Origin of the sequence: Paracandidimonas lactea, from assembly GCF_021653995.1 — a bacterium.
GTDB lineage: Bacteria > Pseudomonadota > Gammaproteobacteria > Burkholderiales > Burkholderiaceae_B > Allopusillimonas > Allopusillimonas lactea.
Window position 1 is genome coordinate 1 of the sequence record NZ_JAJJOZ010000015.1, and the last position, 41,393, is coordinate 41,393.

Genomic DNA, 41,393 nt, shown 5'->3' on the forward strand with positions numbered 1-41,393 from the left:
CAAAACCAGGCAAAGCGCCGGCGCACCACCCAGGGTGTGAAAAGAGAACGCCACCGCCGCCTGTGTGCGCTGAGCGCTTCTTCCCCGGTGAGCGCTTCTTATTTGTGCCGGCAGAATGTGTGGGCTGGCGGACTGCTGTCGTGCTGCGTTGCAGCCGACCACGTTTCTCATTGACATTGGAATATAAGGCTGCAACAATCAAACAATAACACTTGAAGCGCTTCAAGTTGTAAGGCTGCTAGAGTTAGAATAACCGCTGAAATCAAATGCTTGAACAGAAAACAAGACAGTCTGTTCAGATAAGCAAGATAGGAGTGGAAATTTGATTGGCTGTGTATGCTTGATCGAGGCATGAAGCGTTTCAAACAGCAACAGGGCATAGCATAGCGTGGTGTGGTCTGGCGTGGTGTGGCGTTGTGCGGTGTAGCAACTCAGTACACGGTACCGACACCTATGTATTGAATACAACGGCAACTATGCTTGGCTGTGCCCAGCCGACTGTACGGAAAAGAGTGCGCTTGGGGTCTGAGCCACAAAGCGCTTTTGTTTTATTACATGATCTTAAAAACGAGGGATGGATGATGTTGAAGTTGAATCGGCCGGATCTGCTCCGGCAACAATGTTATATCGATGGTACATGGTGCGATGCGGATGGCGGTGAGAAAATCGCGGTGAACAACCCCGCTACGGGCAAGGAGCTGGGCACCATTCCCAAGATGGGGGCTGCCGAGACTCGACGCGCGATCGAAGCGGCAAATCGGTCATGGAGAAAGTGGCGGGCCATGACTGCCAAACAACGCGGCGGTATCCTACGGCGTTGGTTCGACTTGATGATCGCCAATACTGAAGACCTGGCGCTCATCATGACGGCGGAACAGGGCAAGCCGTTGGCCGAGTCGCGCGGTGAGATCGCCTATGCGGCCTCATATCTGGAATGGTATGGCGAAGAGGGCAAGCGCGCCTATGGCGACACGATTCCCTCGCCGTCCGCGGACAAACGCATTGTCGTCACCAAAGAACCAATCGGGGTATGTGCGGCGATCACACCCTGGAATTTTCCGTCCGCGATGATCACGCGCAAGGCCGCAGCGGCACTTGCCGCAGGTTGCCCTATCGTCGTCAAGCCTGCCACGCAAACACCGTTCTCGGCGTTGGCTTTGGCTGTTCTGGCCGAAGAGGCAGGTGTGCCGGCAGGTGTTTTTTCGGTGCTGACGGGATCGGCGTCGGCTATTGGCGGGGAGATGACCAGCAACGACCTGGTGCGCAAGGTTACGTTTACGGGCTCTACTGAGATCGGACGCTTGCTCATGCAACAGAGTGCCGGCACGATCAAGAAGGTGTCGATGGAGCTGGGCGGCAACGCGCCCTTTATCGTATTTGACGATGCTGATCTGGATGCTGCCGTGGAGGGTGCGATGGCCAGCAAGTATCGCAATGCCGGTCAGACATGCGTGTGTGCAAATCGCATGTATGTGCACGAGAAGGTCTACGATGCCTTCAGCAAGAAGCTGGTGGCTGCGGTGGCTGACCTGAAGATTGGTAATGGTGAAGAGCCGGGTGTGACGCAAGGCCCGTTGATCGACGGCGCTGCGGTGGAAAAGATCAAGGAACACATTGCTGATGCTTTGGATAAGGGGGCTACCCTCCTGGCGGGTGGCAAGCCGCACGCGCTGGGCAAAACGTTTTTTGAACCCACTATTCTGGCAGGTGTCACCAGCGATATGAAGGTGGCGCGCGAGGAAACATTCGGCCCGCTGGCGCCGCTGTTCAAGTTCTCATCCGACGAGGAAGTGATCAAGCTGGCCAACGACACAGAGTTCGGGTTGGCTGCATACTTCTATAGCCGCGATATCGGCCGTGTTTGGCGTGTTGCCGAAGCGCTGGAATATGGCATGGTCGGAATCAACACGGGCATCATTTCCAATGAGGCCGCGCCTTTCGGCGGCGTCAAGCAATCCGGCCTGGGTCGCGAAGGCTCGCACTACGGGCTGGACGACTACATGGTGATCAAGTATCTGTGCATGGGCGGTATCTGATCGCTGGCTCGGCGCGCCCACCCACCTGCGGTGTGCTTAGGCAGGAATGTGCGCGCCGTCGATTGCCGTGGTACCTAGTATGATGGTTCCAAGGAACCCCATCCAGTGTTGGACCGGATGGGGTTTTATTTTGTGGTGGCGCGTACAATCGGGCCGCCGCTGCGCATCGGCCATTCCACGGGATGCGATTGCATCATCAGGCTGATTTCGCATCTGATCGGTAGGTGCCCGCGCGCCATGATGCGGCCGGCTGGTGTGTTCGAGCCCTTGCCTATGGTGCGCAGAACGCCGGCGATACCTGGCACCAGAGGCTTGAGAGCGTAGGTCAGCCGCAGCGTGAGTGTGTTGGCCTCGTAAATGCTGCGGCGCGCTTGACGAAGCTCGGTCTCGCCCACCTTATGGTTTCTGTGCATGTGTTTTTGGCCTGCTGCAAGTGAGTTGGCCGCTGCGACCCAGCGCTCTTGGCGCTGCCCTGCCTGGCGGTGCATATGCTGCTCGTGCAGATAATGGTTATTGATGGCCGCATGCGGTACACCCAGGTGCCGTAGGCCAGGATCAGAGAAGTTGCGAAAATCGGCGAGTATGGGCGAGTGGATCTCTATCTGCCAGACAGGGAGGGCGCTATGTGCGGTACTTGTTCGCCACGAGGGAGGGCCATGAGGGCTGCCAAATGGGTGTGCCTGCCATGCCTGTACGCGTGGATGACCTGATGTTTTAGAGGGCGCGCGCCCGCGGGCAGTGAGCGGGCGCAGCCCCTGCTCGAATGCCGATGCAATGGCATCAGGATGGGCATGATGTACGATGCCGGCGCGCCCGGCTTCAAGCAGCGCCAAGCTCAGCATCTGCCGAGTGGAAAACCAGCGCGCGGCCTCGAAAGCGCCCAAGGCAAGGCTGAATAATATCCCGGCGATGACGGTAAATTCTGCCATGCTTGCGCCGAGCTGGCCGTTGCTGCGCACTGGGGCGAACGAGGCTAAGGACGAGAGTGATAGGCGGACGTAGACGGGCCGAGTAGAAAGTAACATTGGGCCAGTGTGCCGTCCGCCCGTTCAGCCGTCGACCCGTGGAAATTACGGATCGCTCAGTTTTAGCGCGATTATGCGTTGGACAACCGTGCGCGAGCCGACATGCTCCGTGCGTTCAGTGCAGCGCACTGCGCGAACCGTGGGCACCAGGGTGTTCGATAAACAATTCGGCGCAGTCGACGTTGTCGAAAGCATAGGGTTTGCCGCAGAAGTTGCAGGTAATATTGACCTGCCCAAATTCCTGCAAGATGTCTTCGACCTCTTCGCGGCCCAGGGTGCGCAGCATGCCTGCCACGCGTTCTCGCGAACAGGGACAGTGCCAGCGTACGGGCTGCGGATCGAATGCCGTAAGAGATTCTTGCCAGAAAAGCCGATGCATCAAGGCTGCAGTATCAAGTTCGAGCAGCTCATCGGCCTGGACCGTTTGTGCGAGCTGGGTGAGGCGGCTCCAGGTTTCATCGGCGCAGGCTTCGAGATCACTTTGTTCGGGGCCGCCACGATGGCCGCCATGCCGAGGCAATTTTTGCAGCAACAGGCCGGCACTGCGCTGGCCATCTGCCGCCAGCCACAAGCGCGTATCGAGTTGCTCTGAATTGCGCATGTAAGCCTGCAGCACCTCAGCCACTGTATCGCCTTCGAGGGGCACCACCCCTTGATAGGGTGACATGCCGGGCATGCGGCTGGTGGGATCCAGGACGACAATGAACTGGCCCTTGCCTTGGGTATTGAGCAGGGATTGCAGCGACCCTTCTTCGGGCACCTGCTGGCCTTCGCGCAGCGACGCGGTGGCGCGTATGCTGAGGTCGGCCGTGCATTCGACAACGACCAGGGCGATGGGCCCATCGCCCTGCAACTGCAGCACCAGAGAACCGTCGAATTTGATGTTGGAGGCAAGCAGGACGGCGGCCGAAACAAGTTCGCCCAACAGGCGCTGCACACAACCGGGCAACTGTTGGTGGGCCAGCCCGGTTTGCCATGCGGAAGTGACGCGGACAGCCTGGACGCGCGTGCTGTTGTCGGGCGAAAGAAACTTTTGGAGTTGATCGTTCATGGGGCCATTTTAGCCCATCGCTTCATCGCCTAAGCTGATTGGATCAATGCTGGGCTGTGCGGTGCGTTGTGATTCGCGCGCCCGCAAGACGTGACGCCTCAGGGTGCCGGCACTGGTGCAGGGCAAGCTGTCTACGAACTCGATTTCACGCGGCGTCTGGTAGGCTGGCAGTTGGGTGCGCACGTGCTCGCGTAGTTGCTGGCGTAGGAGTTCGCTATCGTCGCCGCGAGCATCAGGCCTGAGCACCACATAGGCTTTGACCAAGGCGCCGTGGCCAGGATCGGCCTTGCCGATGACGGCCGCCTGGTCGACGGCACTATGGCTCTTGAGACAGGCTTCGATCTCTGCCGGCCCAATGCGATGGCCCGCCGTGTGGATCACGTCGTCGCTACGGCCGGCAAACCAGAAGTAGCCATCGCCATCCACGGACGCCATGTCGCCCGTGAGATACCAGTCGCCGCTGAAGCGTGATTGGGTGCGTGCGTCGTCCTGCCAGTAACCCAGGAACAGGACAGGGTCTGCATGGCCGTGGATATCGGTGCGCCGCACGGCGATTTCGCCTACCGCGCCAGGCCGGCAAGGCCTCCCGGCGGCATCGAGCACCGCAACGCGGTGGCCGGGAAAAGCGCGCCCTATGCTGCCAGGCAGAACTGGCCAGCGGCGATGGCTGTTGCCGATGATGGTGTGCGCTTCAGTTTGGCCATATGTTTCGTTGACAGTGACCCCCAAAGCCTCTTTTGACCATGCCAGCGTACTGGCGGTAAGGGTTTCGGCGCTGCATGAGAGCGCGCGTAACGGGAAATTCTCTGGCCGTATGTAGGTGGGCAGCGTCTGGGCCATCTCGTTCAGCAGGCCAGCGTGGACGTGTGCGTTGCTGACACGATAGCGGCCGATAATATCCAATGCCATGGCCGGCGTGGGGCGTGGAGCGGTGGCCACCACTGCGTGCCCAAAGTAGAGCGCTGGCAACAGGCCGCCGAACAGACCCACACCGGACCATTCGGTGCTGGTCCAGAAGATATCGTTCTGTTGCGGAAACCAATTCTGTGCGGCAACGAAACCGGGCAAGGTGCCGATAAGGGTTGCATGCGACAGCAACACGCCTTTGGGTGTGCCGGTACCGCCCGCAGTATAAAGTAGCACGGCAGGGCTAGTGGCACGGGTGTTCAGCGGCTTGAAAATATTATTCTGGCGCGCCAGCAGCGTACGCCACGACATGACGGTGTCGTGCTGGAAATCGATGGCGATAATCTGGGTAAGGGTAGGGCAGCGCGCCTGGGCCTGGATAATGTCGGGCCCGCTGGCCGTATCGACTACGGCGATACGGGCGCCGCAATCGCGTAGGCGAGCAATGGCGCCATCGACCCCCAGCGAGCCTGGCAACGGCACGGCGACGGCGCCGACACTGAGGATTGCCATGAGGGTGGCGACGCCTTCGGGCCGTTGCCCCAGTGCCAGTGCAATGCGGTCGCCTGGCACGACGCCCATTTTGATGAAGCCATTGGCCAACTTTTGCGCAATATCGCTGACACGTGTGTATGTCCAGATATCCCGCTGCCCGTCGTCGCGTTCGTAGTAGATGGCGATGCGGCGCCCTTCCAGTGTGTTTTCCGCCCACCGGTAGACGCAGGCCTGCGCAATACTGAACTGGGTGGGGACTAGCCACTGAAACGACTGGTAAAGCTCCGTGTATTGATCGTTCATTATCGTCTTGTTTCAACGGGACGGGGTCGGCGCCGACGTAACGTGAAGCATGAACGACAAGCTGCTTCTGTGCAATCCCTGTCGCTTCGAAAGAGATTAGGCCTAGGGTTTATACGGAGCGGGAAGCGGTGCGAGGCGCTTGTGGCGCCTGGACCAGCCGTGTGCCCAGCACCCGATCATGCAGGAATAGGCCATCTCGATCGAACCATGTCCAGATGAAGCCGGCGAAAGGCGTGAAGACAATGAGCAAATCGGTGGACGCGTAGCCAGTGAACTGCGACAGGCGCAGGACAGCCAGCGCGGCGAGGAGCGGTAGCACCCACGCCAGCAGGTAGCGCAGTATCAGACGAATGACGCCTGGCCTGGCGCCGGCGGTATCGACCAGCCGGATGTGCCAGGTTTTCATAGGAAGGGTTTGGCCCTTGAGCCGCCAACAGCCCACAAAGTACACACCCATTGCGATGAATACGACCGCCTGGCGTGTGTGGCGCAGCATCAACCCACTGCGGCTTTGGGTGAGCGTGTCGAGGACAAGGCTGGCCAGGAATATGACGCCGAACAGCAATACGCCTTCGTACATCATGCATGCAAAGCGTCGGCGGCGGCTGACGCGGAGAAAATTAGCGGATGGAGTGGGTTGCATGGCAAAACGCGGTTCGGACAACGACCGCTATTATGCGTCATTTATGCAACAGACAATAAAAAAGCCGCCCCATGATGCCGGGCGGCTCATTGCGCGGAAAACGCGCAGCCAGGAGGAGACAACCTGGAAGGGGAAATCAGCTTGCGTGGTGCGCGGCTTGACCAACCGAAGCGGCAGGCTTCGTGCTCACGCCAAACACGTTGGCGAACAATTTCTTGAGGGAAACGAGCGGCTTGAAGCGGTACTGCTCTTCGATGGCTTTCATCATGAGTTGACGCTCAAGTTCGTCGGTAAGACGGATGTCGTGGTTGACGTGGTTCATCGCGGTGCCTTCTTGCAGTGATTGCTGAACGTTTCGTTCAGGGTTAACCCGAATTATAGGGGTAAACCCGAGTCATAGCAAGGATTTTTTGCGGTGCAATATAACTAGCAGGGTACTGTTGCGCAAAAGGGACGCGGGTCGTGCGGGACGGGCCCCTGTGGATGGCGCGTAGCGCAATGGTGCAACGCACAATCCACACTGCCGTGTAATGCGTACAGGATATCGAAGGACAGAAACGTGGAAACCGGATGCTACGACCCGCTGTGGTCCTTGCGATAGCTGGCCTGCACCATCTCGAAGGTGAACAGCCGGCAGTCCAGCGCACCATTGTGCAAGGGGTAGCGGCGCAGCGGTTTAAGGCGCAAGTGGCGCGGCAGATCGTGATCGCTGGAGATGATGTTGACTCGCCAGCCGCTGTAATGCTGCTTGAGGTTGCTGGCCCAGTCCGCCCAGAGTGTTGTATCGCCGGGCAGTCGTTCTCCGTAGGGCGGGTTAGTGACGATCCAGCCTTCTGGTGCGGGCGGCGGCACCGTGCGGGCATCACCGGTTTCAAACCGTATGGTGTCGGGGGTGAGCCAGGCGCGCTCTAGGTTGGCACGCGCCGCCTCGATGGCGCGCGGGTCGATATCGTAGCCGACCAGAGGCGTGTCGATCTGTGTAGCGATGCGTGTGCGCGCGTCGTCTTTCAGGTCGCGCCAGTGGCGCGCATCGTGGTGGCGCAGACGTTCGAAACCGAACGGGCGCCAGATCCCCGGCGGCACGCCCAGGGCGATCCAGGCGGCTTCGATCAAGATGGTACCGCTGCCGCAGAAGGGATCAAGCAGGGGCGCGGATGGGTCCCAGTTAGAGAGTGCGAGCAGGCCGGCTGCCAGGTTTTCGCGCAGCGGGGCTTCGCCCTTGTCGAGCCGCCAGCCGCGCTTGAATAGCGATTCGCCTGATGTGTCGAGATACAGCGTGGCACTGGTTTCGTCCAGGAACAGGTGTACGCGCGCGTCGGGGCGTACGGTGTCGATATCGGGCCGAGCGCCTTCCTGCTCGCGCAGGCGGTCGCAGATGCCATCCTTGACGCGCAGATTGCAGTATTGCAGGCTCTGCATCGGACTGCGGATGGCGGACGTGTCTACACGCAGGGTTTGTTGCGGGCCGAACCAGTCTTCCCAGGGCGTCTGGTGTGCCAGATCGAGGATGTCGTCTTCATTGTCGACGGGGCTATGGGCCAATTCAACGAGAATGCGCGTGGCAAGACGGGAGTATAAGTTCGCACGCAACACACCCGTCCAGTCAGCACTGAATCGGCAGCCTGCGCGGGCTAGGCTAGCGTCGTCGAAACCCAGCGCCTGCAGTTCGGCAGCGAGGGCTTCTTCAAGCCCGGTGGGGCACGGGGCAAAGATCTCGAACCGCCGCGCCCGCCCTGGGGCGGGGCGGGGCCGCCGAGGCGCTGCCTGGCGTGTTTCGACCATCACGCCGTGCGGGTCGCCGGGAAGCGAGACTTCCCGGCGGCTTGGGGCAGCGGCTGCCGGCGTGCGAGGGGAACGTGCGCCCGTGCTTTTTGGGGCTGCGGGCGAAGTGCGGCTGCTTGTATCGGCGGAGGGCGCGCGCAGCGGGCGGCGAGCCGCCTCGGCGGGTGCCTTGCGCGGTGTGTATTCAGCCGGTTCGGCGGGCGACGGGCGTGTGCTGCGTCTGGGTGCGGCTGGGGGCCGACCGGCCGGCGCGCTGCCTGCTTGGCCAGCACGGGCTGGGCGTTCTGCCCGGGCGTCAGCCGTGACGAATTGACGGCCGGAAGCGTCTACCGGCGTGGCTTTACCGTGTTCGCGTTGCCGCTGGGAAGCCACGCGGGCGCGGGAGCCCGAACGTTTGCGCGGGGCGTCGGCATCGGCCGGCGCCTTGGCGGCGGGCTTTTTCTTGAGCGTCAGCGTTTTGCCGGATTTTGTATCGGTCATGAGTAAGTGTATAAGGCCTCAGAAGGGCCGGACAATGACGAGAATAAGCACAAGCAGCAGCAGCAGCACTGGGATCTCATTGAACCATCGGTAGTAGCGGTGGCTGTGCCGGTTGCTGCCCTGCTCAAATGCCTTGAGCAGGCGGCCGCAGAAAAGATGATAGACGACCAGGAGCAGAACGATGGCCAGCTTGGCGTGCATCCAACCTTGGCCTGCCCCCAACCCATAGCCGAGAAACAGCCATAGCCCGAGCGCGACGGACAGCACGGCCAGAGGCGTCATGAAGCGGTACAGGCGGCGAGCCATCCCCAGCAGTGTTTGGACGGATGCCGCGTCTTGCGCTTGAGCGAGGTTGACATAGATACGAGGCAGATAGAACAGCCCCGCAAACCATGACATGACAAAAAGGATGTGGAAAGTTTTGACCCAGAGCATGCCTTGCCTTGATTGCGGTGGGATAGCGCCGGCGCAACTGGTGTGCCGGCATGTAGATGCTTGCTGCGGATCAGGATTGGCCGCGGAGTTGGCCGTTTCCGGAGAGCACCCATTTGAGCGTGGTAAGGCCCTCGAGGCCCACCGGGCCGCGCGCATGCAGGCGGTTGGTGGAGATGCCGATTTCGGCGCCCAGGCCGTACTCGAAACCGTCGGCAAAACAGGTGGGCAGGTTTACATACACCGAACTGGAGTCGACCTCGCGTTGAAAACGCGTGGCGGCCTGGATGTTTTCGGTGATGATGGATTCGGTGTGCTCGGAGCTGTAGCGGGCGATATGGTCAATGGCCTGGTCTATGTTGTCGACCACCCGAATGGCCAGAATCGGCGCGAGGAACTCGGTTTCCCAGTCGGACTCTGTGGCGGACGAGGCTTGCGGCAGCAGGGCGCGCGTGCGTTCGCAGCCGCGCAGTTCGACCCCCTTGGCGAGAAGCGTGGCGCCAAGGCGGGGCAACAGCGCCTGGGCGACGGATGCGTGCACCAGCAGGGTTTCCATTGCGCCGCAAATGCCATAGCGGTAGGTTTTGGCGTTGACGGCGATGTCGTGCGCCTTGTTGAGATCTGCGTGTTCGTCGACGTAAATATGGCAGTTGCCGTCCAGGTGCTTGATGAGCGGCACCTTGGCTTCGGCCGACAGGCGTGCGATGAGGCCCTTGCCGCCGCGCGGGATGATGACGTCGATGTAGTCGGTGAGGGTGATCATTTGCCCTACGGCGGCGCGGTCGGTGGTGCCGACCACTTGTACGGCTTGGGCGGGCAGGCCGGCATCCGCCAGGCCTTGGCTAATGATGGCGCCGAGTGCGACATTGGAGTGAAACGCTTCGCTGCCGCCGCGCAGTATGGTGGCGTTGCCCGATTTGAGACACAGCGCTGCGGCGTCGATGGTGACGTTGGGGCGCGATTCGTAGATGATGCCGATGACGCCCAAAGGCACACGCATCTGGGCTACCCTCATGCCATTGGGGCGAATGACCGACGCTGTGGTGCTGCCCACTGGATCAGGCATTTCGGCGATCTGCCGCAGGCCTTCCGCCATGGTGTCCAAGGCCTTGTCGGAGAGCTTGAGGCGGTCGAGCAGCGCCGGCTCGAGGCCGTTGCGTTCGGCCAATGCCAGGTCGCGCGCGTTTTCGGCCTGCAGGGCGGCGCGTTGGTCGGACAGGCGGTTTGCCATGGACCGCAGCGCAAGGGCTTTGGCCGCGCCCGATGCCGTGCGCATCGCCCGTGCTGCAGTGCGCGCCTGCCGGCCAAGTGTCAGCATGGAGGCGTCGTGCGTTGTGGCGCCAGCCGCGTGGTCGGAAGAGGCGTGGGTTGCGAGAGTGGTTGTCATGGCTTTGAATGCGTGTAACCTTGCAAGGCCCCATTATCTCACGCCCGCTCGCGGCGTGGCCGGGGCTTGCCGGCCGCCACGCGTAGCGCCAAGCGTTTAAGCTCTTCCCAGGGATCGTCCAGCCGGCCCGGGGTGCGTAGCCCCTTGATGAGGCGATCGACGTCGTGCGCATGCTGCACGGCTGCAGGCCAGGAGTTGGGCGCGACGCGCGCCAGCGCTTGGCGCAGCAATTGTTCGCGTTGGCCAAATACGCGCTGGCGGCGCATTTCCGCCCCCAGGTCGTTACCGGCGGCTTGGGCGGCCGCAAGGCGTGCGAGCACACGGATTTCATCGCCGACCGCCCAGAGCACCAGCGGCAACGCCTCGCCTTCGGCCCGCAGGCCGTCGAGGATGGTGGCGGCACGCGCAGGGTTGCCCGCCAGCATGGCGTCACGAAGGCCAAACACATCGTAGCGCGCTACATTGAGCACGGCACGCTCGACATCTTGGGCGCTCAGCGTACCTTCGGGGTAGAGCAGGCCCAGCTTTTGCACCTCTTGGTGGGCGGCCAGCAGGTTGCCCTCTACTTTGTCCGCCATCCATTCAAGGGTGGCGCGTTCGGCTTGTTGGCGTTGGCGCGCCAGGCGCTGAGCGATCCAGCGAGGCAGCGAAGCGCGATCTATCGTGGCGACATCGATACTGGTGCCGGCAGCCATAAGCGCCTGTACCCATTTGGCAGTGCGTGCGGTTTTGTCCAGGCGCGGCAGGTTGATGAGTACGACGGTATCGGACAATGCTCCGCCGGTGACCATATCGGCGAGCCGCACAAGCGTGTCGGCGCCTGTCTTGCCGGGCTTGCCGGAAGGAATGGAGAGGTCGACCAAGCGCCGGTCGCCGAACAGTGAAACATTTTGTGTGGCGCCGATAACCGAGGACCAGTCTCCGCGCGCGTCGAGCGCGAGGCTGACGCGTTCGCCGTAACCGGCACGGGAGGCGGCTGCGCGTAGTGCATCGCTGGCTTCGATAGCCAGCAGGGGCTCGTCGCCCGAGATAATGTATAGCGGGTCGAGCTCAGCCTGGGCCGAAGCAAGCCTGGTGGCCAGGTCGTCGGCGTCGATGCGGCGCCCCATCGTGTGTCAGTACCTGCCCGCGCCAGGCATGGAAGGTGTGTACCAGGGCGAAGGCGTAGTGGTGCGGGGATGCCCGACCGGCGCGTCTGGGGCTGGCAGTGTGTCGACCGGAAGCTCTGACGGGTTGGAGAATGCCTCGCTGACATCCGGGGCGGATAAATGCCTCAGGATGCGGTTGATCATGGCGGCACGCATCTGCTTGAAATTGGTTTCGATCTCGCCCTGTTTGGCTTGGACCGTGTCGGGGTCGTAGGGGATCTCGCGTGAGTCGCGCAATGTGGTGGGCGGCAACACCACGTGCCCTTTGTCATCGGTGAGCTGGAATACGAACTCGAGGTTGAGTTCGTATTCCTCGACCAGGCCGCGGGCGTCCAGGGATAGCTCGCGCAGCCATTGCCGGTTGCTGATCTGGGTGAGGCGGGCCTGGGCTTCGGCGGCGGATTCTACAAACCGGGTGTTGGGTGAACTTGCGACGATTGCTCGCCGCAGATTGGCGCCGAACTCGGTGTTGTTGGGGATGTTGGTGTAGAGAGTGTTGAAGGGCAGCGGCGCCACCCCCTTGAGCCGGAAGCCGCAGGCGGCTACCAGCGCCAGCAACGCGGCGCAGACGTAAAATCGCAGCGTGCGCCACGGTGCCGTGGTGGCAGGGGAGGGTGTGGGACGATGCATGCTTGCTCTCTGAGTTTCTCGCTAGCCGACGATGTTGACGAGTTTACCCGGGACCACAATCACCCGCTTGGCCGGACGGCCTTCGAGAAAACGCAGTGTGGCTTCGTGGCCAGTTGCAGCCTGCTCGATCTGTTCGCGCGTGGCAGCACTGGGCACCTTGAGTGCGCCGCGCAGCTTGCCGTTTACCTGCAGCATGAGTTCGATTTCGTCGGCGATCAGGGCCTGCTCATCGACTTGCGGCCAGTGGGCATCGAGCAGATCGCCTTCGTGCGCCGCGTAGCCCAGGGTGCGCCACAACTGCCAGGTGATGTGCGGCACTACGGGGTACAGTACACGAAGCAGTACTGACGTGCATTCGGCCAGCGCACGGGCGTCGGCCGGCGTGTCGGCTGGTTGGAAGGCCTCGAGTGCATTGAGCATCTTCATGCAGGTGGAGACCACCGTGTTGTACTGGATCCGCTGGTAGTCGTAGTCGGCCATCTTGAGCAGGCCGTGGATCTCGCGGCGCAGTGACTTGGCCGCGTCGCTGGCCTGCTCGAAACCAGCGCTATTTCCTTGCCCATCGATGATGACGTCTCGATGGCCATGGCAGAAAGCCCAGACCCGGCGTAGGTAACGATTGGCGCCTTCGACGCCGGAGTCGGACCATTCGAGCGTTTGCTCGGGCGGGCTGGCAAACATGACGAACAGGCGCGCGGTGTCAGCGCCCAGCGAGTCGATGAGCGATTGCGGATCCACGCCGTTGTTCTTGGACTTGGACATGGTACCGATGCCGCCATATTCAATGGCTGTGCCATCGGCTTTCAGGCGGGCGCCGGTGATGGAACCCTTGGCGTCGTAGAGGTTGTCGACCTCTTCGGGCCAGAAGTATTCGATGCCGCCCTGCGCGTTCTTGCGCGAGTAAATGTGGTTCAGCACCATGCCCTGGCAGAGCAGGCGAGTGAAGGGCTCGTCGAACTTGAGCAGCCCGAGATCGCGCATGACACGCGTCCAGAAGCGCGCGTACAGCAGATGCAGCACGGCGTGTTCGATGCCGCCAATGTACTGGTCCATCGGCATCCAGTAGTCATTGCGTGCATCGACCATGGCTTGGTCGTTGTCGGGCGAGGTATAGCGCATGAAATACCAGGACGAGTCCACAAAGGTGTCCATGGTGTCGGTTTCACGGCGTGCGTCCTGGCCGCAGGACGGGCATTTGCAGGCCAGGAAAGCTTCATCTTTGGTGAGCGGATTGCCGGTGCCGTCCGGGATGAGGTGGTCGGGCAGGACGACAGGTAAGTCTTGCTCGGGCACGGGTACCGGGCCGCAACTGGGGCAGTGGATGATGGGGATGGGTGTGCCCCAGTAGCGCTGGCGCGAAATGCCCCAGTCACGCAGGCGGTAGGTAACCTGTTTTTCGCCCAGGCCCATGGCGGCGAGGTCGGCTGCTACTGCGTCAACCGCTTGTTGCGTGCTGAGGCCATCGTACTTGCCGGAGTTGACGGTGCGGCCAGCCTGTTTGTCGCCGTACCACTCTTGCCACTGTTCGGTGGAGTAGGCCTGTCCTTCGACTGCGATGACGTCGACAATTGGCAGGCTGTACTTGCGGGCGAAGGCGAAGTCGCGTTCATCGTGGCCGGGTACGCCCATGACGGCGCCGTCGCCATACGACATAAGCACGTAGTTGCCCACCCATACGTCGATCGGTTTGCCGGTGAGTGGGTGCGTGACGGTGAGGCCTGTGCGCATGCCTTCTTTTTCGCGCATTGCGAGCTCTGCCTCGGTGGTCCCACCCTGCTTGCAGGCTTCGATGAAGGCGGCCAGGTCGGGGTTACGCGCTGCCGCATGCTGCGCCAGCGGATGTTCGGGCGCGACGGCACAGAAGGTGACGCCCATAATGGTGTCGGCACGCGTGGTGAATACATACATGCGGCCGTCCTGGATGATCTGGCCGTTGCCGTCACGGATGTCGTGGGTGAAGGCGAAGCGTACACCTTCACTCTTGCCGATCCAGTTCTCCTGCATCAGGCGCACGCGTTCGGGCCAGCCGGGCAAGCCGTTCTTGACTTGTTCGAGCAGCTCGTCGGCGTAGTCGGTGATGCGCAGGTAGTAACCGGGGATCTCACGCTTTTCGACCGGTGCGCCGGAACGCCAGCCGCGACCGTCGATGACCTGCTCGTTGGCGAGCACGGTGTGATCGACCGGATCCCAGTTGACCACCTGCGTTTTACGGTAGGCGATGCCTTTTTCGAGCATCTTCAGGAACAGCCATTGATTCCATTTGTAGTACTTGGGATCGCAAGCGCACATTTCACGCGACCAGTCGATAGCCAGGCCCATGGACTGCATCTGCTTCTTCATGTAAGCGATGTTGTCGTATGTCCATTTGGCGGGTGGCACCTGGGACTTGATTGCAGCGTTTTCGGCCGGCATGCCGAAGGCATCCCAGCCCATGGGCATGAGCACGTTATAGCCGCGCATGCGCAGCTGGCGGGCCATCATGTCGTTGATGGTGTAATTGCGTACATGCCCCATGTGCAGCTTACCGCTGGGGTAGGGCAGCATCGAACACGCGTAGAACTTGGGCTTGGGAGAACCGTCGGGGTTTGTGGCGGTTTCGGTGACGCGATAGGCGTCGCGAGCGGCCCAGTCTTGATGGGCGGCTTGTTCGACGTCGGCGGGGCTGTAGCGTTCCTGCATGGGGAGATGGGATCAGGTAAAAGATGGGAAATGGTGCAAACCAGCCATTATAGGACGCCTGTGCGAAAGCGGCTTGCGGGCCGCTTTGCGGCGCGCCTTCAGCCGGTACGTGATCCTAGCGGCTGTGCGTACACACTTTTGGTAGAGCTGCCGGAGCCAGACATCGGGCCAGTGTCGGGAAAGATTCCCGTCGGTACGGGCGGAGGAAAAGCAAAAACCCCGCCAAGGCGGGGTTTTGCGGGAATCCAGGCAAACAACTGAGCTTACTTGAGCTTGGTTTCCTTGTAGTCGACATGCTTGCGGGCGACGGGATCAAACTTTTTGATCAGCATCTTTTCGGGCATGTTGCGCTTGTTTTTGGTGGTGGTGTAGAAGTGACCCGTACCAGCCGTGGATTCGAGCTTGATTTTCTCGCGGATACCTTTTGCCATGATAGTTCCTTAATGTGCCGGCGAATGCTTAGGCCAGCTCGCCGCGGGCGCGCAGGTCGGCCAGGACAGCGTCGATGCCGTTCTTGTCGATGGTGCGCAGGGCTTTGGTGGATACGCGCAGGCGAACCCAGCGGTTTTCGCTTTCGACCCAGAAACGGCGCGATTGCAGGTTGGGAAGAAAACGACGCTTGGTTTTGTTGTTAGCGTGCGAAACGTTGTTGCCCACCATCGGGCCCTTGCCGGTAACTTGGCATACGCGTGCCATGGTAACACCCCTTGAAAATTTGCCTGAAATGCCTGGCCTGTTGGCGCTTGCTGGCGTTTTACCGCCCGCCGCAAGGCGGCCGCGCCGTAAGCTTTGTTGCGCCGGATACCGATGCGCAGCGCGCCCAAAAAGGCCTTGTTAATGCTGTAAAGCCTAGTATTCTAATACGAAACGCGTTTGTTGATCAAGCTGCCCTTAGGGCGATGCGGCCAAACAGCCACGATCCGCATGCGCACACTGCCAGCACACCGGTGAGCGGCAGCGGCGTGTCGGACTGCCAGACGCTTACGGCGAAGCCTGAGAGTGCGCCACACAGCATCTGCAGCGTGCCCATCATAGCCGATGCGACGCCGAGGCGGTGGCCCTGCCCGGCAAGGGCCAATGCCGCTGCGTTCGGGTTGACGAACCCCTGGCTGGCCATGAAACCCATCAGGCACAGCATGAGCAGCGGAAGGTTGATCAGACCGAGCATTGTGAGCGCGACACCCACCAATGTCATGATTGCCAGCGAAATCTGGGCGCGCCCCAGCAGGGTTTCCGGAGTATGGCGCGACAGTAGCCGGGCGCTGACCTGCGACGCAAAAATCAGGCAGGCGGCATTCAGGCCGAACAGCAGGCCGAAGTATTTGGGCTGTACGCCGAATACGTCGATGAAGACGCGGGGCGAGCCCGAGATATAGGCGAACATACCCGCTGAGCCGAAGCCGCCAGCCAATGAGTAGCACAAAAATTGTTTGTGGCGTGCCAGCGCCATATAGTTGAGCGCTATTACCGAGGGATGCAGCGGGTTGGCCGAAGCCGGGTCCAGTGTTTCGCGCATGCGCAGCGCAACGGCGATCAGCAATGCGCCGCTGCCGACCGCCATGATGGCGAAAATACCACGCCAGCTTCCAGTCAACAGTACTTGGCCGCCCAGTATTGGCGCAAGAATTGGGGTGACGCCCATGACAAGCATCAGGATGGACAGCGCCTTGGCGGCGTCCCGTGTTTCGAAGTTGTCTCGGATGACGGCGCGGGGTATGACGATGCCTGCTGCACCGCCGAAGGCCTGAGCCACGCGCCAGAAGGTGAGTTGGCCGATGCTGGTACTCAAGGCGCAGCCTATGGCGGCGGTGGTGTAGAGTGCGAGGCCGACGAGCAGCGGCGCCTTGCGCCCGTAGCGATCGGCAAATGGGCCGTAGAACAATTGTGCACAGGACAACCCCAGCAGGTAGATGGCCAATGTGCGCTCGACCTCGCCCCGGGTGGCACCCAAACTGCTGGCAATGGCGGAGAACGCCGGCAGGTACATGTCGATAGCCAATGGACCGAGCGCGGTCAACAACCCCATTAATACAAGCCAGGCGGGGATAGTGACCAGGGGCGGTTTGGCGTACGGCATGCGGTCGAGGATTCCGTATTTGTCATTCTGTTTATAGATTCAGTATTGTATAAGACAGACGTATAGCGGCTTGTTGCGTCGTTATCGTCATTGACGCGGCCGGGGGGCGGCCCGCGGGTGCTGCGAAGCCTGAGGGCGGTGCATGGCGGGCGCATTGTTTCGTTCGCTATGTGGATGTGGCACTATTTTCGTCATCGATATCCAAATAAGAGGAGTTCGCCTTGAATCCGGTCTTATCTGCTGTCGAATCCAAGCTGTCATCGCTGCCTTTGTCCGTGCAGATTACCCTGCCAGATGGGCAAACACTGGGGGCTTCCGATCCCGATATACACCTCTCCGTCAAAGACAGGTCCACACTGGCGCATTTGGCTGCCGGGCAGGTGGGGTTGCTGGGCGAAGCCTATGTCGAAGGCAAGTTTGATGTCGATGGCTCGATGCGCGATTTGATGCGCCTTGCCGCCGCTATTTTGCCGGGCTCGCCTATCGATGCAGCTCGCGTCGGCAGGCTTACCGAACTGATTCGGCGGCTGGTGTCGGTATGGCGCCATTCTGTCGAGCGCGATGCGCGCCAGATCCAGTTTCACTACGACCTGTCCGACGACTTTTATGCATTGTGGCTGGATCCGCGTCGGGTGTATTCATGTGCGTATTTCCGCGAACCGGGCATGACACTCGCCCAGGCGCAGGAAGCCAAGCTTGACCATATATGCCGCAAGCTGCGTTTGCGTGCGGGCGAGCGCTTCCTCGATGTGGGCGCCGGCTGGGGCGGCCTGCTGCTGTGGGCGGCCGAGCACTACGGCGTGGACGCTACGGGTATCACGCTATCGCATAATCAGCACGCATACGTAAATCGCTTGATTGAACAAAAAGGCCTGGCGGGTCGCGTTCGCATGGAGCTGCTCGACTACCGCAAGCTGGACGAGAGCATCCCCTACGACAAGATTGCTTCAGTGGGTATGTTTGAGCACGTGGGCCGGGCGCAGCTCGATGCGTACTTCGGGAAACTGAGGCGGCTTGTGCGGCCCGGTGGGCTGGTGATGAATCACGGCATTACCGCCGGCGGGGTGGACAATGCCGAGTTGGGCGCCGGGATGGGCGAATTCATTGAGAAATACATCTTTCCGGGTGGCGAGCTTACGCACGTCAGCCATGTGCTTGAGCATCTGGCCAACGGGGGGCTGGAAGATCTGGATATCGAGAACCTGCGGCCGCACTATGCGCGTACCTTGTGGGCGTGGAGCGATGCGCTCGAAGCCCGACTCGACCAGGCACGCCAGACATTGTCCAGCGAGCAGGGAGAGCGGTCGCTGCGTGCGTACCGCATTTATCTGGCTGGTTGCGCCATGGGGTTCGAGCATGGGTGGATTGCCCTGCACCAAGTGCTGGCCCAACCGCGCCCGGCGGGTCGGGCTGATGAACTCGACATGCCAAACGATCTGAGCTACCCGTGGCGCCGCGGCTATATGTACGAGGAGGAAACCGACGAGGTGCGGGAGCCCGAATCGGCGGTGGCCGCCATGCGCTAGATGGCGCGGTGCCGGCGCACGATGTACTGGTACCAGCCAAACAGCAAAGTGGCCGACAGCCCCAGGCCCAGCATGGCCATGGTCCACATTGCGCCGGCGCCCGGTGGGGCGCCTGGCGCGATGAGGCGCAGCATCGGGGCCAGAGCGCCGGCCCCCGGCCCGAAGCCCAGCCACCAGCCGCCCACCAGACCTATGCCAGTCAAGGCGAGGATTTGCAGGATCAGGGGCACGACAGCAACTTTATACGCGCGCAACAGATACGAGTTGATGCACTGCATGGCGTCGCATAGGTGGAACCACGGCAATAACTGCAGCAGTGCTGCGGCAACCAGTGCCACCTGCACGTCATCCGTATACATACCGAGTATGGGGCGCTTGGCGACCACGAGTACCGTGGCGGTAAGTGCAGCCCCGGTTATCACGATCACCAGCCCGGCGCGGCCGGTGGCGCGGGCACGCATAAAGTCGCGCGCGCCAATAGCCTGGGCGGTAAGCGAGGCTGAGGCAACGCCTACTGCCATCGGCATCATGTAGCAAAGTGCTGCCAGGTTGGCCATGATCTGGTGGCCGCCATTCACGATCATGCCCTCGCGCGCCACCAGCAGCGCCATGAAGGTAAAGGCGCAGACCTCGATCAGGTAGGAGCCGCCCATGGGCAGGCCCAGGCGCAGCAGCTCTTTTTGCGCCACGGCATTCGGCTGCCCCACACGCAGGTTGAAACGGCGAAAGTAGGGATCGCGGTGCACCGCCCAGAGCCCCGCCGCCAGCATCATCCACCCCACGATGGCGGTGGCGACGCCCGCGCCTACGGCGCCCAATGCAGGTGCGCCAAGATTGCCGAAAATGAACACCCAGTTGAGCAGTAGCTTCACCGCCACACTGGCCAGGTTGATGTGCATGACCATTTTGGGCCGCGAAACCGCCGAACCCAAGGCATGAATGGTGCGAAACAGCAATGTTGCCGGCAGCGCTACGGCGAGCGCCCGCAGATACCAGCTTATGCTGGTTCGTACCTGCGGCGCGATATCGCCCGAGAAGGCGAGCCAGATGTCCGGAAACAGCATTGCCAGCACGCCTGCGGCAGAAAGCGCGCCCGCAAGCCAAACGCCCTGACCCCAGGCATGGCCCACGTCGTCATGCCGGCCGGCACCAAAATGTTGCGCAATGATGGGTATAAGTGCATGCACGACGCCCATCAGGCCTACAAAAACAGTGATGTAGATAGAGCCCGACAGTGCCATGGCTTGCAGATCGGCGGCGCTGGCGTGGCCGGACATGGCAGTGTCCATGACCCCGAAAACGATGCTGGCCCAGGAGCTGATGAGTACCGGCCAGGCCTGGCGCAGAGTTTCTGCGATATGGCCTGCCAGGCGCGGTGACGAGGGCGAAGAGCGGCTCACGGAATCTGGCGTTCAGGGCTTGAGGCGCAGCAGATGGAATACCTCGTGGCGATCGGCGCCGCGCTTGCCGGCCCAGAGCAACTGGCCTGTATCCGCATAAGGAGCAGTGCCGTTGGCCAGCCGTTCGGGCCGGAACTGCAGCAATACCAGCGTACAACGCGAATCGTAGCTGAAGTCGATGTGATTGAATACAAAGAAGGAGGCGCGCTGCCCCGACCCCAGGCCCTGCGCGCGTACGCACTCACCAGGCCGTAGGTTTTGTTGCAGCGCTTCTGCAAGCTGACCTGATACTGTGCGGTAGCTGCGTACGTAGTCGAGCGCCGGCATCCACAGGGTAACCAGCAGCAGCCAGGTGACGATCAGCCCACCGGCGGACAAGGCCGTGCCACGCCAGAGCCCCGCCGGCTTGGTGTGCAGCCGCCAGCGCAGAAGTATGATCCAGGCGGCCGTGCCCAGCAGGGCAATGATCACCGCTGGCCACGAAATGAAAATGTCGTAGCCGCGCGTCTGGCGGGCGATGTTGTGCGAGATTTGTTCAGGCCAGCCCGTTTGCAGGGCGATCCACCCCAGCCAGACCGTGGCGGAGGTGAGGGTGTAGCACATCACCGCGAACCAGTCGAGCGAGTTGACGATGGTGCGGCGCAGTGTGGGTAGCGCGAAGGCGGCCAGTACGGCGCACGGGATGGCCATCAGTGCGTATTCGGGCTCGAAGGCCTCGCGCAGGAAAAACAGGGAGGCCAACGGCCACGCGGCGAACATCAGTGGGATGTTGATATGGGGCGCAGCGTACCAGCCGCGCCATCGCCAGGCGGCCAAGATGGCGAGTGGCCAGGTTGGCCACAGAAACCAGGGCAGGTCGCGCAAGGTGCTCAACGCTTCGCGGTAGGCGGGAAAGCCATAGCTGCTGAAGTTCCAGGTCAGCCAGGCGTGCGTCCAATATTCGCCCAGGCGCCGGGCGGGGATCCACCACAGCAGTATTATCGCAGTGCAAAGCGTGGCGGCCACAATGAGCCAGGTTTTGTGGTGCCAGAGTGCGGAGCGGGGGGTGAAAGAGAACAGCACGCCGGCCATAATAGGCAGCGCGCCGATCCAACCCCGTGTAAGAAATGCGGCCGCCAGAGCCAGCCCCAGCGTGACAGCGCCCGATGCCGGACGATCCAGCATCCGCGCCGCAGAATAGAACGCGATGCCCTGGATGGCGATGATGGCGGGCACCTCAGAGGTTTCGTGCATGCGCCAAACAATGCCCACCGTGGCGACGATCAGCAGCAAGGCCGCATCGGCGATCATGCGGCCGTAGTCTTGCGGCGTGGGCTCACCGCCGAAGGGCAGGGCGAGTGGCTGGGCTTCGGGGCGACGGCCCAAGAGATAGCTGCCGTACCATACGGAGGCCGTCATGAGGCCGAACCACAGCAGATTGGGAAGCCGCGATGCAATGATGGCGGCATCCAGGGCGTTATTGGTGAACAGCTCGAACAGTGGCTGGAAAGCCCATATGCACAGTACGCCGACCCAGATTGACAGGGGCCCGTCCTGGGCGTGTGCCATGGCGCCGATCTGCGGCAGCAGCCAGGTGATCCCGCCCTTGTCCAGCGTGGTCAGCATCGCCGCCAGGCCCACGACGTCGTCTGTTTTCCAGGGATCCCTGAAAAACAGCCCCGCAAGGATGTACACCAGGCCCACGCTCAGCAGGAACAGGCGCGGCAGCTTGATGGCAGCCGTTGCGGTGAGGCGGGCGGGCGTGGAGACGGAGTCGCTGAATCGCACGGGACGAGGCCGAGAATGGATAATGGACAGGTATAGTAAAGTAAAAACAAAAAGGCAGCCCGAAGGCTGCCTTTTTGTTCGGCCAGGCGGCGCGAGGCCGCTTAGCCTTTGCGCACGGTGCCGGCAGTGCGTGCGAAACGGGCGCGGAATTTTTCGACGCGGCCGGTTTCGACGATGCGTGTCTGGGCGCCCGTGTAGAAGGGGTGCGATTCAGACGTGACGTCGCATTTGAACAGCGGGTAGGTTACGCCGTCAAGCTCAATGGATTCGCGGCTGTTAAGCGTGGAACGCGAAATGAACTTGTTGCCGGTTTGCTGGTCGAGGAACACCACTTCGCGGTATTCGGGGTGCACGCCTTCTTTCATGATTTGATCCTGTGTCGGTTTAAAGGGTCGCCAGCCAGCCGGTATAGACTAGGTAAGCCAGGCCACGTATCCAAGATAGCCCTAAATTCTAGCTTATTTATCAGTAGGGTACAAGCCAGTGCGGGGCGCTGCCCGCGCGAATGCCTGTTGCGGCGCTTGTCATAGATCGGTACGGAGCTTCCACAACTCCGGGAACAGGACAATGTCCAGCCGTGTGCGCAGGTAGGCGACTCCCGATGTTCCGCCGGTGCCGCGCTTGAAGCCGATAATCCGCTCTACCGTGGTGACGTGGCGAAAGCGCCACAGGCGGAAGGCGTCTTCGAGATCCGTGAGTTTTTCGCCGAGCTGGTAGAGATCCCAATAAGTGTCAGGCTGTCGATACACCGTCAGCCAGGCTTTTTCGACTTCGTCGCTGGCGGTATAGGGCGCGCTCCAGTCTCGACTGAGGCAGTCGGCCGGTATGGGGAGGCCTTGGCGGTGCAGCGCCCGCAGCGCCTCGTCATAAAGTGAAGGGGCTTGGTAAGCGTGCTGCACCAGGGCATATAGATGCGGCCGATGGGCGTGCGGCGCGAGCATTGCGGCGTTTTTGTTGCCTAGCATGAACTCGATCTGGCGATACTGGTAGCTCTGGAAGCCGCTGGATTGCGCCAGATAGGGGCGAAGGGCGGAGTATTCGGGGGGTGTCATGGTGGCCAATACATCCCAGGCATGCACCAGCTGCTCCATGATCTTGCTGACGCGTGCCAGTTTCTTGAAGCAGGGCTGGAGCCGATCGGCCGCCAGGTCGGCCCGAGCGGCGGCCAACTCATGCAGCATGAGTTTCATCCATAGCTCGCTCGTCTGATGCTGGATGATGAACAGCATCTCGTTGTGTTCAGGCGAGCGAGGGTGCTGCGCGCCCAGCAGTTCGTCCAGGTGCAGGTAATCGCCGTAGCTCATGTTGTGTGGGGTGTCTGGCTGCGTAGCTTCGTTCGCGAGACAAGGGCCCAAGGCGGGCGTGGCCGTACCAGGCGTGGCAATGTCGGCCCTGATATGGGTGGGTTGGGACTGCGAGATGGTTGTGGCGGGCAGGCTGCGCAAGACGGCCCTGACCGGGCTGGCGTCGGCCTGCGCCAGAGCCAGAGGCAGGGCGATGAGTTCATAGTCGCCGGGTGGGACGTCATCCAGCAGGAGGTTTTCAAGTACGCGCATGTCGTGCCGCGCGATGGTTTGATGGCTGTCCAGGGTTTTGCTGTGAGCGGGGTCGATGCTGGGGGTGTCCAGCCCAATCAGCACAGTGCCCCGAGCAGCCAGCAGATCGATGGTGGCGGGGGCAAAGGCGGCGAAGTCGTCGGTCCACGCATCTGTGCTGGCTCGCGCGCGCGTTCGCACGAGGATGCGGGGCGGCGCGTCGTTCAGATAAGGAACAAGATGCTCTGGCAGAATCAGGGGCCCGCCGCTTAGCACATGGATAACGCGGCAGGGGCCGAGGTAGGGGGCGAGCGGCAGGGCGCCCGTGGGCAGGCCGTCGGCCTGGTAATGCAGAGGGGCGTCGGCGTGCGCGCCCACATGCGGCGATAGCGTGATGGCGCTGACATTGACCGGGTCGTCCGGGCCGAGCGTGGCCGTCCAGCACTGCGAGTATGGCGTATCGCCCGGAAACACGGGCGAGTTGACGGACACCTGCGGAGAGATATCCCACAACGCGTCGGCCTGCTGCACTGCGGGGCGGTTTGAGAGATTCATGGTGTTACGCTGTTTTGTGAGCTGGCGCTTGGCAATCATGTGCTGGCGCTGACGTGTCTGCACTGGCGATGTGCCTACACTACCCCACTTCAGCCGGCGTGGGCAATGTGTTTTACAGGCGGTGCGGGCGATCCAGCGGCGCGTTGTCCGAGTGGGAAACTGGACGGATAAGGTGCTACACAAGGCGCTGTTCAGCCATCGATACTGTATTGGCGCCGGCAACGATCAAATGATCGATCAACCTGATATCCACCAGCGCCAGCGCCTGCTTCAGGCGTGCCGTCAAAGCCCGGTCGGCGTCGCTGGCCTGCGCGCGGCCCGATGGGTGGTTATGCGCCAGGATGAGTGCGGCAGCGTGCAGGCGCAGGCCGGCTTTGACAATCTCGCGTGGATATACCGAGGCCTGCGCCAGTGTGCCGCGTGCCACTTCTTCCGCGGCGATGAGCCGCAACTGGTTATCCAGAAACAGCGCCAGGCAGTGCTCCACGTGTAGATGGCCGAGGCGGGCGGCGCAGTACTGCTTGACCCGCATGGGCGTATCCAGCGTCGGCCGGGCACTGAGTTGCTCCGCCAGTGCGCGTTGATGCAATTCACTGATCGCGAGAATTTCGCATGCCTTGGCTGCGCCCAGGCCGTGGACGGCGAGCAGGGCGCCTGTGTCGGCCCCGAGCAGGCCCCGCAACCCGTCGAACTCGCTCAGCAGCTTTTGGCCGAGCTGTACTGCGGGGCAGCCAGCCGTCCCGGTACGCAGAACGATGGCCAGCAGCTCGGCATTGGTCAGCGCCCCCGGACCATGGGCCAGCAGGCGTTCGCGCGGACGTTCGGCGGCACTGGGCGCGGCCTTGCGCAGGCGTGCGGGCGGACGATAAGAGGAGGAATCGTGGCTGGAGGTGTGCAGTGTCATAAGAGGCTCTAAAATAAGGACAAATTCAACCCGATTGCGCCAAGCCGCGAGCGGCCGCGCAGCCATCTTCCACGGTGACAGATTTTGACGAGTTTTTCCGATTCCGCGCAGGTTTTTGTCCAGCCCGATTCCTACCTGACGCTGCATTACCGCATCGAGCTGCTGACCGGCCCGGCTGCCGGCTCTGTTTTTGCGGATACCTTTACCGGCAACCCCGCCACGCTCCAGCTTGGCATGGGCCAGTGGGCGCCCGGCATGGAGCAGGCCTTGATCGGGCGCGCCGAAGGTAGCCGCTTCAGCGTCGATCTGCCGGCTGCGCAAGCCTATGGCGAACGCAACCCCGACTTGCTGCAGTGGGTGTCGCGTACGGTGCTGGATGAAAACACCGAGCCGGGTGTCAACTTCGAGCCAGGTGAAATGGTCGAATTCGCGGCGCCCAACGGGGGGCGATATTCGGGTGTGCTCAAAGAGATCAACACCGATGCCGCGCTGTTTGACTTCAATCATCCGCTGGCCGGTGCCGATTTGCGTATCGAAGTTTCCTTGATGGGGGTACTGTAATGTCCGGGAAAGCAGCCGGCGATCCGCAAGTGGCCGCGCGCGCGCCTGAAGTCGTACTTGCGCAGCCACGAGGCTTCTGTGCCGGGGTTGATCGGGCAATCGATATCGTTGAACGCGCCATCGAGTTGTTCGGCGCGCCTATCTATGTGCGTCACGAAATCGTGCACAACCGTTATGTCGTGGCGGATTTGCGGGCCAAGGGCGCCATTTTCATCGACGAGCTCGAGCAAGCGCCCAAGGGGGCCATTGTGGTGTTTTCCGCTCACGGTGTATCGCGTGCGGTGCGAGATGAGGCCGAACGTATGGGCCTGCGTGTGTTCGACGCCACTTGCCCGCTGGTCACCAAGGTGCACATGGAGGTCGCACGCATGCGCAAGGCGGGCCGCGAGATCATCATGATCGGGCATCGTGGGCATCCCGAGGTTGAGGGTACGCTGGGGCAGTCGGACGGTGGCATGTATCTGGTTGAAACGCCGGACGATGTCGCCGCGCTACAGGTGAGCAACCCGGAAAATCTGGCGTTTGTTACCCAGACCACCTTGTCGGTCGATGATGCGGCAGCGGTTGCGCGAGCTTTGCGCGAACGCTTTCCGAGCATTGTCGAACCCAAGAAAAGCGATATCTGCTATGCAACGCAGAATCGCCAGGATGCCGTCAAAATCATGGCGCCAGAATGCGATCTGGTACTTGTGGTAGGCAGCCCCAACAGTTCGAACTCCAACCGGCTGCGTGAAGTGGCCGAGCGCAAGGGCGCGCAAGCGCACCTGGTGGACAGCGCCGACATGATAGACCCAGCCTGGCTTGATGGCGCGCGCCGCGTGGGCGTGACAGCGGGCGCATCCGCCCCCGAGGTGCTGGTGCAGCAGGTGATTGATCGCCTGAAAGCGCTTGGCGCCATTTCGGTGCGTACGCTGGATGGCACGCCGGAAAACGTTGCCTTCCCGCTACCGCGGGAATTGTCGCGTAAACTTGCGGGCGACGCCTGATCACTGGCCGCTCGCGGACACTCATGTACGGAGTACGCCCGATGAAACTCTACAGCTATTTTCGCAGTTCCGCCGCCTACCGCGTTCGTATTGCGCTCAATCTGAAGGGGCTGGGCTATGAAACGGTGCCGGTGCATTTGCTCAAGGATGGTGGGCAACAGTTTTCGGCCGCCTACCGCGCACTGAACCCGACGCAATTGGTACCGACGCTGGTGGATGAGGACGTTGTCATCGGGCAATCGCTGGCGATTCTGGAATATCTGGACGAAACCCATCCGCAGCCGCCACTGCTGCCGGCGGATCCAGCTGGCCGTGCGCGTGTGCGCGCCATTGCCCAGACGATTGCCTGCGACATCCACCCGCTCAACAACCTGAGGGTACTCCGGTATCTCAAGCACGACATGGGGCTGGGCGACGAGGCGCGCGACAACTGGTACAAGCATTGGATCGCTGTGGGTCTGGCTTCGGTCGAAGCCTTGTTGGCCGGGCATCCGGATACCGGGCGCTTCTGCCATGGCGACGCCCCTGGGCTTGCCGATGCCTGCCTGGTGCCGCAGGTGTTCAACGCCCGGCGCATGGGGTGCGACCTTTCCGCCTTCCCCGCCATTGTGCGTATAGACGAAGCGTGTGCGGAGCTAGACGCATTTTGCGATGCCGCGCCTGCTGCCCAGCCCGATAGCGAAAGCTAGTTTGTGTGGCGGCGCGCCGCCATCCATTGCCGGATGTGGGCAAAGCGGTCGAAGCCCCAGAACGGCTCGCCGTCGATGATCACGAATGGGGAGCCGAAGACGCCATGCGCCATGGCCTGCGCGACGCCGTCCTTGAGTTGCGCCTTGATGCTTTCGTCGGCCATGCCTGCGGCCACATCTGCGCGCTGCAGGCCTGTTTCTTCGGCGACCTGCAACACCACATCGTTGTCGCCGATGTTGCGGCCATGGGCAAAGAAGGCCTGGTAGAGCGCTCGCGCCAGTTGTGCAGCTTTGGCGGGATCGCTGCGCTGCACATACAGCATGGCGCGGGCGGCGCCTACGGTGGCGATTGGAAACGGCGTGGGCAGCGTGAACGGGATACCGGCCAGCTCGGCGGTGCGGGCAAAATCGCGCCTTGCATAGTCACCCTTGATGGGGATTTCCGTCAGTGGGGCGGAACCCATGGACTTGAACATGGGCCCAAGCAAAATGGGGTGCCAATTGACCGTGCGCCCGATTTCGCGCCCCAGGTCTTCGATCTGCATGCTCGCAAAATAGCCATAGGGCGACGAAAACTCAAAGTAAAAATCGATAGCCTGGGGCATAGTGTTCCTTGGTGTCGTTGTGGCGGCATGGCCTGGCAATTGCTGATAAACCTTACGGCCGCTGACATCGGCGCGCTTGTTATGGTAGAAAGATTCAAGGCATACCGCAATGTCGGCGATAATGGCCGCTGTTTTCGGCGGCGAACGGAGTAAACGTGAAAAAAGCCACTGCGGCAGTTGGGGCGATCGTATTGCTGGGCGCCGCCTGGCTGGGCGCTACTTGGTATATTGGCAAGCGTACCGAAACGGTGTACGCCGCTGCCTTCAAGCAGGGCAATGCGCGCATCGGGCAGTTGCTCGGCCACGTCACGGCCGCCAGGCCCGGCCTGCATCTCGAATCCTATGAGCGCGGGTTTTTCACGTCGTCGGCCGTCTATAACCTGCATATCAAAGATGCTGGCGGTCGCCCTGTCGAAATCCGGTTGCGCGATCACATTCAGCATGGCCCTTTTCCCGCTGGTTCGCTGGCGTCGGGCTATGTCATGCCGGTCTTGGCACATATCCAGACAGGCCTGCTGGCTACGCCCTATACGCGTGCTTGGGTCGATAGCCAGCCCGATGGCACGCCCGCGACGGGTAGTACCACAGTGCGCCTGTCTGGCGACAGCAGCTCCGCCTGGGCGTTCCGGCCCGCGACATTTGCCACGCGCCACGGCGTACGCATTGCGTTCGGTGGCGGGACGATGCAGCTTGATTTTCGCAACCAGTTCCGCGACAACGATGCGGCGGGTCTGTTCCAGACACTCTCCGCCACCGACAATGCCTCCGGCGGCACGGTGTCAATGAAAGACATCCGCCTGAACGGCAATACGCGCACAGGCGAGAACAACGCGATCATTTCCGCCAGCGAGGCGCGCGTCGATACCGTTGTGATCGACGGAGGGGCGGCCGAAACGGGAGATGACATCGTACTTCGGCAGATCGGTGCGCAGGTCGACAGTACGCAGAGTGGCAAGTTGCTCGATACCGTCCATCGCTACGATATCGGCAGTGTGGTGGCGGGTGGGCTTGACCTGGGCAGCCTGGCGGTGGGCGGTCGTTTGAATCGCCTTGATATTCCTGCCCTAATGGCGCTGGGGACCGAGTACGATGCCATTTTGGCGCGCCAGGGGGTGACGGATCCGGCCAAAGCGGTGCTGACACCGAGCGACCAGCAGCGGCTGAATGACCGAATACTCGAACTACTCATCTCCAGGCCGTCTCTGTTGCTTGAGCCCGTGATCTGGAAGAATGCGCAAGGGCAAGCCACGGGAAGCCTGCTTTTTGATTTTGCCGCGCCTGATCCGGCTGCACTGCAGTCCGCCCAGATCGTACCAGCCTTCGTACGCAAGGCTGGCCTCAAGCTCAGCGTTTCTCGGCCTATGGTGGTCGAGGTGTTCCGGCATCTGCGCCAAGAGGGCGTGGACGAAGCCGAACTCAAGCTCATCGGGGGCATGTTGTTCGACCAATATGCCGGCCGCCTGCAGCAAGCGGGGCTGGTCAAGCTCAATGATGGAACAGCGTCCACGAATATGGTTTACGAGGCTAACGCCATGCAGGTCAATGGCGTGGTGATGCCGATGCAGGAGTTTCTCATGCGAGCCATGCTCTTGTTCATGTAGGTCTGGCGCCTCCCCTGCCGCCGATCGGGCTGCGGCGCCACGGAAGCCACGGGAGTACCTGTTTTGATTGGGTTCAAATATAGGACAATCGGTCCTTTTTATTGGCACTTATCCCAGGTTTGAGCACTATCTATAATTTCTTCATACGTGACGGAACCGCAACAGCGGTTCGACAACAGAAGGAATGCCATGAATACAGTACACACCATTACGCTCAATGAAACCGAGCGCATTGCGCGTCCGCGCAGTATAGAAAGGCTGGTGCGCGGCGTGCCGACTTCGGACGGCGCCGGCGTACGCCTGAATCGAGTATTGACGCAGGATCTGCAGCAGCGCCTGGATCCTTATCTGATGCTGGACAACTTCTCAAGCGATAACCCCGACGACTATATCGCTGGTTTTCCGGATCACCCGCATCGTGGCTTCGAGACAATCACCTACATGATCGAGGGCCGCATGCGGCATCGCGACAGTGCGGGGCATGAAGGCCTGTTGCAAAATGGCGGAGTGCAATGGATGACCGCTGGCAGCGGGCTGGTGCATTCGGAACTGCCCGAACAGGAATCGGGGCGGATGGATGGCTTTCAGCTGTGGCTCAATCTGCCTGCGCGCGACAAGATGACGACGCCAGGCTATCGCGACATCCAGAGTGCCGAGATTCCCGAGTTTACGTTGGGTGAGGCAGTGCGGGTGCGTGTCATTGCCGGTTCCAGCCATGGCGTGGCAGGGGCGGTACAGCGCCCGGTGACAGCGCCGCTCTATCTCGATGTGCATTTCGATGCCGCCGGCGACTTCACACAGGCTGTGCCGGAAGGTTTCAACGGCTTTGTGTTTGCGTATCGCGGCGATGTCGAAGTGGGTGAGGTCAAGGTGCCGACGGGCCAGATGGCCATCCTGGCCAACGATGGCGACGGTGTCGTGTTGCGCGCCAGCGCGGCCGCGCGTGCGCTACTAATCGCCGGTAAACCGCTGCGCGAACCCATCGCGCAATACGGGCCGTTCGTCATGAACACGCGTGAGCAGCTCATGCAGGCCGTGGCGGACTTTCAGGCGGGTAAGTTCCATAACCAGGCCTGAACGCGGGGCGGCGTGCCAGATGACGCGTGCGGCGGGCGGGGCAGTAATGCCCCGCCCGCTTTGCATTGGCGGAGGCCCGCCAATGCGTTATCGTAGCAAAGGCCCGGCGTTGCGCCGCCTCGCTGCCATTCAGGAGCCCACGTTTTGCGACAACAGAATATCCCTATGTTTGATGAGCACGGGCAGCCTCTGCCCGATAACGAAGGGGCGATTGCCCGTTCCTCGTTGCCGCCTGCGGCGGATGCTGGCAACAAGCCTGCCGCCGCACTGGAACCCCAGCCGGGCGTCAACATGAGCGGAAACGGCTTTGATGGCGTGCAGAATGCCTTCCAGGGTCGGCTCGTCGATCACCTTGCCAGTCTCCCACTCGGCTGGCAAGGTGTGTTTGACGCTTCTCATTGTCAGGAAACGCTGCGGTCGCTCGATGGATTTTTGTCGGCACGGCTGGCCGAAGGTGTGACCATCTTTCCCTTGCGGCCCTTCCGGGCGCTGCTCGAGGTGGCGCCCGAGGATGTACAGGTGGTGATCCTGGGCCAGGATCCTTACCACGGCCCCAACCAGGCTCAGGGGCTGGCGTTTTCGGTACCCGATATCTGCCGTACACCGCCCAGCCTGCGCAATATGTTTGCCGAACTGGCCCAGGAATACCCTGGCGAATACGTGCGCCAGCGCAACAGCCTGGTGCGTTGGGCACGGCAAGGGGTGTTGTTGCTCAACGCGAGCCTGACGGTCGAGGCTCAGCAGGCGGGCTCGCACGCCAAGCGTGGATGGGAAATCCTCACCGATGCCATTTTGCTCCACGTACTGCGTCAGCCGCGGCCCAAGGTGTTTCTGCTGTGGGGGGCGCATGCGCAATCCAAACAGGCGCTGCTGCGCGAGCATCCGCCTGCCGGGCCCGTGCATATACTGTGCGCCAACCATCCGTCGCCCCTGTCCGCCACGCGTCCGCCTCGGCCTTTCATGGGCTGCGGCCACTTTCGCGCCGCCAACGACTGGCTGCAGGCCCGAGGGGAGCGTGGGGTGGATTGGCTGACCAATGATGTTGCGCTGGCGCAGGCGGTGACAACGGCCTGACGATCGCACCGTTTCCGCAAGCGCATGCGGCCGTCAGCGAATCGGCCGCCCTTGCCGATTGCGCCTGGGCCTTTCCTGCACGACATTGCTTTCCAGCATTGCAGCTGCGCGGGCTTCAATGCGGTCTAGCATGCTGCCCAGCGCCACGATTTCCGTTGGGCTGAGATCTTGGAACACTTCTTCATTCAGGGACGCGACGATGGGCATGATGTCGTGATAGCGCTGCATGCCGTGCTCCGTGACGGATACGTGCACGATACGCGCGTCGCGCTCGTCGCGGGCACGCGCCAACAGGCCTTTTTCGCACAATGACCCCACAGCTCGGGAGGTGCGGGCTGCATCCAGTGATGCGGCTTCGGCCAGTGCGGTGCTGGTGAGCGTGTGATGCATGCAGGCGATGGCCAGTATGCGCCACTCGCGCCGGGTGATATTGAAGCGGCCTTCACATAGACGGGTGAAGATCGGGTTGCCAGCCGACCAGGCGCGATACAGCCGGAACATCATCATGCCCGGCAGCGTGGGCGCCCCGGCGCCGGCCGCTGTGAGTGCGGGCGCGCCTTGCGTACAGGGTGCGGGGGTGGAAGGAGGTATGGGCGTGCTGGCCATCGGGTGACCTTTGATCGGGACGATATTTGATTAGAACAACTATTGTCTGCCTTGTTAAGCTGTTGCTCAGAACTGATACAGATCAAGAAAAGGAGACAACTCATGGTCCAGAATCCCATTCGCGCCGCAGCGGCGGCCTGCCTGCTGTCGGGGCTTTTGTTCACGGGCGCGTCGCACGCCGCCGCCCCCGCGGAACCACTTACTGTCGTCGTACCCTATGCGCCGGGCGGTGCCTCTGATCGCGCAGCGCGCATTGTGTCGGACGGCCTGCAGAAAAAGCTCGGCGTCCCCGTCATCGTCGAGAATAAAACCGGCGCGGGCGGTCGTATTGCCGCCCAGTATGTAAAAGGTGCGTCAGCTGACAAGAATATTCTGATCCTGGCTAACCCCGCCATCATGGTTGTGGCGCCCATGGTTTTCAGCGAACTCTCTTACGATGCCGCCAAAGATTTTCAGCCCGTTTCCATGGTGACGCAATATGGTTTTGGCGTTGCGGTGTCGGCAGACAGCAAAATCCAGGACATGAAGCAGCTGATTGGCTGGGCCAAGGAGCATCCGGGTGCGTTCAATATCGGTGTGCCGGCCACCGGCAGTCTGCCGCATTTCTTTGGCCTCATGCTGTCCCAGCAGATTGGCGCCAAGGGTGAAATCATCGGCTATCGCGGTTCCGCGCCCGTGATTACCGATCTTATCGGCGGCGCGGTGCCGCTGGCCATCGATACGCTGGATGTGCTGACTGCCCAGCACCAAGGCAAGCGCATCCGCATTCTGGCGACATCGGGCGGTGAGCGCGAAACCGCGCTGCCCGACGTGCCCACGTTCAAGCAGGTGGGCGTCGATCTGGAAGCGTCCGGTTGGAATGCTTTCTTTGCCCCTGCGTCCATGCCGGCCGACAAGGTTGCCCGCCTGGGCGACGCCATCAAGGCAGTCACGGCTGATTCGGCTGTACAGCAAACGCTGCTGCAAAATGAATTGATCCCTGTGTCGGCCAGCGCCAAGGAAACTCGTGCGCGCATCGAGCAATTCCGCGAGCAGTGGGCGCCGGTGATCAAGGCGTCCGGTTTCGTGGTCACGAAATAGGCGTGCGGCGGAGAGAGGCAGACAGCATGGCGCAGCCCAGAAACGTCTTGTTTATCATGGCCGATCAGTTGCGGGCGGATCACCTCGCCTGCTATGGCCATCCCCATATCCGCACCCCCAACCTGGATGCGCTGGCCGCGCGGGGTGTGCGCTTTGACCGTGCCTTCGTCAATTCGGGCGTCTGTGGGCCCTCGCGCATGAGCTACTACACCGGCCGCTACCCCTCTACACATGGCGCCACATGGAACCGCGTGCCGCTGTCGGTGGGTGAGGTGACCATGGGCGAATATTTGCGTGCCGGTGGACATAGGCTGGTACTGGCCGGCAAAACGCATGTCATGGTCGATCACAAAGGGCTGGAGCGCCTGGCGCTTGATGGTGGCGGCGAACTGGGCCGTTTGCTCAGCACGGGCGGTTTCGAAGAGATCGATCGCTACGATGGCCACCACGAGCCTGGCGAGGAAAGCGGGTACCCGGCCTATCTTCGCCGGCATGGCTATCAGTCCGACGACCCCTGGACAGACTTTGTCATCTCCGCGCGCGGCCCCGGCGGCCAAGCCGTGAGCGGCTGGCATATGCGTAATGCGTGCTATCCCTCGCTGGTGGACGAAGCGCATTCGGAAACCGCCTATATGACGAACCAGGCTTTGTCCTTTATGGAGCGCATGGGAGACCAGCCCTGGGTACTGCACCTGAGCTACGTGAAACCGCACTGGCCTTATATTGCGCCCGCGCCATATCACAATATGTACAGCCCCGACCAATGCCTGCCTGTGGTACGCAGCGAGGCGGAACTGGCAGATGCGCACCCCGTGCTGGCGGCCTACCGCCAGCAGGAAGAAAGCGTCAGCTTCTCAAGTGACGCCTGTGTGCGCACCGTGCGGCCCGCCTATCAGGGGCTGATTACCCAATTGGACGACCATCTGGGCCGGCTGTTCGATGCGATGTCGCGTAGCGGGCTGATGGACAACACGCTGATTATCTTCACTGCCGACCATGGTGATTTTCTGGGCGATCACTGGTTCGGAGAGAAAGAGCTGTTCTATGATGCGGTGCAGCGCGTGCCCTTCATCGTGTACGATCCTTCGCCGGAAGCGGATACTACGCGCGGCACTGTCGACGACAGAATGATCGAATCCGTGGATGTTCTGCCGACGATGCTGTCTTGGCTGGGTTTGCCGCAGGCCTCGCACCGCATCGAGGGGCGCGATCTGCTGCCGCTGTTGCGTGGCGAGCACGGGCCATGGCGCGACTGCGTGTTCTCCGAACTGGATTACAGCTACCGGCTGGCGCGCGTGCTGCGAGGTAAATCGCCCGCCAATGCCAGGGCGTGGTCGGTGCGCACTGATCGTTGGCGTTATGTGTATTGGCTCGATGAGCCTGAACAGCTTTACGATCTGGAGAATGATCCGCAGCAATTCACGGATCTTGGCCGCTCGCCGGCGCATGCGGACGTGCGGGCCGAATGTCGGGGGCGGTTGCTGCAGTGGTTCATGAGCCTCAAGCGCCGCACGACGGTGACGGACGCGGAGGTCGAGCGCGGCACCAATGCCTACAAGAAGGCGGGGGTGTTTTTCGGCCAGTGGTAATGGGTGGGTGGGCCGCCCGCGTCCTTGGCGCATCGGCGGCCTTTGGCCTGGCTGAGGCGTTTGTGCGCGAATGTGGCCACGCACCGTGCTGCGGGGCGCCGCAGTGCATGCTGCGTGGGGGATATACTGGCAGGCTAACAGCGCGCGCTGCGCGCGGATACCTCCCGTTCGCTGTCTATCCATGAAGATCCTGCATACCTCCGACTGGCATTTGGGCCGCGCCTTATATGGCCGCAGGCGCTATGAAGAATTTGAAGCGTTTCTTGAATGGCTGGTCGGCTGCATAGAGCGTGAGCAGATCGATGTGCTGCTGGTGGCAGGCGACGTGTTCGACACCAGCACGCCCAGCAATCGCGCCCAGGCCCTGTATTACCGTTTTCTGTGCCGCATTGCGCGTTCGTCCTGCCGGCATGTCGTGGTAATTGCAGGAAACCATGATTCACCTTCGTTTCTGGATGCGCCGCGCGAACTGCTCAAGGCGCTGGACGTGCACGTGGTGGGAAGTGCCGCTCAAGACCCTGCCGATGAGGTCATTGTGCTTGACGATGCACAGGGCGGCCCCGCGCTGATTGTCTGTGCTGTTCCCTATCTGCGGGATCGCGATATCCGCGCCGCAGAGGCCGGCGAAAGCATGGAAGACAAAGAACGCAAGCTCACCGAGGGCATACGCGATCATTACGCGGCGGTTGCCGCTTCCGCCCAGGCGCGCCGCGAGGTGCTCGGCCAGGCATTGCCCATTGTTGGCATGGGGCATTTGTTCACGGCGGGCGGGCAGACCATCGACGGCGATGGCGTTCGCGAGTTGTATGTGGGCACGCTGGCGCATGTGTCGGGCGGTATGTTCCCGGATTGTTTTGATTACCTTGCCCTGGGCCACCTGCATGTGCCGCAACGCGTGGGCGGTGCCGACACACGGCGTTATTGCGGTTCGCCCATACCCATGGGGTTTGGCGAGGCTGGCCAGCAAAAGCGTGTCTGTGTGGTCGAGCTGGAGGGCCGCCTTGATCAGGGGGTGAACGTGGCTGTGCGTGAAATCGACGTGCCGGTATTCCAGGAATTGGTGCGCATCACCGGTGATTGGGAAGGCATCGCGGCCCGGCTGGCGGCGCTGAAAGCGGCGCAATCACATGCCTGGGTTGAGGTTTTCTACGAAGGCAGCGCTGTGCTGGGCGATCTGCGCGATCGGCTTGATGCGCTAGTGGCAGGTTCCGCCATCGAGATACTGCGCGTGCGCAACAACCGCGTTGCGGCATTGGCACTGGCGCAGGCCGATAGCGCCGAAACGCTGGATGACCTGAACCCGGAAGAGGTCTTTCAGCGCTGCTTGGCGGCGCATGATGTACCGCCGGCGCAGCGTGATGCGCTGCTCGACAGCTACCGTGCTGTGTTGGCCTCGGTGCTCGAGCATGACGCGCGTGCGGAATAGGCGAGGCGACACATGCGCATACTGAAGGTGCGGTTCCGCAACCTGAATTCACTGGCGGGAGAGTGGGAGATCGATTTCACCCACCCCGATTACGCCGCAGGCGGCATCTTTGCCATTACCGGCCCCACCGGGGCGGGCAAGAGCACAATTCTCGATGCCATCTGCCTGGCACTCTATGGCAGTACGCCGCGGCTGGGCAAGATCACTAAAAGTGGCAACGACATCATGTCGCGCCAAACGGGCGAGTGTTTTGCCGAGGTGTGCTTCGAGACCAGCTCTGGCCGCTATCGCTGCCACTGGGGGCATCACCGCGCCAGGCGCAAAGCCACAGGCGAGCTGCAGTTGCCGCGTCATGAGATCAGCGAAATCGACACTGGCAAGATCATTGATGCCAGCTTGCGCGGCGTGGCGGAACAGGTAGAAAACCTGACGGGCATGGATTTCGACCGCTTCACGCGCTCCATGCTGTTGGCGCAAGGCGGATTCGCCGCATTCTTGCAGGCGCCTCCGGACGAACGTGGTCCTGTACTGGAGCAGATCACCGGCACTGAAATCTACAGTCGCATTTCGATGGGTGTGCACGAGCGGCGCAGCGACGCGCGTGCACGGCTTGATGTGCTGCAGGCCGAACTGGCCGGTATGCACCTGCTGAGCGAGGAAGAAGTTGCTGCGCTGGTGTTGCGGCGCGATGAACTGACCATGGGCGATCAGGCGTTGCAGCGCGATGTTGCACATTACGACGGCCTGCTTGCTTGGTTCGATGAGTTGGCTCGTTTGCAGGAAGACCTTGCCCGAGACAATGCCCGGCAGGGCGAGTTGGCAGTGCAGATGCAGGGCTTCGCACCGCGGCGCGAAACTTTGGCGCGGGCTGCAGCTGCGCTTGAGTTGCAGGCGGATTACGCCGCCCTTGAGGTCGAGCGCAACGCAAACAGTCAGGATCGCGCTGCGCTCGGGCAGGCCCATGCAACACTGGATGTGCGGCAGGCAGGGCGCGGCGAAGCGGAAGCCGCGGCACACCGTGCCGCCGCCGCACATGCGGTCGCGCGCAGCGCCTATGAGGAGGCACTGCCAGTGCTGCGCCGCGTAGCCCAACTGGATGTGCAACTGCGTGAAGCGCAGGCGCACGCGGCCGATGCCATGGATGCGGAGCGGGGTTTGCGCGAACGGCAGGCGGAACTCGCGGCACAACAGCAGGCCGCGCTCGACAAGCTGGACGCGCAGCGCGGCGAGCGGCGCGAGATCGAGACTTGGCAAGGCCTGCACGCCGTGGACGGGCAATTGGCTGAACAATTGGCGGGCATAGATAGCGCGCTGGGACGCTTGCAGACGCTGTTTGCGCGCAGCGATGGCAGGCGGCGGGCGGTTGAGGCGGCGTACGCCCGCTTGACCGTCGCGCAACAGCAGCGCAACGCGCTTGTGCAGGCCCGCGAGCATGCCGAGGCTGAGCTTGCCCGCCAAGTCGCGCCCCTGGCCGACGCCCGTACGCGCTTGGACGCTACGCTGGCGGGGCGGCCGCTCACCGCCTGGCGTGAGCAGGTTCACACATTGCAGGAAGCGCGCCGGGTGCTGGATGCGGCATGTGTGGCCCAAGCGGCATTGGGCGAAGCCCATTGCCGGATAGAGGGCGCACAGCGCCGTGAGCAGGCATTGGCCGAGTGTTTGCAGCAGCGGCGTGCCGAACGCGATGCGGCCCTGGTGGCCGTGGATGCACTGGAGCGCGAGGAAGGCCTGCTGCAGACGCAGTGGGTGCTGCTGCAGCGCATCGCCTCGCTGGAAGACGCCCGGCACGATCTGCGCGATGGCGATCCCTGCCCCTTGTGTGGCGCCCGCGAACATCCCTTTGCTCACGATACAGCAATCCCTGCGCCGGATGATACCCGCCAGCAGCTCGATGCGGCCCGCACTGCTTTGCGTGAGGCCCGTGAGCGGGCCACCGCCGGCCAGGTTGCACTGACGGGTGCGGAGCACGATATGGGACAGGCGCGTGAGGCCGGGCGACAGGCGCAGGCGCAGGCGGCTACGCAGCATGACGCTTTGTTGGCGCTGCTTCAGCAACTGGCACAGCTGGCACTGCAGCCGGATGCGCCACTGCCGCTCGCGAGCGAAGGGACGGCGCTCAAATCGCTGTATGGCGGTGATCGCGAAGCGCTGCGACAGGCGGCATTGTCTGCGCTGCGCGACACACTAGTGGATGCGTTGCGCGAGGCGCAGCGGGTCGTGCGAGAGGCCGACGCCGCCACGCAGGCGTGTCAAGGGATCCAGTCATCCGCCGAGCATGCGCAAGCGGCACTGGGGAAGGTCATGCAGCAAACACAGGATGCGGTTCACCAGTGCGACATGGCCCGGCAAGCACAGGAGCAGGCACGTGCCGAGGCAGACGAGGCTGATACGGAAGTAGGGGAGGCCCGTGTCGCGCTGGATCGGATGCTGGCCACTTATGGGCTGGACACGGCCGGGGATGACCGCGCTGTTTTTTCTGGCGCCAGGGCGACATTGGCTGCCCGGCGCGATGCATGGCAGGCGCGCCAGCAGCGCCATGCCGAGGTAGAGCGCGATATTGCGTTGTTAGAAGCTAAGTTGCGCCAGTTTACCGCGCAGGCTGATTCGATTGTGCAGTCGCTGGCGCAGGCGGGCGTGCGTCGCGCAAACCTCGATGGTCGTTGCGATGCCTTGCGCAGCCAGCGGCGGAGCCTGATCGGCGACGCGGACCCCGCAGTGCGTGAATCGATGCTGGCCGGCGCAGTGCGCGAAGCTGAGCAGGCGCGCGATCAGGCACGCGCGTCGCATGACACCCTGGTGCGCGAGATACAAGGCCTGTTGGCGCACATTGATGCGTTGGATGCTACGCTCGCACGCCGAGCCGTTCGGCTAGCAGAGCAGGAGCCCGCGTTCGCCGTCCGTCTACAGGCCGCAGGTTTCGCGGATGAGCGTTCGTTTGTGGCAGCGCGCCTGCCCGATACGACCCGGCGTGAACTGGCCGAGGAAGCGGCCCGGCTGGATCGCGATCATGCCGCGCTGGCGTTGCGCATCGCCAACCACGAAGAGCGTCTGGTGCAATTGCGTGAACAGGCGCGTACGGATGAGCCACGGGACGCCGTGATGCTGGCCCGCGATAGCCTGCGCGCGCGGCATCAGGCCATGATGCTGGAGCTCGCTGCGGTGCGCAACCGCCTGGACGATCATGCCGCACTACGGCGCACCCAGGCTGACCGTGTACATGCCATTGCCACGCAGCAGATCGAGTGCGCACGCTGGGATCACTTGCATGAATTGATCGGTTCCGCAGATGGCAAGAAGTTCCGTAATTTTGCGCAAGGCCTGACGTTTGACATGATGATCGGCCACGCCAACCGTCAATTGCAGAACATGACCGATCGTTATCTGCTGGTGAGGGATCCGGCGCAGCCGCTGGAGCTGAACGTCATCGACAACTATCAGGCAGGCGAGGTGCGCACCGCCAAAAACCTATCGGGCGGCGAAAGCTTTATCGTCAGCCTGGCATTGGCGTTGGGGCTGTCCAGCATGGCCAGCCGGAACGTACGGGTGGATTCGTTGTTTCTGGATGAGGGCTTCGGCACGCTGGATGAGGATGCCCTGGATACCGCGCTCAGCACTCTGGGAAGCCTGCAGCAGGCGGGTAAGTTGATCGGCGTGATCTCGCACGTGCCGGCGCTGAAAGAGCGCATCGGCACGCAGGTGCGTGTGGCGCCGCAGACGGGCGGGCGTAGTGTACTGGCCGGGCCTGGTTGTCGGCGTGTAGCCTAGCACGGCACCGTGCGCCTTGACGGGCCCGCGTCAGGCCGCCGCGCCTGACGGTGTGGATCCCGGGAAATCATCATTGGCCGCAGGTGGGGCCGTGCCCAAGTCAATCAGCGCGTCGTCGCTGCGGAACCAGCCGGTGAGGCTCCAGCGGGGCCGCGTGCAGGGCAGCACGGCGTGCGGGATAAGATCACTGCGAAACACCACAATACGGCCCAGCCGCGGCTGTACCTTCTTGAGGACGGTGTCTGGAGCCTGCGGGTCGTACAGGCATAGCTCGCCGCCGTTGTCGTCTTGCCAGACACGGTTCAGGTACAGCACCAGCGAAATCTTGCGGTGCGGCTGGCCTTGGTGCTGATCGATATGGCGCTGGTAGCCCTGGCCCGCACCGTAGCGGGCAAAATGGAACTCGGCCCGGCGCAGGCCTACATAGAAGGCGCGATTCAACGCAAGCCGCAGGGTGTCTGCCCACTCCAGAAAAGCCTGGCAGCCCGCAGCGGGGTGGCTGGGTTCGAGCCAGTGAATGGTGTCGCCGCGTATTACAGTATTGCGGATGGGCTGTTTGGGCGAGCCCACATGCGCATCGCGGAAAAGGCCCTGGCGCCACGCCTGCCTGCCCGCCTGGCGCAGTTGCATGATCAGCGTGTCCGGCAAAAGCTGGTCGGCAACGGCCCAGCCGTCTGTCTCCAGCGCATCAAGCAGTGCCTCGAAGTTAGGCATGGAAAGTGATCCGGTTGGGCCGGCAACCGAGTGCGATGCGGCCTTGACAGCCGTGGCACAGGCGTTGATTTGCAGGCCCGAAAATGTAGGAGGGCAATTTTATTCCATGGCGCAAGCAGGCGCCAGCATTTGATACGGGCTGTTGCGAACGTGCGCGGCCTTCGTCATTTAACTTGTTGCCCGCGGCAACTGCGGTGGTGTCGGGGTGGCTTGCACGGCCCGGTGCGGCAGGCTCATAATTTGCTATGCATGCAATGAACCGCGCGGACTGTTTTACCAGGAGAGTGTAATGGGTGAATTTGCCAAGAAGGCCGATGCGAAGTTTGATGCTGGGCTGGTGCGTTTCGATTGGGGTGAAGGCGAAGACAAACGCACCTACGAAATTTCCGCTGAGGCGCTGGTGCAGGCGTTCGGCGCCCGCGACGACAGTGGCAGCGAATTGCTCGATGCTTTCGAGCGCGGACGGGTAAGAATCATTGCCGCCGCCGAAGATGCCCGCAACACCCCGCTCGTGGATGGTGTCATCGAACTCGGTAGCGGCGACTTCGACGAAGACGATCCCGGCAAGGAAATGTCGCCGCCGTGAATGCCTCGCCGAGCGGGGGTGTGCCGGTTTTGAGCGCTTCAGTTGGCCGTTCGCCAGGCATTTTACCCCTTGCTTCGCGAAGGGTAGGCGCAAACACTGGCAACGCGTCGGTTGCGCTGCAGAGGCGGCCCGAGTCACAGGGTCGCGTCCTGGCTTATCAGCGATACGGGCCTAAGCCCGCGTTGGTGCTACACGGTGAATCGAACCGGAAATCGCGGAGGCTGTTGGGTTAAAGTAAAACAGGTTCCTCAGCCGGTGCTGCAAGTTGTCGAT

Annotated in this window: 35 protein-coding genes and 1 pseudogene; 14 read left to right on the forward strand and 22 right to left on the reverse strand. The window is 62.1% G+C overall.

The features are described 5' to 3' along the window. Window positions 1–581 precede the first annotated feature (581 nt). Window positions 582–2,036, forward strand: a complete 1,455-nt coding sequence (gene gabD, locus LOL23_RS18415; protein WP_160976825.1) for an NADP-dependent succinate-semialdehyde dehydrogenase — start codon at window positions 582–584, stop codon at window positions 2,034–2,036. Between the two features lie 125 nt (window positions 2,037–2,161). Here the strand turns inward: gabD and LOL23_RS18420 are convergent, their stop codons facing one another. The 4 genes from LOL23_RS18420 to LOL23_RS18435 all read right to left on the reverse strand — a co-directional run bounded on the left by LOL23_RS18420 (window position 2,162) and on the right by LOL23_RS18435 (window position 6,459). Beyond that, window positions 2,162–2,965, reverse strand: coding sequence for a TadE/TadG family type IV pilus assembly protein (locus tag LOL23_RS18420; protein ID WP_160975519.1), 804 nt, complete (start codon window positions 2,963–2,965; stop codon window positions 2,162–2,164). 211 nt (window positions 2,966–3,176) lie between these two features. Then, the gene (gene hslO / locus LOL23_RS18425; protein ID WP_160975520.1) at window positions 3,177–4,112 is read right to left on the reverse strand and encodes an Hsp33 family molecular chaperone HslO; all 936 of its coding nucleotides are present in this window, start codon (window positions 4,110–4,112) and stop codon (window positions 3,177–3,179) included. A gap of 9 nt (window positions 4,113–4,121) precedes the next feature. Further along, on the reverse strand, window positions 4,122–5,816 hold the full coding sequence (locus LOL23_RS18430) for an acetate--CoA ligase (protein ID WP_160975521.1): 1,695 nt from the start codon (window positions 5,814–5,816) through the stop codon (window positions 4,122–4,124). 109 nt (window positions 5,817–5,925) lie between these two features. Continuing rightward, the gene (locus LOL23_RS18435) at window positions 5,926–6,459 is read right to left on the reverse strand and encodes an RDD family protein (protein WP_160975522.1); all 534 of its coding nucleotides are present in this window, start codon (window positions 6,457–6,459) and stop codon (window positions 5,926–5,928) included. On the opposite strand from LOL23_RS18435, the gene LOL23_RS18440 reads away from it, so the two are divergent. Further along, complete coding sequence (locus tag LOL23_RS18440; RefSeq protein WP_160975523.1) at window positions 6,458–6,802, forward strand: hypothetical protein; 345 nt, start codon at window positions 6,458–6,460, stop codon at window positions 6,800–6,802. The two genes, LOL23_RS18435 and LOL23_RS18440, sit on opposite strands and share 2 nt — an antisense overlap. Window positions 6,803–7,032: 230 nt before the next feature. Here the strand turns inward: LOL23_RS18440 and LOL23_RS18445 are convergent, their stop codons facing one another. The 9 genes from LOL23_RS18445 to LOL23_RS18485 form a co-directional block, all read right to left on the reverse strand. Next, entirely contained in the window at window positions 7,033–8,721 is a 1,689-nt protein-coding gene (locus tag LOL23_RS18445) for a THUMP domain-containing protein (protein WP_237174088.1), read from the reverse strand. Window positions 8,722–8,739: 18 nt separating this feature from the next. Next, on the reverse strand, window positions 8,740–9,156 hold the full coding sequence (locus tag LOL23_RS18450; RefSeq protein ID WP_160975525.1) for a CopD family protein: 417 nt from the start codon (window positions 9,154–9,156) through the stop codon (window positions 8,740–8,742). Window positions 9,157–9,226: 70 nt separating this feature from the next. Beyond that, window positions 9,227–10,471, reverse strand: a complete 1,245-nt coding sequence (locus tag LOL23_RS18455; RefSeq protein ID WP_439652110.1) for a glutamate-5-semialdehyde dehydrogenase — start codon at window positions 10,469–10,471, stop codon at window positions 9,227–9,229. A 107-nt stretch (window positions 10,472–10,578) separates the two neighbouring features. Further along, on the reverse strand, window positions 10,579–11,649 hold the full coding sequence (holA, locus tag LOL23_RS18460; RefSeq protein WP_160975527.1) for a DNA polymerase III subunit delta: 1,071 nt from the start codon (window positions 11,647–11,649) through the stop codon (window positions 10,579–10,581). Window positions 11,650–11,655: 6 nt separating this feature from the next. Continuing rightward, complete coding sequence (locus tag LOL23_RS18465) at window positions 11,656–12,318, reverse strand: LPS-assembly lipoprotein LptE (protein WP_160975528.1); 663 nt, start codon at window positions 12,316–12,318, stop codon at window positions 11,656–11,658. 21 nt (window positions 12,319–12,339) lie between these two features. Continuing rightward, a complete protein-coding gene (leuS, locus tag LOL23_RS18470) occupies window positions 12,340–14,997 on the reverse strand; it encodes a leucine--tRNA ligase (protein WP_160975529.1) in 2,658 nt (885 codons plus the stop codon). A 263-nt stretch (window positions 14,998–15,260) separates the two neighbouring features. After that, window positions 15,261–15,428 (reverse strand): 50S ribosomal protein L33, encoded by a 168-nt coding sequence (rpmG, locus tag LOL23_RS18475; protein WP_003810296.1) that lies wholly within the window; start codon window positions 15,426–15,428, stop codon window positions 15,261–15,263. A gap of 28 nt (window positions 15,429–15,456) precedes the next feature. Continuing rightward, on the reverse strand, window positions 15,457–15,693 hold the full coding sequence (rpmB, locus tag LOL23_RS18480) for a 50S ribosomal protein L28 (RefSeq protein ID WP_043681023.1): 237 nt from the start codon (window positions 15,691–15,693) through the stop codon (window positions 15,457–15,459). Between the two features lie 184 nt (window positions 15,694–15,877). Then, complete coding sequence (locus tag LOL23_RS18485; protein WP_160976827.1) at window positions 15,878–17,023, reverse strand: multidrug effflux MFS transporter; 1,146 nt, start codon at window positions 17,021–17,023, stop codon at window positions 15,878–15,880. A 272-nt stretch (window positions 17,024–17,295) separates the two neighbouring features. On the opposite strand from LOL23_RS18485, the gene LOL23_RS18490 reads away from it, so the two are divergent. Next, complete coding sequence (locus LOL23_RS18490; protein ID WP_160975530.1) at window positions 17,296–18,600, forward strand: class I SAM-dependent methyltransferase; 1,305 nt, start codon at window positions 17,296–17,298, stop codon at window positions 18,598–18,600. On the opposite strand, the gene LOL23_RS18495 is transcribed toward LOL23_RS18490, so the two are convergent. The 6 genes and pseudogenes from LOL23_RS18495 to radC form a co-directional block, all read right to left on the reverse strand. Next, on the reverse strand, window positions 18,597–20,000 hold the full coding sequence (locus LOL23_RS18495) for an MATE family efflux transporter (protein ID WP_237174089.1): 1,404 nt from the start codon (window positions 19,998–20,000) through the stop codon (window positions 18,597–18,599). The genes LOL23_RS18490 and LOL23_RS18495 overlap by 4 nt on opposite strands. 12 nt (window positions 20,001–20,012) lie before the next feature. Then, window positions 20,013–21,767: an ArnT family glycosyltransferase gene (locus tag LOL23_RS18500; RefSeq protein WP_237174090.1), complete on the reverse strand. Its 1,755-nt coding sequence runs from the start codon at window positions 21,765–21,767 to the stop codon at window positions 20,013–20,015. Between the two features lie 101 nt (window positions 21,768–21,868). Further along, on the reverse strand, window positions 21,869–22,132 hold the full coding sequence (locus tag LOL23_RS18505; protein WP_160975532.1) for a type B 50S ribosomal protein L31: 264 nt from the start codon (window positions 22,130–22,132) through the stop codon (window positions 21,869–21,871). Window positions 22,133–22,291: 159 nt separating this feature from the next. Continuing rightward, the gene (gene kynA / locus LOL23_RS18510) at window positions 22,292–23,071 is read right to left on the reverse strand and encodes a tryptophan 2,3-dioxygenase (protein WP_202411587.1); all 780 of its coding nucleotides are present in this window, start codon (window positions 23,069–23,071) and stop codon (window positions 22,292–22,294) included. A gap of 141 nt (window positions 23,072–23,212) precedes the next feature. Then, window positions 23,213–23,896 (reverse strand): annotated as a pseudogene (gene kynB, locus LOL23_RS18515) (arylformamidase); the annotation flags it as partial. A 136-nt stretch (window positions 23,897–24,032) separates the two neighbouring features. Then, window positions 24,033–24,761, reverse strand: a complete 729-nt coding sequence (gene radC, locus LOL23_RS18520) for a RadC family protein (protein WP_160975534.1) — start codon at window positions 24,759–24,761, stop codon at window positions 24,033–24,035. An 84-nt stretch (window positions 24,762–24,845) separates the two neighbouring features. Here radC and LOL23_RS18525 point away from each other — a divergent pair, with 84 nt between their 5' ends. The 3 genes from LOL23_RS18525 to maiA are packed head-to-tail and all read left to right on the forward strand — an operon-like array spanning window position 24,846 to window position 26,997. Then, complete coding sequence (locus LOL23_RS18525; RefSeq protein ID WP_160975535.1) at window positions 24,846–25,322, forward strand: FKBP-type peptidyl-prolyl cis-trans isomerase; 477 nt, start codon at window positions 24,846–24,848, stop codon at window positions 25,320–25,322. Beyond that, window positions 25,322–26,308, forward strand: coding sequence for a 4-hydroxy-3-methylbut-2-enyl diphosphate reductase (gene ispH, locus LOL23_RS18530; protein ID WP_160975536.1), 987 nt, complete (start codon window positions 25,322–25,324; stop codon window positions 26,306–26,308). Before LOL23_RS18525 ends, ispH begins: the two co-directional genes overlap by 1 nt. Before the next feature lie 41 nt (window positions 26,309–26,349). Then, the gene (gene maiA, locus LOL23_RS18535) at window positions 26,350–26,997 is read left to right on the forward strand and encodes a maleylacetoacetate isomerase (RefSeq protein ID WP_160975537.1); all 648 of its coding nucleotides are present in this window, start codon (window positions 26,350–26,352) and stop codon (window positions 26,995–26,997) included. Here the strand turns inward: maiA and LOL23_RS18540 are convergent. Next, complete coding sequence (locus tag LOL23_RS18540; protein WP_160975538.1) at window positions 26,994–27,602, reverse strand: 2-hydroxychromene-2-carboxylate isomerase; 609 nt, start codon at window positions 27,600–27,602, stop codon at window positions 26,994–26,996. The two genes, maiA and LOL23_RS18540, sit on opposite strands and share 4 nt — an antisense overlap. Before the next feature lie 155 nt (window positions 27,603–27,757). Here LOL23_RS18540 and LOL23_RS18545 point away from each other — a divergent pair, with 155 nt between their 5' ends. From LOL23_RS18545 to LOL23_RS18555, 3 genes are all read left to right on the forward strand, one after another. Beyond that, window positions 27,758–29,203, forward strand: a complete 1,446-nt coding sequence (locus LOL23_RS18545) for a YdgA family protein (RefSeq protein WP_160975539.1) — start codon at window positions 27,758–27,760, stop codon at window positions 29,201–29,203. Between the two features lie 189 nt (window positions 29,204–29,392). Continuing rightward, entirely contained in the window at window positions 29,393–30,280 is an 888-nt protein-coding gene (locus tag LOL23_RS18550) for a pirin family protein (RefSeq protein ID WP_160975540.1), read from the forward strand. 291 nt (window positions 30,281–30,571) lie between these two features. Then, window positions 30,572–31,354, forward strand: a complete 783-nt coding sequence (locus tag LOL23_RS18555) for a uracil-DNA glycosylase (protein WP_160976831.1) — start codon at window positions 30,572–30,574, stop codon at window positions 31,352–31,354. 33 nt (window positions 31,355–31,387) lie between these two features. On the opposite strand, the gene LOL23_RS18560 is transcribed toward LOL23_RS18555, so the two are convergent. Beyond that, window positions 31,388–31,960, reverse strand: a complete 573-nt coding sequence (locus tag LOL23_RS18560; RefSeq protein ID WP_160975541.1) for a MarR family winged helix-turn-helix transcriptional regulator — start codon at window positions 31,958–31,960, stop codon at window positions 31,388–31,390. A 102-nt stretch (window positions 31,961–32,062) separates the two neighbouring features. Between LOL23_RS18560 and LOL23_RS18565 the strand changes: the two genes are divergently transcribed. The 4 genes from LOL23_RS18565 to LOL23_RS18580 all read left to right on the forward strand — a co-directional run bounded on the left by LOL23_RS18565 (window position 32,063) and on the right by LOL23_RS18580 (window position 39,820). Then, window positions 32,063–33,040 (forward strand): tripartite tricarboxylate transporter substrate-binding protein, encoded by a 978-nt coding sequence (locus LOL23_RS18565; protein ID WP_160975542.1) that lies wholly within the window; start codon window positions 32,063–32,065, stop codon window positions 33,038–33,040. A 26-nt stretch (window positions 33,041–33,066) separates the two neighbouring features. Further along, window positions 33,067–34,629: a sulfatase-like hydrolase/transferase gene (locus tag LOL23_RS18570; RefSeq protein ID WP_237174092.1), complete on the forward strand. Its 1,563-nt coding sequence runs from the start codon at window positions 33,067–33,069 to the stop codon at window positions 34,627–34,629. A gap of 181 nt (window positions 34,630–34,810) precedes the next feature. After that, complete coding sequence (locus LOL23_RS18575; RefSeq protein ID WP_160975544.1) at window positions 34,811–36,055, forward strand: exonuclease SbcCD subunit D C-terminal domain-containing protein; 1,245 nt, start codon at window positions 34,811–34,813, stop codon at window positions 36,053–36,055. A gap of 12 nt (window positions 36,056–36,067) precedes the next feature. Next, complete coding sequence (locus tag LOL23_RS18580; RefSeq protein ID WP_160975545.1) at window positions 36,068–39,820, forward strand: AAA family ATPase; 3,753 nt, start codon at window positions 36,068–36,070, stop codon at window positions 39,818–39,820. A 30-nt stretch (window positions 39,821–39,850) separates the two neighbouring features. On the opposite strand, the gene LOL23_RS18585 is transcribed toward LOL23_RS18580, so the two are convergent. Further along, complete coding sequence (locus LOL23_RS18585; RefSeq protein ID WP_160975546.1) at window positions 39,851–40,534, reverse strand: 2OG-Fe(II) oxygenase; 684 nt, start codon at window positions 40,532–40,534, stop codon at window positions 39,851–39,853. A gap of 289 nt (window positions 40,535–40,823) precedes the next feature. Between LOL23_RS18585 and LOL23_RS18590 the strand changes: the two genes are divergently transcribed. After that, the gene (locus LOL23_RS18590; RefSeq protein WP_160975547.1) at window positions 40,824–41,120 is read left to right on the forward strand and encodes a DUF1488 family protein; all 297 of its coding nucleotides are present in this window, start codon (window positions 40,824–40,826) and stop codon (window positions 41,118–41,120) included. The last annotated feature ends 273 nt before the right edge of the window (window positions 41,121–41,393 follow it).

What these genes read in the sequence shown, in the direction of transcription:
- gabD (WP_160976825.1), top strand. Translation starts at nt 582, where the DNA reads ATGTTGAAGTTGAATCGGCCGGATCTGCTCCGGCAACAATGTTATATC.
- LOL23_RS18420 (WP_160975519.1), bottom strand. Translation starts at nt 2,965, where the DNA reads ATGGCAGAATTTACCGTCATCGCCGGGATATTATTCAGCCTTGCCTTG.
- hslO (WP_160975520.1), bottom strand. Translation starts at nt 4,112, where the DNA reads ATGAACGATCAACTCCAAAAGTTTCTTTCGCCCGACAACAGCACGCGC.
- LOL23_RS18430 (WP_160975521.1), bottom strand. Translation starts at nt 5,816, where the DNA reads ATGAACGATCAATACACGGAGCTTTACCAGTCGTTTCAGTGGCTAGTC.
- LOL23_RS18440 (WP_160975523.1), top strand. Translation starts at nt 6,458, where the DNA reads ATGGCAAAACGCGGTTCGGACAACGACCGCTATTATGCGTCATTTATG.
- LOL23_RS18435 (WP_160975522.1), bottom strand. Translation starts at nt 6,459, where the DNA reads ATGCAACCCACTCCATCCGCTAATTTTCTCCGCGTCAGCCGCCGCCGA.
- LOL23_RS18445 (WP_237174088.1), bottom strand. Translation starts at nt 8,721, where the DNA reads ATGACCGATACAAAATCCGGCAAAACGCTGACGCTCAAGAAAAAGCCC.
- LOL23_RS18450 (WP_160975525.1), bottom strand. Translation starts at nt 9,156, where the DNA reads ATGCTCTGGGTCAAAACTTTCCACATCCTTTTTGTCATGTCATGGTTT.
- LOL23_RS18455 (WP_439652110.1), bottom strand. Translation starts at nt 10,471, where the DNA reads ATGCTGACACTTGGCCGGCAGGCGCGCACTGCAGCACGGGCGATGCGC.
- holA (WP_160975527.1), bottom strand. Translation starts at nt 11,649, where the DNA reads ATGGGGCGCCGCATCGACGCCGACGACCTGGCCACCAGGCTTGCTTCG.
- LOL23_RS18465 (WP_160975528.1), bottom strand. Translation starts at nt 12,318, where the DNA reads ATGCATCGTCCCACACCCTCCCCTGCCACCACGGCACCGTGGCGCACG.
- leuS (WP_160975529.1), bottom strand. Translation starts at nt 14,997, where the DNA reads ATGCAGGAACGCTACAGCCCCGCCGACGTCGAACAAGCCGCCCATCAA.
- rpmG (WP_003810296.1), bottom strand. Translation starts at nt 15,428, where the DNA reads ATGGCAAAAGGTATCCGCGAGAAAATCAAGCTCGAATCCACGGCTGGT.
- rpmB (WP_043681023.1), bottom strand. Translation starts at nt 15,693, where the DNA reads ATGGCACGCGTATGCCAAGTTACCGGCAAGGGCCCGATGGTGGGCAAC.
- LOL23_RS18485 (WP_160976827.1), bottom strand. Translation starts at nt 17,023, where the DNA reads ATGGGGTTGTTGACCGCGCTCGGTCCATTGGCTATCGACATGTACCTG.
- LOL23_RS18505 (WP_160975532.1), bottom strand. Translation starts at nt 22,132, where the DNA reads ATGAAAGAAGGCGTGCACCCCGAATACCGCGAAGTGGTGTTCCTCGAC.
- kynA (WP_202411587.1), bottom strand. Translation starts at nt 23,071, where the DNA reads ATGAGCTACGGCGATTACCTGCACCTGGACGAACTGCTGGGCGCGCAG.
- radC (WP_160975534.1), bottom strand. Translation starts at nt 24,761, where the DNA reads ATGACACTGCACACCTCCAGCCACGATTCCTCCTCTTATCGTCCGCCC.
- ispH (WP_160975536.1), top strand. Translation starts at nt 25,322, where the DNA reads ATGTCCGGGAAAGCAGCCGGCGATCCGCAAGTGGCCGCGCGCGCGCCT.
- maiA (WP_160975537.1), top strand. Translation starts at nt 26,350, where the DNA reads ATGAAACTCTACAGCTATTTTCGCAGTTCCGCCGCCTACCGCGTTCGT.
- LOL23_RS18540 (WP_160975538.1), bottom strand. Translation starts at nt 27,602, where the DNA reads ATGCCCCAGGCTATCGATTTTTACTTTGAGTTTTCGTCGCCCTATGGC.
- LOL23_RS18550 (WP_160975540.1), top strand. Translation starts at nt 29,393, where the DNA reads ATGAATACAGTACACACCATTACGCTCAATGAAACCGAGCGCATTGCG.
- LOL23_RS18555 (WP_160976831.1), top strand. Translation starts at nt 30,572, where the DNA reads ATGAGCGGAAACGGCTTTGATGGCGTGCAGAATGCCTTCCAGGGTCGG.
- LOL23_RS18560 (WP_160975541.1), bottom strand. Translation starts at nt 31,960, where the DNA reads ATGGCCAGCACGCCCATACCTCCTTCCACCCCCGCACCCTGTACGCAA.
- LOL23_RS18565 (WP_160975542.1), top strand. Translation starts at nt 32,063, where the DNA reads ATGGTCCAGAATCCCATTCGCGCCGCAGCGGCGGCCTGCCTGCTGTCG.
- LOL23_RS18570 (WP_237174092.1), top strand. Translation starts at nt 33,067, where the DNA reads ATGGCGCAGCCCAGAAACGTCTTGTTTATCATGGCCGATCAGTTGCGG.
- LOL23_RS18575 (WP_160975544.1), top strand. Translation starts at nt 34,811, where the DNA reads ATGAAGATCCTGCATACCTCCGACTGGCATTTGGGCCGCGCCTTATAT.
- LOL23_RS18580 (WP_160975545.1), top strand. Translation starts at nt 36,068, where the DNA reads ATGCGCATACTGAAGGTGCGGTTCCGCAACCTGAATTCACTGGCGGGA.
- LOL23_RS18585 (WP_160975546.1), bottom strand. Translation starts at nt 40,534, where the DNA reads ATGCCTAACTTCGAGGCACTGCTTGATGCGCTGGAGACAGACGGCTGG.
- LOL23_RS18590 (WP_160975547.1), top strand. Translation starts at nt 40,824, where the DNA reads ATGGGTGAATTTGCCAAGAAGGCCGATGCGAAGTTTGATGCTGGGCTG.